Origin of the sequence: Parapedobacter composti (assembly GCF_900112315.1) — a bacterium.
Lineage (GTDB): Bacteria > Bacteroidota > Bacteroidia > Sphingobacteriales > Sphingobacteriaceae > Parapedobacter > Parapedobacter composti.
The window spans coordinates 1-57,671 of record NZ_FOLL01000012.1 but is presented as its reverse complement, the minus strand read 5'-3'; the positions used below and the strand labels follow the sequence as shown (position 1 = coordinate 57,671).

Here is a 57,671-nt window from a genome sequence, read left to right as displayed (position 1 = left end):
CCGCAGCTACATGCATATACCCGAGCAAACAAATGAAACACCTTGCACACCTCAACAAATACTTTTATAAATACCGCTGGCGGATGATCCCCGGTGTTATTTTCGTGATTGTTTCCAATTACTTCGGGGTTTTACCCGCGCAGGTCATCCGCATTGCGTTTGATCTCGTCAAGGAAAACATCAGCATGTACCGGCTTTTTGATGGTTTCGGAAGGCAACAATTGGTATACGAAATCTTCGGTTATAGCCTATTGCTTTTTGGGGCACTGGTATTGTTGCTCGCCCTTATCCGTGGCCTCTTTCTCTTTTTAATGCGCCAAACCATCATTCTGACATCTCGGCATATTGAATATGATCTCAAAAACGAGATTTATAACCACTACCAACAGCTGGACATGGCATTTTACCGGAGGAACAATACGGGAGACCTGATGAACCGTGTAACCGAAGACGTAAACCGGGTACGTTCTTACCTTGGCCCCGCCGTCATGTATTCCATTAATACGCTGGTACTATCCATCATGGTTATCGCGGCTATGGTCAGTGTGAATGCCACCCTGGCCTTATACGCCTTGCTGCCCATCCCCATCCTGTCGGGCATCCTGCTGTTTGTCAATAAGGTGATTCACCGCCGTAGCGAACGTATCCAACGCCAGCTTTCCACGTTGTCATCCGTTGTACAGGAGACATTCTCGGGAATACGGGTTATCAAAACCTACAACCGCGAAGCAGATAAAATGGCGCGCTTCGCCGAAGAAAGCAACCGTTACAGGAATGCAGCCTTGGCACTGGTGAAAACAGAGGCCGTATTTTTCCCTCTTATCCTATTGCTCATCGGGCTGAGCACGGTCATTACGGTTTACATCGGCGGACTGGAAGTCGCCAAAGGCACCATTACGTCAGGCAACATTGCGGAATTCATCATCTACGTAAACCAACTGACGTTTCCGGCCATGGCGTTAGCATGGGTGACATCGCTTATCCAGCGGGCCGCGGCTTCCCAGAAACGCATCAATGAGTTTCTGCAAACCCAGCCGGAGATACGTTCCGTCTCCCACGGCCACTTTGAGGCCAAAGGCAACATCCAATTCGAAAACGTTAGTTTCACCTACCCTGAAACCGGCATTCAGGCTGTCAAAAATGTATCATTTGAAGTAAAACCAGGCGAAGTGCTCGCCATCGTCGGAAAAACAGGGTCAGGAAAATCCACCTTGGCCAACCTGCTGTTGCGCATGTATGATGTGCAGTCAGGCATGATCAAGATAGACGGCGTAGACATCCGGGAGTTACCCCTGCAATCGCTACGAAGCCAAATCGGTTTCGTCCCTCAAGAAGTTTTTCTATTTTCCGACACCATTGCCAACAATATCGCATTCGGGCTGAATACGGCCGAAACGGGGGCCGTAGAAGATGCCGCACGGCGCGCAGCCGTCTACGACAATATTATGGCTTTTGAAAATGGGTTTGAAACAACCATCGGCGAGCGGGGCATTACACTTTCGGGCGGACAGAAACAGCGGGTATCGATCGCGCGGGCGCTCATCAAACAGCCGAAATTATTGGTGTTTGACGACTGCCTGTCTGCGGTAGACACCAAAACCGAAGAAGAAATCCTGCGGAACCTGAGTATAGTTATGGAAGGAAAGAGCACGATTTTCATCGCACACCGGATATCCACCATTAAAAATGCCGATCACATCATTGTCTTAGACAATGGAACCATCATAGAAGAAGGAACACACGAAGAACTGATCGCCCTTCGCGGCAATTACTTCGAGCTGTACGAGAAGCAACTGCTGGAAGAAGCCGCTTAAGCAAAAAAAAACGGGCGCTTCATACGCCCGTTCTTAATCGCTAATCTGCTTTTCAAAGAAGATTTGCTTATGCTTCTTCTTCAGTTTCAGTTTTTGCTTTTTTGGCTTTTGCTGGTTTCTTTTCTGCCCCGGCTTCTGCTGGAACGTCTGCCGCTACAGCTTCACTTTGCTGGGCTTCAGCCTTGGGTTGCGCGGCCGCTACCGGCTCATGGTCAAAAGGAACCACCGAAACATACGATTTGTTATTCGCTTTCTTACGGAACACCACTTTTCCGTCAATAAGCGCAAACAACGTATGGTCCTTGCCCATACCTACGTTCAAATCAGGGTGGTGTTTCGTGCCCCGTTGGCGTACGATGATATTTCCGGCGATGGCTGCCTGGCCACCGAATATTTTCACTCCTAAACGTTTGCTGTGTGACTCACGGCCGTTCTTCGAACTGCCCGCACCTTTTTTATGTGCCATGTCTTATCCTTTATTAAATTTATAGGGTAATTCCAGTGATTTCGATTTTGGTGAATTGCTGGCGGTGTCCATTCTTTTTCTTGTAACCCTTACGGCGTTTTTTCTTGAACACGATCACCTTATCCCCTTTCAAATGTGACAAAATCTTAGCCGAAACCTTAGCTCCTTCCACCGTAGGCGCACCTATGGTAAATTTACCACCGTCTTCCGCTAACAATACGTTGTCAAATTCAATACTAGCGCCCTCATCTCCTTGTAACCGGTGTACAAAGAGCTGTTGGTCTTTTGCAACTTTGAATTGCTGTCCGGCTATATTTACTATTGCGTACATTGTTAATGAATTAATTGTTTCTTAAAAATTCGAAGCGCAAAGGTAACGCTTTATTTCTATTATTCAAATTTTAGACAGAAAAAATACCCCGACACCGCTTTGATATCAAAAACTTTATGCATAAATTTGCAGCCCGTTTTAGAGCGGATTTTAGGTTTTTTTAAAATTATTTAAACGAAAGTATGCAACAGTACGAAACCGTTATCATTCTTACCCCGTTGCTTTCCGAGGAAGTTTCAAAGGAGGCGATTGCCAAATTCCGGAACATCCTTACTGAAGGCGGAGCCGAAATTGTCCACGAGGACAATTGGGGTTTGAAAAAATTAGCGTATCCGATTGAGAAAAAAACAACCGGATTCTATCACCTCATCGAATTCAAGGCTCCCGGTGAATTAATCAGCAAACTGGAAATTGAATACAAGCGCGATGAGCGTGTAATGCGTTTCCTGACTGTAAAATTAGATAAACATGCCATTGCGTACAATGAGAAAAAACGCAGTGGTGCTTTCAACAAAAAGGCCGAAGCGCCCAAAGCTGAGGAGGTAGCACAATAATGGCAAACGAGCAAATCCAATACGTTACCGCTCCCAAGGTGGAGGATAACCGCAAGAAGTATTGCCGCTTCAAGAAAAACGGCATCAAATACATTGACTATAAAGATGCCAACTTCCTACTGAAATTCGTTAATGACCAGGGCAAGGTATTGCCCCGCAGGCTCACCGGCACTTCATTGAAATTCCAACGCAAGGTAGCCCAGGCAGTGAAGCGCGCCCGTCACATCGGGCTGTTGCCTTATGTTACAGATTCATTAAAATAAGGAGGAAACGACATGGAAGTAATCTTAAAACAAGATATAAAAAAGTTGGGTGAGAAGGACGACATCGTCACCGTAAAACCCGGCTATGGGCGCAATTACCTTATTCCTCAGGGATACGCTGTCCTCGCTACCGAGTCGGCCAAGAAGGTGTTGGCCGAAAATATCCGCCAGGCGCAGTTCAAGCAGGAGAAAATCAAAAAAGATGCCTTGGAACTGGCCGGCAAGCTGGAAGGCGTTAAGCTTTCTATCGGTGCCAAGGCCGGCGAATCCGGCAAGATTTTCGGCTCCGTAAACAGCATTCAAATCGCTGACGCGCTGAAGAAGCAAGGTTTCGAGGTCGACCGGCGTCGCATCACCTTCGAAACCGAACCGAAAGTGGTTGGCGAATATGTCGCTAACCTCAACCTTCACAAAGAGGTGAAGGTGCAGGTTCCTTTCGAGGTTGTGGCTGAATAAACCAGCTATAGCTGGAATAAAAAAAGCAGGCGGGAAATTCCCGCCTGTTTTTTTTCCATCAGTCTTCAACATCCCACCATACCGGCGTGTAGATAAGCTCCAACCCGGGAAAATTCGCATTCGATGTGACTTCATTATTCGGATATGGAAAACGAAGGGGCATGCGGCCCTCGCCCAATATGGAAGCCTCGGAAACCACCAAAAAATCCGGATAACCTGTCCTCCGCCATTCCGTCCATGCTTCAAATCCCTGGAAACCATTCATGGCATAGTATTTCTGCGTAATAATGGCTTTCAATGGATCCGCATTGAACAGCGCCTCAGCATCCGGCGCAGCTGCAAAATAAGTGTTGGCATCCGCGGTAGTCAGGCCCGTCGCCCGGAAACTGGCTTCAATGCCTTCCCGGAACAACGCGCGGGCATCCCCGCTTCCCCATCCGCGGACTGCAGCTTCCGCCTGAAGGAAATAGCTTTCCGCCTCCGAGATAAGTTTCACCGGTGCCGTTGCTGAATTAGGGTTGTTTGCCCGCGCTCCCACTAAAGCAGAAGGCGGCGAATAAGACCTCCCTGTATAATCAGGATTATTATAAGCACCCTGTGGCAGGTACGTTATCGTATCTACCCCTTCGAGCCTATCGTAAAAAGCAAAGACGCGAGGGTCATTGTTCCGGTTAAAGGCACGAACCGCTGTGGCACTGGCCACCAAGTTTTGAGTATAACCCAACCCCACCATTTCATTATAAAGCGGATTTTCATTCCCACCTACCGTTAAATACTCAATTGACACATCCGTAGTTAAAAACTCGGGGTTTGTAGCATACAATGCCTCTATACCCGCTTGAGCCAGTTGAGGTTCAACGCCAGACAAACGAAGATATGCTCGCAGTTTAAGCGTATTCGCAAAAGCCACCCACTGATCCATATCACCGCCCATCAACATATCCTGCGCCCCGGGATTAATAGCATTGGGTGTTTGTGCTAACGCAATCCCCGTATCCAGGTACTGGAAAATGCTATCATAAACCACCCGCTGTTCATCATAACTCGGGTTGTCAAACCCCGCTGCATTCAAAGCTTCACTCATTGGCACACTGCCGAACGCATCCGTGGCCAATTGAGCCGCATAGGCTTTCAAAATATAAGCAATGGCTTTATAATGCTCAGCCGATGCGGTCTCCCTGTCATTGATAATAAGCTGAGCATTGTTCAACGCGCTCCGATAAAGAATGCTCCATGTATTGTTGAATGCCGAACTGTTAATGTTGTATTGCTCCAAGGTCTGGTACTGCGATGACGCCACATTCTGCGCCCAGTATTGCCCCCATATACCTCCGTATATCTGGAACTGGTTACCAACCACCTGGCTGATCGCAGCTTCCACAGTAGGCAACAGCAAACTCGGTGCTGCCGAGTCTGGGTTATTAGGATTCTCATTAATATCCAGGAACTTACTGCATCCCAAAAATCCAATAACAGCAATAAGCCCGATCCCGGCGATCCGCCTATTCAAAGAATAATATCGTGTGTTCATCTTGAAATTCTATTAAAATGTGACCCTTACATTCAACCCGTAATTCCGCACCGATGGCTGAGCTGTGAAATCAAACCCCTGTTCATTTCCGGCACCTGTAGAATTAATCTCCGGGTCGGCAAACTGGTTTTCATCCGGTGTCCAGATAAATAAGTTATTTCCATACAAGCCCACGGTCAGCGCCCCGAACGGCGTACGCCCCAGTTGCTGCGCATTAAACGTATAAGAAATACTCGCCGTACGCAGCTTCACAAACGAGCCATCAATTACGCTGACACCAGCTTCACGCCCGGGAAAGTAATTTTGTTTGATGTAGGTATACTCGGTATTTGTTACGCTGTTACCATTCTCATCAAGGTAAACCGAATTCGGGAAAATCGCGTTGATACGCTCTCCCCCGGTTTCCGCAGATGTTCCCACAAACGCCATAATATCCTTCGTGCGGGACCAAAATTTGCCTCCCTGCTTAGTATCAAACAACACACCGAAGGACAACGACTTGTAATTCAAATTCGTTCCCCAAGACGCCTGGTAATTAGGGTTATAGCTTCCCAGATAAACCGCCGTCGGCGTTATCAACGGCATACCGTTTTCCGGGTCGATGATTGTCCGGCCCTCGGAATCCTTTTGTTCACTCACCGCATAAAATTCACCATAAGGTCGATTTTCTGCCGCAACGATGCTCATCCCTGAAAAACCGCCGATAACAATCTGGTCGACCCCGAGGTCAGAAACCCTGTTGCGGTTTCTCGTAAACGTTCCGTACAGTTCCCACACCAAATCCGTTGTCCTTATCGGCGTACCCCGCAATGCCAATTCAACACCTTTGTTATTTACGGTACCCGCATTAATCACCTTGAAGCCATACCCCGTCGAATTAGGAATGGGAATCGTCAATATCTGGTTCGTTGATGAATTGCTATACCACGTGAAATCAACAGACAACCTGTTGCCCCTAAAAAAAGCCAGTTCAGTACCCAATTCCAATGATGTAGTGATTTCAGGCTTCAAATCCGGATTTCCAATTGTACTGCCCGACATCAACGCCGCTACATTCCCGAACGGGAACGTTGTACTCCCGAAGCTGCTATTAATCTGGCTTCTCGAAAACGTTGTCAACAACTGATACGGATCGGTATCGTTACCTACCCGGGCCCAACTGGCCCTTATCTTACCGAATGGTAAAACCGTATTGGATTGGAGCAATTCCGTGAAAACAAATGACCCGCTGATACTTGGATAAAAAAACGAGTTATTTTCGGTTGGCAACGTAGACGACCAGTCGTTCCTTGCGGTTGCATCCAGAAACAGAAAATCCCGATAAGCGAGGCTCAATTGCCCGTAAACACCTACCAGCCGCCTAAGGCTCCAGTTGTCCTGTATGACGTTAACCGGTCCATTACTATTTGAAAGGTTATACCATCCCGGAACCACCAATCCGCCGCTCGCGTTCGTCGCCGTAACATTATTCGTAACATGGCGCTGCCGGATATTATTGCCGATCATCAATGAACCATAAAAGTCAGGATTAAATTGATGCCTTGCCGTAGCCATCAAGTCGTGTACGATTTCACTGACATTAAACTGCGATATCCTGTAACCGCCATTATTGATATACGCATTATCATTCGGATCGTAATTTCCAGACGTAACATCCGCCGGATAAAATTCATACTTAGGGGTCATTTCCCGCCGGCGGTCGGAGTACGTATCCACGCCGATACGCTCCTCAATATCCAGCCATTCCAGCGGTTTGTAACCAATATTGACATTACCGGTAATCCGATTCACATCATTGAGGTTTTCGAAGTTCTCCAATACGTAATACGGACTAATTGCATAAGCGCCCGTATATCCATAAAGATTTTCCTGAAACACCCCGTTCGCATCCACGATTCCAAACCCGAAATACGGGTTGCTCAAATCTCCCATCCTATCAATCGGAATATCCCTGGCCGTTTGCAATACCTTATCATAGACCGATGCGTCGTTCTGGCCCCCACCCACCGTACTACTGTTTATTCTTGTATAATTTAAGGAGATTCCCGCATTAAATTTATTATTGAACTCCATTGTTCCGTTAAAGCGGGCACCGTAACGATTATAATTGTCTACAGCGGTAGGATACACACCATTTGAGTTTAGCGAGTTCAGTCCCAGAAAGAAAGTAGAACGCTCTCCCCCGCCAGAAAACGACAAGTTGTTATTGGAGGCAATCCCCGTGTCAAAGAAATTCCGCACATTATCCGGCTGGGCCGAATACGGTTTTTCCAGCCGAACACCATTGATTTCCTGTCCCCATGGCTGAATTTCGCCTGTGAACGGAGCACCCCAGCTCCAGTTCTCTTTCGGATCATTTTCATACACCGGATTACCGTCGCTGTCGAATCCCACCAAAAATCCCTGGCCATATTCGTTTTGAAAGTCCGGAAGCTTCAAAACAGAAGACAACGTGTTCGTCGTCGTGAAGGTGATTTCCGTCTTTTCCGCATTTCGCCGACCCTTTTTCGTCGTAATGATCAACGCCCCGTTAGCTGCTCTGGACCCATACAGCGCAGCCGCAGCCGGTCCTTTCAATGCTGTCACCGACTCGATATCCTCCGGATTAATGTCGTTTCCCCGGTTACCGAAGTCCAAACTAGACAACGCATTCTGCCCCCCAATCACACTTGAATTGTCAATGGGCACACCGTCTACAACAATAAGCGCTTGGTTGTTCCCAGATATGGAGGTTCCGCCGCGGAATACAATCCGGGAAGAGCTACCCGGCGTATTTGCAGTGGATGTAATATTGACGCCGGCCACCCTTCCTGCCAGCGAATTAATCACGCTCGGATTCTGGCCCTGTGTCAATTCTGCACCGCTCACCGTTGGTGCTGAATACCCCAGGGTGCGCCGTTCCCTTGCAATTACGTTCGCCGTTACGACGACTTCCGATAGTTCAGACGATTCCGACTCCAACGCGACGTTGACTGTTGTCGACTCGCCTATCGTTACCGTTTGGCTCATATAACCAATATAACTGAAGGTTAATGACCTAGCCTCAGGAGGCACCACTATAGAATAACCCCCACTTTGGTCGGTCACCACCCCAACCGACGTGCCCGTCGCAACCACCGACACTCCGGCCAACGGTTCGCCACCGACACCATCAGTCACCCTTCCGGATATCCGTCTTTCTTGGGCATACACTATGCCCGCCAACAGTACCCCAAGGTAAAGAGACATACTTTTGCTTTCATGTGCTTTGATTTTGATAAAACGAATATGGATACTATATCAAATCAATATCCTCCGTTAGATCGCAACAAACCGGCAAGACAATTGTTCAGGGGAATTGGTTGTGATGGTAGATTATTCTACAGGCGCTTATTCCTTGGTTTAAACGGCACAAGGGCAGTGAAAAACGTTTCACGTTTCGGCTCTTTCGTTCTTAGTACGGAAATTAAATCAGAAATAGCATATATCTACGAACGCCGGTAACGAGTGGAGTACAGCAGAGACAATTCCAGTAACCGAATCATCGGCAAAAATCCGTTTCCAATTATGTAAACTATTATAAGTATGCACAAAAAAAAGCCGTCTCATAAGTTAATGAGACGGCCTCTTAAGAAGGTACTGTTGTTTTAAGGTAAAGTTATGTTAAGTACCTTTTTTTGCGTTTCGGGATCATTGAGACGACCTATACTGAGCTCTCTACCATCACTGGTAACAGCTTTCAACAACGAAACCGTCGCCGTTGCAGTAGTCGCTGGTTCGACAATAGTACCCTCTGGAATTGACAAAGTAGTACTTACTGACATTGAGTTCCTAGGTAAAACAACACTTTGCTCATCAATATCAAAGTCTCCCGACACCACATAGGTAATGGTAATATCTTGTTGCATTGCGGTTCTAACTTCGAAAGAAAATGTCACATCTTCTCCTTCCTTTACATTGACGGCCGCCGTACTATTAAAAGCAACGTATGCTGCGACTTTCTGGTCAAAATTGAAGTTATCCCCCAAACTTTCTTCCTCACAAGCGGCCATTATTGATAGCAACGGCAGCATATATAAAAAAACACATACTCTTTTCATAACACTAATGTTTTACAAGTCAAACCAAGTTTTCTCAAAATACCGAATTATTTGGCTGGGTGCATTCGGATTATTATTCAATTCATTTGGAGCATATTCATACCTCCTAAACAATCCACCTTGGGGCGCCAACACCGGTAACGTCAAGTTTGGCACCTCCTCCCCCTCAGGCCCGGACCTTCTCCACTGGGTGAAAGCGTCAATTCCCCTGTCCATCTTATCTATCCAATGATGGTAATGAATTTGATAAATCAAGTCTGCAGCGTTTGAGTATGTCGGTAATCTATCAACAAATGCCTCTGCATCTGCCCGAGTAACTCCATAAAATACACAGCTTTCTTCAATCGCACTTTTAAACAACTCGTTTGCTCTAATTAAGTCAACCGCCACACCTAGCCCCCTTGCATAAACTTCCGCCTCATAAAATAATTGTTCTTGATAATTATAAACAACCTCAGGTGCATCGGCTGCATGTAACTCGGTAGAGATCCTAACGTGTTCATCGTTATTTCCGTTAGCGCCAGGCACTAAGCCAACATACCTGTCCGCAGCCTCTGGCTTAGTGAAAAATTTGGGCAACCTAGGATCGTCTATCGCCTCCATAAAATCTACGACGTAAGAAGATCCGAAAAAGAAATTAACACCGCCATTATATTGCAAATTAATAGCATATTTAGGATTTCTCTTCCCAGAAGCAGTTTCGTATGGAACGAGAAAATTATCTTCCGGAGAATCAACCATCCCTCCTTCATTGATGATTTGAGCAATTTGGGAAGCCTTGTCTGGGTCAGCATCCACCATTGTCATTAATGTCCTAAATTTAATTGACTTTGCAAGTCGCTTCCATCTCGCTATGTCTCCGCCATAAAACATGTCATAAGCACCAGAAATCTTAAGCGGACTTACTTCATCAAACTGACCAAGTGCGTTATCACATAAAGCTATTACACCTTCCAAAACAGTTTTCTGTTCATCAAATTTTGGATAGCTGATATCCAGATTCCATGCTTCTGTAAAGGGTACATCGCCGTACAATGTAGCGGTCTCATAAGCTATCAATGCTAGCAACACCTTACTTTGGGCTGCAGCGTTACTGTTCACTGGCTCAGAATTCTCTGCAATCTGAATTGCCTGCTTAAGATTGTTCCCTCCTCTTACATAATAAGTGGACCATGCATTACCCAAACTAAAAGGCGATATATCGTATTGCTGTTCGGAAACCAACCCCCACCCTGTGGGATTATTGCCACCAGAAGAAATGGATTGGCCTGCAAGCGCCAAAGGGATATACAAATCCCCACTTGACCTTAGATTAATATACGAAGTCGTCGCGAATGAAAACAATAAATCTGGATCCACGCGTTCAGCAGCATTCGGATTCTCATTAATATCCAAATACTTCTCACAGGACTGCGCAATAGCTGCCGTGAGAATCAAACCGATTATTTTTATCTTGAATTTCATTTTTTTACATTTTAAAGTTGTACTCTCAAATTAAACCCAATTGTTCTCGTACTGGGAACCGAGTTGAACTCTACCCCTTCTCCTAAACTGGTGGGGCCAAAGAAATTCACTTCTGGATCAATATGAGGCACATTATCCTTTATGATCCACAAGTTTCTTCCCTCTACACCTATCGAAGCTCCCCTAATGAAGTTCGGGCCACTTTGTAACCATTTGGATGGCAATTGATAAGACAGAACGATCTCCCTCAACTTAACATACGAGGCATCAAATATGTTGCCCTCAGTATTTGATGTAGACATTTGTCCCCAAAAGTCTTGCATGCTTTGAACAGGGACGTCATTGGGAACATATTCACCATCACGCAATACCACTCCCCTATCAATAAACCTATCTCCCCTATTCTGCAAAGTTTCATATCCTAAACCACTTGTTCTCAAAGTTGACGCGGTATTACTATAGAGCACTCCTCCTTGACGAATATCAACAAGGAACCCGAGATTTAAACCTTTGTAAGAGAAAGAATTATTTATGCCGAGCATCCAATCCGGAAATACATTTCCAAGAGGTTGATCTGCTATCGTCCTCCTAAGTCCCGTCGCCTCATCAATTACTATATTTCCGTTGGGATCTCTTTCCCAACCCACCCCATATATTTGAAAAGGTTTTCCCGTCTCCGCTTTCACTTGTAAACCACTCCATCCACTTTGCACGGTATACGAGGCAATTTCATCTGGAAGTTCGACACTCTGCCTATTACTTGAAAAATTAAAATCGACTTTCCAGTTGAAGTCATTTACCCGTACAGGGACGATACCCAACATAGCTTCAAAACCCTTATTGATTACAGATCCCGCATTAACAGACCTGAATGAAAAACCCGTTGATTGAGGAATACTGAGAGACACTATCTGATCTATAGTATTAGAGTAATAATATGTAACATCCAAATTAACTCTATTATTAAAAAAAGCGAGATCAGCCCCAACTTCATAGGTAGTCTGGTTTTGTGGCTTTAAATTGGCATTTGGGATAGTTCCTGGTGCCGAAAATGCAAGTGCTCCATTGAATGGGAATTGAGAACCATATCCATATTGCGCAAAACCAGCCGACTGTGGATTATATACAAAAGCTAAAGAATAAGGTTCAGTTCCACTTCCTACACTAGCCCAGCTCAACCTCAACTTACCATAATTAAACCAAGAAGAAGTCTCTAACAACTCACTAAATACAAAACTAGAACTTACCGACGGATAGAAATACGAACGATTGCTTATTGGCAATGTCGAACTCCAGTCGTTTCTACCGGTTATATTCAAAAACAAGAAATCTCTATAAGACAAGCCTATATCGCCATATACGCCTACTAACCTCCTTTTGTTGGACGTGTTGGTTGTTAAAACCGAAGCTGCATTCGAAAAGTTGTATAAACCTGGAATGGTCAACTGTTCGGCATTTGACAGAATGCGTTCGTAGTAATTTTCGTAAATATTATGACCTGCAATAACCTTTAATCCCAAGTCGTCATTAAGCCTAGTTTCAGCGGTGATAATAAAGTCATTATTAATCACGCGGTTTTGTATATTACCTTGAAAAAAGCTCCCGGTTAGGTCTCCGATAGTACCGTTTCTCGTAGTGCCAAGCCTTTTTTCATAATAGAAGTCAGTACCAAAATTATTGGATATTGTTAACCATTCCAAAGGCTTATAGGTCACAATGCCGTTTCCATATACCCTATCAACTATATTACCAAAGTTATTATTATTTACAATCCAATAGGGGTTGTTTCCGTTTCTGGAAGGCGTTAGCGTGATTTGTTCTCCGGTAATGGGGTCTACATAATTATCCCGAACCAAGCCGATATCTACGGTTCTCGGTAACGTAAGAACCAGTGACTGTAAAACATTTGGATTATTACTACTTTGCACGGGCCGACCATCACTAGTACTTCTGTTATAATTTACCGTTCCTCTGACATCCAGTCCGTCAAAAATTTTCCGGCCCGCATTAATCCCGATATTATTTCTACTAAATTTGGAACCGGGTACAATTCCTGATTGTTCGGTGTTCGTATAACTAAGCCTATAGTCGCCGCGATCGTCGGCTCCTTGAAACGCTATATTGTTGATATACGTACCTCCCGTTTCATAAAAGTCCCTATAATTATTTGGATAAGCTTGTAAGGTAACCTGTTCACCCAAAAAATTGGGAAATGTTCGGTCTTGAACCTCGCTTATTTTCGGCCCCCAACCGTTAGTATTAGCTATGTTATATACACCCTGTATTCCTTGCGCATATTCGTTTTGAAATTCAGGCACTTTTAACATGTTGTCAAAACGCGCTGAAGAATTGATCGTTACCGTACCTCTTCCTTGGCTTCCTTTTTTGGTTGTTATTATTATCGCTCCGTCTTTTGCCCTAGCTCCATAGAGAGCCGTTGCTGCAGCTCCTTTTAAAACCGTCACGGACTCTATGTCGTCTGGGTTAATATCGCCCGCCCTGTTACCAAAATCAGCTCCTGCGCTACCTTGTGGCACCGATGATGACACCGTCGAAATTTGCGGTGCTCCATTATCAACAGGTAAACCGTCAATTACGAATATAGGTTGGCCAGAAGAAGAAATCGAAGATACACCACGAATAACAATTTTTGACGAACCACCTGGTGTTCCTGATTGAGAAGTAACTCGTACACCAGCAACTTTGCCTGCTAACGAATTTACGACGTTTGTTTCCCTTGCCTTCGTAAGCTCATCGCCTCCAATTTCCGACACAGAATAACCTAACGATCTAGCGGATCGCTCTATCCCCATGGCGGTTACTACCACTTCTTGTAGCTCAGAAGCATCCAAATCTAGTGCAACATTTATGTTGGTGTTGCTTCCGATTGTTACCGTTTTTGAGATGTATCCGATAAATCTAAACTCCAGTTCATTAACCGAAACAGGAATAGAAATGGAAAACAACCCCAACTCATCTGTCTGCGTGGCAATGTTTGTGCCCACCGCTATGACAGACACTCCCGCAATCGGTGCCCCGTCTTCCGCAGACGTTACCCTACCGCTGATTCTCCTTTCCTGGGCATACGCCGATCCCATCAGCAGTATCCCCAACATAAAGAAACATAGTAATTTTTGTTTCATGTGTTTGTGAATTTGATTAAATAAAATTGTGAATTATATAGAGATATTGAGAAAATCTGATCCTATCGGCATCCCGATCGAACGCGATATTAGATACAATCACTTACTCACCCGGCTTGATTACAAGTGAATAATAACCCAATTGAAAAAAAGGTCTAAGCGTTGCTACGCTTCGTAAAGTGGCGGTCGATGTAATTCTTCCAAACATGGCGTGCCTTGCTATACCGCAAAGCCGTTGTTTAAACGCGCATTTAAGACAACCAAATAATGCTACTCAACTTCCAGCCAAAACTGGCGAGAATAGCGAAACTAACTGACAATTACGTAGAGTAAAAAAGAAACCAAAGTGTGCGTTTAAAACGTGCTTTGCTAATGTGTGTTTAATTCTATCGCTGCCCCAAAAATACAATGTTGGCGCGTATTAGCAAATAGTTATGAAAAAAAAGTTAAAAAATGTTAAAGAAATTGGCTTCCACCATCGTTATTTTTTTCTACTTTCGTCCTTAAAATCTCATCGTATGAGCGCAAAAACCATTTTTATCGTTGTGATCACCGTATTGGTTACGGTTATCCTCATGAAAAACATGGATGAGGTCAATTTCTGGATATTTGGTACCAGAACGGTACCGAAGTTGGCGGTCATGGCAACCATGTTTTTTATCGGCGCCGTGGTCGGTTTCCTCCTCGGTCGACCGCGAAGGAAAGTTGGCATAGAAGAAGAAGAGGTCAATAAGCCATTGAACCGGGCAGACGAAGATTACATCACGTAAATAGCTCGAAACGGATTCGGTGTAGGTTGTCGGTGTACGTGTAACTCACATGCGCGCGATGAAACTGGGCGATGGCTTTAACAATGGCCAGCCCCAATCCCGTAGAGGAGGTTTGGTCCGGCGATTTATAAAAACGGGTAAATACTTTTTCCGGATCTAATGCTTGCTTCTTTCCGGTGTTGGCGATTTCAAAACCGTTACCCATCACCGTAATACGTATCAGTCCGCCTTCGTAATTATGTACGACAGCATTCTTTAATAAGTTGGTAATCAGTATATCGGCCAAGTCGGCATTAAAACGCTGCGTTAAATTGGCCTGTTCAATCAGCTCTACTCGGATATCCTTGTAGTTCAGCAATTCCGTAAAATCGTCTACCTGTTGGCGCAACCGCGCATTGAAATCTACCGTTTGATCTTGTGAAAATTGCTTGTTTTCTATTTTTGACAGTAACAGCAGCGATTTATTGAGCCGGGTCATCCGTTCCAGGTGCTGGATAACGTTGGCTAAGCGTTGTGCTTGCTCATCTGTGCCGGGCGACTGCTCAAGCAGGAGCTCCAGCTTGTTGATGGCGATCGCCAAAGGAGTTTGCAGTTCATGGGAGGCATTTTCAATAAACTGTTTCTGTTGCTGAAACACTTCGATATTGGCTTTAAGAAGCACGGCCACGGTTTCGTTCATATCACGGAACTCCCGGACTTTGGTTTCCGGCGGATGGAACAGCTTGTCTTCGCCGAGCCGGAATCCTTTCAATTCATCCTGCAACTGGTAAAACGGCCGCCATATCTTGCGCAGTACCCAGTTGTTGATGATGAAGGCGCTGGCTATCACGGCCAGGTATAGCCACAGCAAAGCATGGAGCAAATCGGCTACCAAGTCGTCTTCCTCTACCATGGAAGCGATGATCTTCAGCTCGTAATACCGATTATCTGACGTGGAAAAATAGGTGGTCAGCATGCGCACAATCTCATAATCTTCCTCATATTGCATATACATGGCGGTATCCTTGAACACCTCTGTGGCCTGCAATGCCCATTCCCGTGCAACCGGCCGGATAGCATAATTGCTTTCGCCGAAATCCCGCTTGCTTAGCAATGTCGTGTCCTGGATGGCCTTTTTTATGATAAGGATCTTATAGTTCTCGAGGCCGTCGTCTATACTGTCATAGACCTCGTCCATCATGCTGAAGTAAAAGACCACCGCCCACGTACTCAGGATAAAGACCAGGGAGGCCGAGAGGTACAGCAGCGTGTGGTTGAGCAGCTTCATTTACACGGTTAACTTATAGCCTACGCCATATATTGCCTGTATTTCGAGATTGGTTCCGTGCTCCTTTAATTTCTTCCGTAGGTTCTTAATCTGAGAATAGATGAAATCGAAATTATCGGCATTGTCCATATGATCCCCCCAGACGTGCTCGGCTAAAGCCGATTTATATATCAGACGGTTTTTATTGACCACAAAAAAGGCCAGGATGTCAAACTCCTTTCGGTTGAGATGGATATCAGTCCCTGAAACGCTGACCGTGCGTTCGTCGAAATCCAGCTCCATATTATTCAGCTTAACCACGTTGCGGCCTCCCAACGCTTTTCTCCGCAATACCGCCTTGATACGGGCGTTCAATTCGGCCAAATGGAAGGGTTTGGTAAGGTAGTCGTCCGCCCCTAACCCAAGCCCCTCCAGCTTATCGTCCAATGAGTCCCTGGCGGAAATGATGATAACGTTGTCGCGTTTTTGTCTGAATTTAAGCGACTTAAGAATATCCAAGCCGTTCCCGTTCGGCAACCCCACATCCAGCAAGATACAGTCATAGTCATAACCGGCTATCTTTTCCATAGCGGCATGGAAATCACCGGCGGTTTCCACGGTGTATTGCTCTTTATTCAAAAACTGGGAAATGTTATCCCTCAGCCCTTCTTCGTCTTCGATGATAAGTATCTTCATGGTAACAGCTTTAGCCACAAAGATATCGCTGAAATTCTGTAAAAAGGTTGGAAGCAGGCAATCGGCATGGCCGCCGCGGGTTAGTGGCCTTTCAGGTCTTCCCGGATGTCCTTTGCCTTTTCGTCAACTTTCTTCGCCGCATCCTTGATATCCCGGGCAGCAGCGTCAGCGGCCTCTTTTACTTCTTCCTTGGCTTTCTCTATGCCCTCGTTGATTGCGTCCCCGGCTCTGGCGCCTGCGCTTTCCAAGCTGTCAACCGCCGAATCGATTTCGTTTTCGATAGCATGTCCATGGTCGTGACCGTGATCATGACTATGGTCATGCCCGGCATGGTCGTGATCATGCGAACCGCTCGCAGACGAGTTACTGTTACAGGCTGTAAACGCCAGCACTCCTGCAAATAATACCAATAATGCTGCTTTCTTCATGGCTATATCTGTTAATTAGTTATAAATACTGCCTTTGGCGGCCTCGAGGGTGTTTTTCAGCAATCCCACAATGGTCATCAATCCCACACCGCCCGGCACCGGGGTTATCCACGACGCCTTCTGCGATACCGCACCGAAATCCACGTCGCCATACAGCTTGTATCCCGATTTGGTCTCGGCGCTGCGCTCGCGGTTGATGCCCACATCGATGATGATTGCGCCTTCTTTAACCATATCCGCGGTAATAAAATGTTTCTTACCGATCGCTGCAACGACAATGTCCGCACGCAGCACTTCTTCTTTGATATTTCGGGTACGGCTGTGGGTGAGCGTCACGGTGCAGTTGCCGGGAGTTGCGTTCCGGGCAAGCAAAATGCTCATCGGACTGCCCACGATGTTGCTTCTGCCCACGACAACGGCGTGCATACCTGCGGTGTCAATACCATAATATTCCAGCATCAGCATGATACCATACGGTGTAGCTGGGATAAAACATGGCAGATTACGCTGCATACGGCCCAGGTTCACCGGGTGGAACCCGTCTACATCTTTCCGGTGGTCGATGGCTGCTGTTACCCGTTCGGGGTCGATATGCTTGGGCAGCGGAAGCTGCACGATCAGGCCATCCACCGTAGGGTCAGCGTTGAGTTCACGGATTTTGTCTATTAGCGAACTTTCTGAGATATCCGCATCGTAGTGAATATTGGTCGATTCAAACCCAACGAGCTCACAGTTGCGCATTTTGCTGGCCACGTAGGTTTCGCTGGCACCGTCGTTTCCTACCAAAATAGCTACTAAGTGAGGCTTCCGGCCCGCCGACGCCAAAAATGCCGCTGCCTCCTGCCTGATGTCTTCTTTAATTTTTGCTGATACCAGCTTTCCGTCCAATAATTTCATTTATCTTAAAGTCCTGATGTCTAATCCAGTTTCAACACGGCCATAAAGGCCGACTGCGGGATTTCCACGTTGCCTACCTGGCGCATGCGTTTCTTTCCTTTTTTCTGTTTTTCCAACAGCTTACGTTTACGGGAGATATCACCACCGTAACATTTGGCCGTCACATCTTTCCGTAAGGCACGTATATTCTCCCGGGCGATGATTTTCGCACCGATGGACGCCTGTATGGCGATTTCAAACTGTTGCCGCGGCAGCAATTCCTTCAGCTTCTCGCAGATTTTCTTGCCGAACTCATAGGCATTGCTCCGGTGAATCAGGGACGACAGGGCATCCACGGGCTCGCCGTTCAGCCGGATGTCGAGCTTCACCAAATCCGACTGCCGATAGCCGATTTGATGGTAGTCAAACGAAGCGTATCCCTTGGATATCGTTTTCAGTTTATCGTAGAAATCAAACACGATCTCACCCATGGGCATTTCAAACACCAGCTCCACGCGGTCGGCCGTCAGATACGATTGATTAATGAGCACTCCCCTTTTTTGGATGCAGAGCGACATCACCGGCCCTACAAACTCCGCTTTGGTGATGATATTCGCCTTGATGTAGGGTTCTTCCACGTAATCCAGCTTGCTGGGGTCGGGCAAATCCGACGGGTTGTGCACGATGATTTCCTGCTTGTCTTTGATTAGGTACGCCTTGTACGATACGTTGGGAACAGTAGTAATCACGGTCATATCAAACTCCCGTTCCAGCCGCTCCTGGATAATTTCCATATGCAGCATCCCCAGGAACCCGCACCGGAAACCGAAACCCAGGGCCGCAGACGATTCGGGTTCAAATACCAGCGAAGCATCGTTCAGTTGCAGGCGGTGCATGCTCTCACGGAGCTCTTCAAAATCTTCTGTATCCACCGGATAAATCCCGGCGAAGACCATGGGCTTTACTTCCTCAAACCCTTTAATAGCTTCCTTACTTGGGCGGGATACATGGGTGATGGTGTCACCTACCTTTACCTCGCGGGCCTCCTTGATGCCTGATATGATGTAACCCACGTCGCCTGTACGGATCACTTCCTTAGGCACCTGGTTGAGCCGCAGCGTACCGATTTCGTCGGCAATATACTCCCTTCCTGTGGCCATGAACTTCACTTTATCGCCCTTCCGCAGTTCACCGTTCTCCACCTTGAAGTAAGCCATTATTCCTCTGAATGAGTTGAATACCGAATCGAAAATCAAGGCTTGGAGCGGTGCCTCCGGATCACCCACAGGGGGCGGGATGCGGTCTACTATGGCATTCAGTATATCCATAACGCCCAATCCCGTTTTTCCGGATGCAGGAATGATGTCTTCGCGTTTGCCCCCGATGAGATCCACAATCTGGTCTTTCACCTCTTCGGGCATGGCGCCCGGCAAATCCATCTTATTGAGTACGGGAATAATCTCCAAGTCGTGTTCCAGGGCAAGGTACAGGTTTGAAATGGTCTGCGCCTGAATGCCCTGCGACGCATCAACAATGAGCAGCGCACCCTCACAGGCCGCAATCGAACGCGACACTTCATAGGAAAAGTCCACATGCCCCGGAGTGTCGATGAGGTTCAGCACGTATTCCTGCCCATCTTTTATATAATTCATCTGGATGGCGTGGCTTTTGATGGTGATGCCCCGCTCCCGCTCCAAGTCCATATTATCCAGGAGCTGTGCCTGGGCTTCCCGCTGGGTAATGGTATTGGTATATTCCAATAACCTGTCTGCCAGGGTGCTTTTTCCATGGTCTATGTGCGCGATGATGCAAAAGTTGCGAATATGGTTCATACAAATCGACTTCAAACGGCAAAGATAGATCTTTGGGAGCAATATTTATGCGATCAATGTTATTTGCATCGTCAGCACTGTGGTCCAACATTGCCGCTTACGATGGTTGCACTGAATCAACATCAGGTAAAATTGAACGACTGAATAATGCCAAACCTTCGTATCTTTGAACTATACTAATGTTACAACGACCATGCAGCTATCCATTATACTGACGAGTCAATACCGGTTGCTGAGCCTTGCCGCCATCGTGGATGTGTTTGAAACCGCCAACCGTTTCCTGAAGGAAGCCGGCAGGACGGAGTTGTTCCGCATCACCTTCGTCGGCCCGGCAAAAACAAAATCACTGCCCGAAGGTGTCAACCACCTTCCTTACGTTTCACTTGATGACACCCCATGCTACGATGTGGTTTTTGTTCCGGCATTCGGACCGGTAGATCTTACCAAAGCCTTGGATGAAAACAACTGTTTCATTCCCTGGTTGCACCGGCAGCATGCCCTGGGCGCCACCCTGGCCAGCAATTGCACCGGGGCGTTCCTGCTTGCCGCGTCGGGCTTGCTGAATGACCGGAAAGCCACTACCCATGTCGACGCGGCCGACAAACTCGCGGCCTGCTTCCCTAAAATCAGGTTACAAAAGGATGCTGTGGTGGCATATGACGCCAACATTTATACCAGCGGCGGTGCCACCAGCGGCTTTCACCTGAAACTGGCGCTGATACAGAAATACTGCGGCCGGGAAATGGCCGTGCGCATCGCAAAGGTCTTTGCCATCGACATGGATCGGGAGAACCAAGCACATTTCAGCCACTTTGACCCCATAGAGTCGCACGACGACGAGTTGGTCATGCGCGTGCAGCATAAGATCAAAAACCAATTCACTGAACTTAAAAGTGTCGAAGAAGCAATAGCCGATATCCCCGCCAGCAGGCGGAATTTCGTGCGCCGGTTCAAGCAAGCCACGGGATTAACCCCTATCCGCTACCTGCAGAAAACCAAAATCGAAGCAGCCAAAAAGATGCTGGAAAACACCGAAAAGGGACTGTTGGAAATCATGCTGTCCGCAGGTTACAACGACATGAAAAACTTCAGGCAATTATTCAAAGAAAACACAGGAATGACCCCAAAGGCTTACCGGGATAAGTTCGCCATGCGGTTCGACCCCATTATTATTTATAAAGCTCCATGATGAAAACCATAGCACTTATTGCGATAACAAGCTTGGCATGCCTTTTCCAGGCGATGGCCCAGCCCAAGCCGGGCAAAGAGAAACTCGTCCTATCCCTGCCCGATACCTATCGATGGAAAAGCACGAAAATACCGAAAGACACGAAAGGCATCCGCAGCACAGCATATACCGTCAGGGGAAAAAACGCTCAAGAGGCGCCCGTGCAAACGGTCACCGTCACCACCATTGATCGGCGCTACTACCCCATGAAAGCGGAGGGAATGCCTCAGGAAAAGTGGGAATATGAAAAAACAGACTGTCCTGATGCGATGCTGGAAGTAGTCGACAAAAAGGTCGTTGAAGAACGCACCGCCGTCCTGTACGCCATCAAATCGGCGAGACTGCCGGGGGGCTTATGCGGATCGGCGGTACTGCTTACCTACCTGGTGGAGGGCCCCACAGCGTTCCACACCGTCGAACTGGCCATCCCCCAAACGGCTTTCACACCGGCCGTCTATAAACAGTGGTCCGACGCCCTGCTGCAAAGCCGCGTCGAATAACCGTGTCATGGTCTATCGCTTAGCATCACCCGCTTTCCTTGTCGTGCTGATTCCCGGGCGGCAGCGAGAATTTCTACCACCACCAGGTTGTTAGCCAGCGACGAAAGATCATTTTCCGGTATTTCCCCGGCTGTTAACACAGCTGTTAAATAGGTCAGGTGGTTACTGAAATATTCACTATTTACCGCCAACTGCACACTTCTTTGCACGCTTTGGTTACGTACAAGCGTTTCGGGATCTACCGCATGGAGGGAGGCTGAATCGCCGTATACCTGCATATCCTTAATACTATATGGCCAGTCCCAAGAGGCTTGTATTACTCCCGTCACGCCATTAGCGTATTCCAATATTATGGTTGCATCGTCATCTACGCGCGGGTATACCGCAGGTTTCAACTGCCTTGTCACCGCTGTGACGGCTATGGGGCGTTGACCATCCATCAGCCAGGTCATCAGGTTTGCGCCATAACAACCAAAGTCCATCAACGCTCCGCCGCCGTTCTTCTCGGGATCGGTAAGCCAGCTTAGAAATGCTTCGCTGCACCCAATCTCCTTTGGGCCTTGATGGCCATCCCGTACCACCACTTTTTTGAGTTTACCAATATTCCCCTCGCTCACCAGTTGCTTGAGCACATGGTTGCTTCGGTACCAGGTAGTCTCATAGTTGGTTAATACCGGCGTATCATACCGGGCAGCCAGCTTTGCGATCTTCCTGGCCTGCTCCACCGTTGTGGCCAGCGGCTTTTCAACCATCAACGGGATTTTCAGGGGCAGGCAAATCTCCGCTACATCAACGTGTTCCGCAATGGCATTGTAAGCCAGCACCACATCGGGCCGGACGGCGTGCAGCATCTCTGCTACCGTATGGAAAAACAGCGAATCGGGCAGCTGATACCGCTCCTTATAACGGCTGGCCAGTTGTGAATCGGACTCGGCGATTCCAAGGATATCAACCTCAAGGCGTTGATGGGCATTGAGCAAGGGATGAACATGGTCATGGCTAAGGCCGGCTATTGCTACCTTCAAACGCTCCTGGGCACTCGCAGGCGCCGCGCATACAAAAAGCAGGGCAAGGGATATAACCGAAAGGTATGGCGTTGGCATTATCATTGTACGCAAATCGATTAAAAGCCAAGTATATGCAAAAAAATCGTAGTTAATGCAAGGTATTGCACGATAATTAACAGATATTTCCTATGTTTACACCACCAAAGTTTTTTTAAATGAGAACTGTAAGTAATTGTATACTAATATCATGCATGGGCATGATTGCCGTGTTTTCTCAAAGCTGTAAGCCAAAACAGGTTGTGCTGCAGCCCGCTGCCGAGGTCGTTGAACGGGAAACCCCTGATGAACGCATCGTTACGGAAACACCCAAAACGGAGATACCTGAGGCACCCACCAGGCGCGATCCTGCACCGGCGGAACCACCGAACTACAATTTCAAGAACATTCAGTTTGAATTCGACTCGTCCGTACTGAAAACAAGTTCTTATGCAGTTCTTGACCAAATTGCGCGGGAAATGCTGAAAGATCCGAACGCCCGGTTCATCATCAACGGCCACGCTTCCGTCGAAGGTACGGCGGAGTATAACATGGAGCTATCCGTTGACAGGGCTAATGCTGTTAAATTGTACCTGGTCAACTCAGGAATCTCCGGCAACAACCTCACCGTGAAAGGTTACGGCGCCACACGACCTACCGCTTCCAACGATACGGAATCGGGCAGGGCATTGAACCGGCGGGTGGAAATCGAGCATATAGATTAACGTTTTATATGGCTGACTTGAAATACAACCAACGGGGGGTATCCGCGGGTAAAGAAGACGTACATCAGGCCATCAAGAACATAGACAAGGGGCTTTTCCCAAAAGCGTTCTGCAAAATCATCCCGGATGTCCTCGGAGGGGATCCGGGGTGGTGCAACATTATGCATGCGGATGGCGCTGGCACCAAATCATCGCTCGCCTATGTGTATTGGCGGGAAACCGGCGATCTTTCTGTGTGGCGCGGAATAGCCCAAGATGCGATTATCATGAACCTGGATGACCTGCTTTGCATAGGAGCTACGGATAACATCCTGTTGTCATCAACCATCGGACGCAACAAAAACCTGATTCCCGGCGAGGTCATTGCGGCCATCATAAACGGAACGGAAGAAATTCTGGCCGAGCTGCGCCAACTCGGCATCGGCATCCACGCTACAGGCGGCGAAACCGCCGACGTGGGCGATTTGGTCCGCACCATCATTGTAGACAGCACCGTCACTTGCCGCATGAAGCGCGATGATGTCATCTCCAACCACCGCATTCAGGCAGGCGACGTCATCGTCGGGCTGGCTTCTTATGGCCGAGCCAGCTATGAACAGGAATATAATGGAGGCATGGGCTCTAACGGGCTTACCGCTGCCAGGCATGACGTCTTCGGCAAAATGGTGGCCGACAGATTTCCGGAAAGCTATGATCCGGCAATTCCTTGCGAACTGGTGTTCTCCGGTACAAAAGGCCTTACCGACGGGATAGATATCCCCGGCTATGGACAGGTGACGGCAGGCAAGCTCGTGCTGTCCCCTACCCGTACATACGCTCCCGTCATCAAACAAGTACTTGATAAATACAGACGGGAAATCCATGGAATTGTCCATTGCAGCGGCGGAGCGCAGACTAAGGTACTCCATTTCCTTGACGACCTCCATGTGATCAAAGATAACTTATTCGACATACCACCATTATTCAAACTCATCCAGCAAGAATCCGACACTGCCTGGCAAGAGATGTACAAGGTTTTCAACATGGGGCACCGCATGGAATTGTATGTTCCGGAACACATTGCAGCAGGTATCATAGACATATCCGAAACGTTCGGCATAGCCGCTCAGATCGTGGGACGTGTGGAACCGTCGGCCGTTAAACAGGTAACCGTAAAATCTCCTTACGGCGAATTCAGCTACCACTAATACCCGTACTGTCAATGCCGTCGTCGTCGAAACTAACTACCATTGGCTGGAAGGAGCTGGTCGATCTGCCTGAATTGGGCATCCGCAATGTGCCCGCCAAGGTTGATACGGGCGCACGTACATCGGTGCTGCATTGCAGCCATATCCAACTGGTAAAAAAAGGCCGTAAACAATACGTCGAGTTCCGTCCGTTGGACGAACGGCATGCCCCCGCAAACAATACTTTCGTATTTCCGTTTCATAGTGAGCGGAAGGTGAAGAATTCGTTCGGACAGGAAGAGAACAGGTATGTCATCCGTACAACCGTCGCCCTGTTCAATGATATCCACCCCATTGAACTATCACTCCGTGACCGGTCAGACATGGAGTTTCCCATACTGTTGGGCAGATCGTTCATCCGCAGGAAATTTATTGTCGATGTGTCACGGGCAAACCTATCAAAGAAACACTTCAGCGGATCAGAATGAAAATAGCAGTTCTATCGACCATCAAGAGCCTGTATTCCACACGGCGGTTGGTGCAGTCGGCCCAAATGCGCGGACATGAATGTGTCGTGATAGACCACAGTCAATGCTATGTAGGCATTAAACAGGGCAAGCCAAGTATTCACTACAAGGGGCAGGATATATCCGATGTCGATGCGATTATACCCCGTATCGGTGCGTCCGTTACCTTTTATGGTTCGGCCATCGTACGCCAATTCGAGGTAATGGGCGTCATATCGGCTAATCCCAGCCAGGCCATCACTCGGTCGCGCGATAAGTTGCGGTGCATGCAAATCCTCTCCGGCGCGGGCATCGGTATGCCCACCACGGGTTTTGCCCGCAGGACGCACGATGTAGATGACCTTATTAAGATGGTGGGCGGCCCCCCATTGGTCATCAAACTGCTTGAAGGCACACAAGGTATCGGCGTGGTGCTGGCAGAAACCAAAAAAGCCGCATCGTCGGTCATTGAAGCTTTTTACGGACTGGGCAATAACATTCTTATCCAAGAGTTTATCAAAGAGTCGCGCGGCACGGACATCCGGGCGTTCGTGGTCGACGGTAAAGTGGTAGGCGCCATGAAACGCACGGCCAAGGAAGGGGAATTCCGATCCAACCTCCATCGCGGCGGCACGGCGGAGATCATCAAACTCAACAAAGCAGAGCGTGAAACTGCGGTCCGCTCCGCCCGTGAATTGGGGCTTACCGTATGCGGTGTGGATATGATACCGTCAGACCGCGGGCCGCTGGTACTGGAAGTCAATTCGTCGCCGGGATTGGAGGGCATTGAAAAAGCCACCAATAAAGACATCGCCGGAGAGGTTATCGCCTTTCTCGAAAAACAATACATCTTGAAACAACAGACCAAGAAAGAACGGAAAGCAAAAGCTGGACCTAAACTTTAAAAATACTATATTTACCAGCCTAAACAGTTCATGACCATGATAAGTAGCATACTGAGCGCAATACATTGGAACATCAAGCCTGAAATATTCAGCATCGGCAGTTTCGAATTGCGTTATTACACCCTGTGTTTCCTGCTGGCATTTATCACCAGCTACGTGTTGATGCTCCGCATCTTCAAGCGTGAAAACAAACCGCAGGAACTGCTCGACCAGCTCAGCATCTACATCTTTGTCGGCACGTTGCTGGGTGCCCGCCTCGGCCATTGCCTCTTTTACGAATTTGATTATTACAAAGACCATCCGTTGGAGATGATCCTCCCGTATACTTACGTAAACGGTAAGTTTACGCTGACCGGATTCCACGGGCTGGCGAGCCATGGCGGAGCCCTCGGTATCCTGGTGGGCATTTTCCTGTTTTGCCGGAAAACCAAAACTGATTTTCTGTGGATTACAGACCGCCTGGTTATCGTCATCCCATTGGCGGGCGCTTTTGTCCGGCTGGGAAACTTCTTCAATTCCGAAATCATCGGCCTTCCTTCTGGCCTGCCGTGGGCGGTGGTTTTCGAGCGGGTAGACGCCATACCCCGGCATCCCGCGCAATTGTATGAGGCCATCGCTTATGTCTTGATATTTATCGTCCTGTGGAACATTTACCGCCGCAAACCGCTGCTGAAGCCTGGGTTTATTTTTGGTCTCTTCCTTATCCTGCTCTTTGGCGCCCGTTTCGGACTCGAATTTTTCAAAGAAAACCAGGAAGCATTTGAAGACAGCATGAAGTTCAACATGGGACAGTTGCTGAGTCTTCCTTTCATTGCCGTGGGCATCTTCTTGCTGGCGAGGCCCTATAAGACAGCTGGCAGGCAAAAGTGATGATTTAGCTTGTCCGTGTTAGGCATGATATTGGCGGTAAGCCAAGCGTTATATTTGCCACATGACAGCTACTTCAGGGAAACACCGTTTCTTGATTTTTATTATATTGGGCTTGCTGGCGGCGATTGGGCCGTTCTCCATCGACATGTACCTGCCCGGGTTCGATGCCATAGCAGCCAGCCTGCACACTACCGTGGCGCATATCCAGCTTTCGCTCACCTCGTTTTTTATCGGCATTGCCTCCGGACAAATCATTTACGGCCCGTTGCTCGACCGCTTTGGCCGTAAGGTACCGCTTATCGTCGGGCTGGGCATCTACATCGCCGCCTCGGTGGGGTGCGCGCTGACCAATACTGCTGATAACCTGATTCTGTACCGGTTTATACAAGCGTTGGGTAGTTGCGGCGGAATGGTCGCCTCGCGGGCCATGGTACGGGACTTCTTTGGCCCGACCGAGAGTGCCAAGATATTTTCGCTCCTGATGCTGATTATCGGCATTTCGCCTATATTAGCCCCCACAGTCGGCAGCTTCGTCATGGCCCATTGGGACTGGCACGGCATATTCATCGTATTGGCAGTGATGGCTACCGCCATCCTGCTGACCGTTATCTTCATCCTTCCGGAAAGCCATGGCTCCGATCCGCGGATTTCGCTCATGCCCAAACCCATTGTGCAATCGTACTGGCAAGTATTCCGTAACCGCCAATTCTTCAGCTACGCTTTTGCCGGCGGCCTGGCGTCTTCGGGCTTATACGCGTATCTGGCAGGTTCGCCCTACATAATGATGAACTTATATGGGTTGAATGAAAAGCAATATGGCATCGTCTTCGCGCTCATTGCCTCCGCCTTGATTACCGCAAGCCAGCTCAACCGCTACCTGCTTAATACCCGGAGCAGCGGGTACGTCGCAAAAATTGCGCTAATCGTCCAGTCATCCATCGGCGTGGTATTAGCGGTATTATCGCTCTCAGGTATCATTAACCTTTACGTGATGGTTGCCTTGATCTTCCTGTTCCTCGGTTCACAGGGGTTTGTCTTTCCAAACACCTCGGCATTGGCCCTGGCTCCGTTCAGCAGGTTGGCGGGCAGTGCATCAGCTTTGATGGGTAGTATACAGATGGGCTGCGGTGCATTGTCATCCGCGCTGGTAAGCTACCTGCATAACCAAACCGCGGTGCCAATGACGGCGGTCATGGCAGGCTGCGCCGTCCTCAGCCTTTTTATCCTTTTAGCAGGCTCTCCACGGCCAGCCGATAGCCGTCCAGGCCAAAACCGCAGATAACCCCCTTGCAGTTTTTAGCGAGGTACGAATGGTGGCGGAACGGCTCACGGGCATATACGTTGGATATATGCACTTCCACAACCGGGGTGGTAACCGCCGCAATGGCATCGGCAATGGCCAGCGATGTATGGGTATAAGCTCCCGCGTTAAGAACGATGCCGTCGGCGGAAAAGCCCACCTCGTGGATTTTGTCGATAATTGCACCTTCATGGTTACTTTGAAAATACGACAAGCCCAGCCCGGGATACGAAGCCCGGAGCGTCTCAAAGTATGTGGAAAACTCCAGGTCACCGTAGATGCCTTTTTCCCGAACGCCCAGCAGGTTGAGGTTGGGTCCGTTAATGATTATAATATTGCTCATATGGAGACAAACTTAGCAAACAATCCGACCGATTCAAAGCGGTTGGTCCCCGCCAGGGCACCTGCATGCAATAAGCTCCCGCAAAATTAACAGTTAATTATTTTGCTAAAACGAATTTGCATATCCATAACTAAATAATTTTTCGCATATTGCACCCCAGTTGCATGCAATAAACCTATTATAATGGTATAAACAGTGAAACATCACATGAAACGAAGAACATTCATCCAAAACACAACGGCATTGGGAATCGGACTGATGGCCGGCCGTTTTCCCTCAGCCGCCGCGCAGCAAAATTTTCCTGTCGTACGGGTGCCGGAAAACCAGCGGCATTTCTCCAGTACGGTTATCGAACAGGCCATTGAAGAGTTCCAGCGCCATGTAAGCAACAAGGAGTTGGGCTGGCTCTTCGGCAATTGCTTTCCGAACACGTTGGATACCACCGTCTTTCCGGAGGAAAAAGGAGGAAAACCTTACACATACGTCATTACCGGCGATATCGACGCTATGTGGCTTCGCGACAGCTGCGCCCAGGTGTGGCCGTACCTGCCTTTCATGGCGGCTGACAAAAATCTGCAGCGGCTTATCGCCGGGTTGGTCAATAAACAAAGCCAATGTATCAACATCGACCCTTACGCCAATGCCTTTTACAATGACCCCACAAAAGTAGGCGAATGGGGCAGCGACCATACCGATATGAAACCCGGCATACATGAACGTAAATGGGAAATCGATTCGCTTTGCTATGCTATCCGCCTGGCCTATGGGTACTGGAAAACCACAGGTGATAAAAACCCTTTCGACGGAGAGTGGCTCAACGCCCAACGTAATATCGTCAAAACATTCAAGGAACAGCAGCGGAAGGATGACCTCGGCCCTTACCGCTTTGAACGTACCACAGCACGGGGTTCCGATACCCTACAGGTAGATGGATACGGTTATCCGGTCAATCCGGTAGGGCTCATCTGCTCGAGCTTCCGGCCAAGCGACGACGCCACTGTTTTTTCCTTCCTCATCCCTTCAAACTTGTTCGCGGTGGTCACACTGCGCCAATCGGCTGAAATGGTCGCCCACCTGGCAAACGAGCAAAAACTGGCCACTGAAATGCTCGATCTGGCCGATGAAGTGGAACAGGCCGTAAAAACCTACGGCATCGTGGATCACCCCATGCACGGGCGTGTATATGCGTATGAAGTGGATGGCTTCGGCAGCTATCTAATGATGGATGATGCCAATATCCCCAGCCTGCTGTCGCTGCCTTACTTAGATGCGGTAGACGTAAACGACCCGATATACCAACGTACACGCGCGTACGTACTGTCGGCCAATAATCCGTTCTTCTTCAAAGGCAGCGCTGCCGAAGGCATCGGCGGCCCGCACATCGGCCGTGACATGATATGGCCAATGGCCATCACCATGAGGGGGCTCACATCAATAAATGACGGTGAAATCAAGGCATGCATCGAAACGTTGCGCCGTACCCACGGCGACACCGGATTCATGCATGAGTCATTCCATAAAGACGACCCCAAGAAGTTTACCCGGAAGTGGTTCGCCTGGGCAAACACCCTGTTCGGCGAGTTCTTATGGAAGACCTATAAAGAAAAACCATATCTGCTGAAATAATGGTAAACGGTGGTCGGTGGTCAGTGGTCGGTGGTCAGTGGCCGGTGGTCGGTGGCCGGGTTGTCGATCACCCATCACCGATCACAGATCACCAATCACCAATCACCGATCACCAATCACCAATCACCAACCACTGACCACCAACCACCAACCACCAATCACCAATCACCAAAAAAATGGGCCCGATAGGAATTTTTGACTCAGGATACGGCGGATTGACGGTATTCCGGGAAATCGTCAAGAAGCTGCCGCAATACGACTACATATATCTCGGTGACAACGCTCGCGTACCCTACGGTACCCGATCTTTCGAGACGGTATATGCCTACACGAAAGAATGCGTGGAGCAATTATTCGGTATGGGTTGCCGACTTGTTATCCTGGCATGCAACACGGCTTCAGCTAAAGCCTTACGTTCCATCCAGCAGCAAGACCTGCCCCGTTACCCCGACCTGCGCAAGGTGCTCGGCGTTATCCGGCCAACGACCGAAATCATCGGCAATCATACCCAAACCCGGCAGGTGGGCATCTTAGCTACCCCCGGCACAGTCAAATCAGGGTCATACCAGATAGAAATCCAGAAATTTTTCCCAGACATAACGGTTTTCCAGCACGCCTGCTCCATGTGGGTTCCGTTAGTCGAAAACAACGAACTGGATTCTCCTGGAGCCGCCTATTTCGTGGAGAAAGACGTCAAGCAGCTCCTGCAGCAGTCGCCTGCCATTGATGCAGTAATATTGGCTTGCACCCATTACCCCCTGCTTCTGCCACTCATCAAGCAATGTATGCCTCCCCATATCAAGGTGCTGTCACAAGGTACACTGGTTGCCGATAGCTTAGCCGATTACCTCAACCGGCATCCCGAAGTAGCGGCGTTATGTACTATGGAGGGCACCATCCGCTTTTTCACCACAGACAATGCATTGGATTTCGAAGAAAAGGCGGGAATATTTTATGGTCGCCCCATACGCGCCGAAGCGTTGTCGCTGTAGTCGGCACGCTTATGCTTACCCGGGGCTTCACCGACGACCGGCCACCGGCCACTGACCACCGACCACCATCCACTGACCACCATCCACTGACCACCGACGACCGGCCACCGACCGACCACCATCCACCACGTGGATTACCGATCCGTAGCGATGGTAACCTCCACCCGCCTGTTCCGTTGCCTGCCCTCCTTGGTATTGTTGGGTGCTATAGGTTTCGATTGGCCATAGCCGTTCGTGGTGATCCGGTTTTCCGCGAGTCCTCGCTCCACTACATATTTTTTCACCGACTCTGCCCGCTTTTCAGATAGCCACAAATTGTATTCCTCCGTCCCGGTAGCATCCGTGTGCCCATCCACAATCAGCGACGCCTTTGGATAGTCTTTCAGCAATTCCACCAGTTTATCAAGTTCCTTCTTGGCCTTGTCGGTCAAATATGACGAATTAACCGGAAACAACACATCCGATTCAAAAGTAACCATGATACCGCGATCGGTCATCGACGCACTCTCGAAATCGCGCTGCACATGCTGCAAACCATCCTCCGTGCCGTCAATGGTTACATGGGCACCCGGGTTCACAGCCATTTTCCTGTTCTTACACGACAAGAAAACCGTGAATAATCCCAATACAAACGAAAAAAGGATATACTTTTTCATACAGCGGTAAAAATAGTAAAAGTTACTCAACAGAAAAATGGTTTTCAACAACCTGTTTTATGGCCGGATGATCTGAAAACAAACTCCAAATCAGCCCAGTCCTGCCGTTTTCAACCATAACCACCACGGCAGCCTGGTGCAGCGCGTCGTGCGACGGGGCAACAGCGTTTCCCCGTACGGCTAACCACTTGCGGAAGCCGTATTCGGTGAACAATTCCTCGCCGTACTTATGGTAAAACGCCCGTATAGACCGAAGGGCCTCGGCAGGCTGGTACGCATAGCTTGCACATGCCAGCGCGGGGCTCACCTTCCGCAACGTGTCCGGCGCACCGGGCATCGTCACCAACCCCCAAATGTCCAGCGAGGGATCTCCCGTACCCACAGCGTTATCCCTACGCTGATAACCCTGTGTAAGGTTAATGTGGTTATCATAATAGTTGGCAAACGTATCCCGCTTGCCTCTGGGATCAAAGGCCAAAAACGGCTTATAAGCTTCCAGTAACGAAGTGTCTATCGTCCCCACGGAAACATGTAATCCGTAGACGGTGGTATCTTTACCATATGGAAACTCCTGGTAGCGCGGCAGTACAGGCGGGGCATCGGCATTCAGCCTGACAGAAAATGCGGCGTTGTCAGCCAGCTGCATCACGTGGCTGGAATCGGCCAGTTGCCGGCGTATGCCCAGCCCCAGCGCATAAGCTTCGGGAGCCAGCGCATACCGCGGCGAAGCCAACGCCAATATATAGCTTACGAAATCCCCATTAAATCCGCCCATTGGCTTGGCATCCTTGAACCCGGTCACGGGCGACCAGCGATCCAGCAGGATATGCTCCTGCCCTTCCGCAACAAACCGGTTCCATTCCACTTCCTGCCATAGGGTATCTACTTGCTGCGCCCAAGGCGCATCATGGAAATACTGTCTTGCGGCCAGCAATCCCTGCATCAAAAATGCGGTGGCCCGGAGATTCACCACGGGAACCGCGTCCGCGTCATAGACACCCTTTCCCGTACGCCCGTCTATCCGCGCGGGGAAAGCTCCATGATACCGGTCGGCTTTCGCCAGGAATTTGACAATACGTTCCAGCCGCCCCCCCGCAACGGTGCGCGACAGGAAGCCCCGCTCAGCGGCCACAATATGGGAAAGGATACTCAGCCCCGTCTCCATAACGGAAACCGTGGCATCATCCACTCCGAAACGGACGGCATGCATACCGCTATTGACTTCGGCCCGTTCCGCAAAATAGTTGAAATGTGCGGCTTGGATCACATCCAACAGCGCCTCATCACTGGCCGTTTCGGTCGTCGCTTTAAGCACGTTGGAAAAGGGCGATTCCAGGTAGTCGTAGTCCACCCACGCTATTTTATAATAATATGTTTTGTTGGCCTGGGGCACAAAGTCTGTGCACTTCTGTACAAAAACCGGCCGGATGGCCACGGGCTCAAAGCGCTCATTATCTTCCGAACGGTAAATCTTGATGTAGCGGATACTGGGAGTAAGCGGCAGCTGCCAGGTAAGATCAACATGGCGTTCAAATGCCTTGGCGGCAGATAGCACGGCCGGCGAAGAGAGTTTAACCCGCGGTGGCCGCTCCGGCAGGAACTCCACCTGATCAATGTACAGCCGGTGCACATCCCCGTCCGCCCCGGTTTGCGACAGCTGTAAGCCAGAAATCGGCAACTCGCGGCGCAAACCACGGAAGGCTTTCAGCGGCAACTGCACATTGAGCCACATATTGGGCTGGAAATCCGATATGTAATCCGCCAGGTTTACCGTCCCAGTTAATGTATCTTGCTGAAGTAAAGCCACCCCCGGCAGCACTCCGCGCTCCGCGGTTGATGCAACGTACAGTTTGAGCGTCAACATGTCGTCTTGCTTTGGTCGGTAATGACCTGCTGCATCCGGATAAGTAAGGGTTACGCGCCAACTGCCCCCCCGCACTGATGCATACCTCAGCGACAGCGCGTTACCCGGTGTAAAATACACCGAATCAGAAACGGGCAGCCTCCCCCCGATATTTTCAACCCAGCTTAAGCTGTCATGCCGGACACTGCTATAGGCATAATTCCCGCTCATAACACTGTTTTCAAATAGCACTTCGGGATAAGTGTCCGCAGCAACGCGGGAAATCAGGCCAACAAACAACAAAAAGGACAAGGTAATTGCTTTAACCATAAGCACAGCGCTACATTAAATGAACCGCATCACTCTACGCAAAAACCAAGCCACTGCCATCAATCACGAATCACATTTTAAAATAGCAATCCAATTACCTAACTTAGCGGCCTGATTTTGCTTTGAGCGCACTTATGGAAACAACGTTTGATTTTGAAAAACCAATAGCTGACCTGCAAATGCAAATTGAAAAAGTACGTCAGGTGGCTGAAAAGACCAAGGTGGATATGAGCGCTACACTGACCGAATTGCAGGAAAAATTGGAAAAAACCAAACACGAGATATACAGCAACATGACGGGTTGGCAAAAGGTACAGATGTCACGCCATCCTGACCGGCCGCAGACGCTCGATTACGTCAGCATGATCTGCGAAGATTTCATTGAGCTGCATGGCGACCGGAATGTGAAGGATGACAAGGCCATCGTGGGCGGTTTTGCCACCATCGGCGGGCAGCCCCTGATGATTATCGGCCACCAAAAGGGTAAAAACACCAAAGAACGGCAGTTCCGTAACTTCGGCATGGCCAACCCCGAGGGTTACCGGAAAGCGTTGCGACTGATGAAGCTGGCCGAAAAATTCAATAAACCCGTAGTCACCCTCATAGACACCATGGGTGCCTACCCGGGTATCGAAGCTGAAGAACGGGGCCAAGGTGAAGCCATCGCCCGGAATCTGTTGGAAATGTCGATACTGAAAGTACCCATTATCTGCATCGTCATCGGAGAGGGCGCGTCCGGCGGAGCGCTGGGTATCGGCGTGGGCGATCGCGTTTATATGCTTGAACATACCTGGTATTCCGTCATATCGCCCGAATCCTGCTCTTCCATCCTTTGGCGCAGCTGGGATTATAAAGAAAAAGCCGCCGAAGCGCTGAAACTCACGGCGGAAGACATGCTCAAAAACGGCCTGATTGACGGCATCATCCCCGAACCGCTGGGTGGAGCCCACCACAACCCGAAAGCTATCGCCGAAACTGTCAAACAGAAATTGGTGGCTGATTTGACGGAACTTCGGCAAAAACCCGCCAATCAGCTGGTTACGGAGCGTATCAATAAATTCAGCGGGATGGGCGTGGTTATTGAATAGCCCCTCAATCTATCGCCCTATCCAGGTGCACATAGCCACCGTCCACATGGATAAGCTGACCCGTTGTATGGCTTGACCGCTCCGACAACAGGAACACCGTCATATCGGCAATCTCCCCTACCGTAGTCATCCGTCTCCCGAGCGGTATGCGTTGGGTAATCTTAGCCAATGCCCCTTCTGGATTGGGAAGCGTCTGTATCCATTTCTCATATAATGGCGTATAGCACTCCGCTACGATAATGGCATTTACCCGGATGCCGTAAGGCAACAACTCCACGGCCCACTCCCGCGTCAGCGCATTGCGTCCACCGTTGGCGGCGGCATAGCCCGACGTGTTCCCCTGTCCGGTTTCAGCGGTTTTGGAACTGATATTAATGATCGCACCTTTACTCGACTTCAGTGCGGGTAAGGCATGGTGAGCCATCAGGTAATAGTGAACCAGCGACTTATGCAGGCTATCTACAAATTGCTGATATCCTCCGTTTTCCAATCCCACGCCATCGTTTACCCCGGCATTGTTCACTAAACCATCAATTCGGCCGAACCGCGCCAGTGTCTCACTGACCGCCCGTTGGCAGTCGTCCGGACGGGTAAGCTCGGCCTCCACGCAGAAAGCACGTCCGCCCCTTGCTTCAATCTCCTGCCGCACCAATTCATTGTCGGTACGTCTGCGGCCGACAATCACCGGAATAGCCCCTTCCTCCGCCAGCGCCAGCGCAATACCCTTGCCAATGCCCTTGGCTCCGCCCGTAACGATCACGATTTTGTCTTTCAGGTTCAAATCCATGTCTATATACTATAGTTTATAAAAATCCGTGGCATTTTTATGCCAAACCAACGCCTGCTCGGCTAAGGTAAACCGTCCAACAGCATCCTCCACCAGCGATAATACCGCCTTGTAGTCCGCCGCCACCAGGCACACCGGCCAATCGGAACCGAACATCACCCTTTCCGGACCGAACGACTGAAGGACATGCTGGATATAATAGGAAAAATCGGCCGGCTTCCAGGTATTCCAGTCGGCCTCGGTAACCATACCCGATAATTTGCAGCAGACGTTAGGGTATTGCGCCAGGACTGCCATCTGCGTAGCCCAGGGTTCGTGTACCCGCGCTTTGATGTAAGGTTTGGCCAGGTGGTCAATAACAAACCGCTGGCGGGGAAAACCATCCACAAATTCCAGCACGGCGTCCAGTTGATGGGGCTTCACCAGGATATCATAGGTATAACCGAAGCGCCCCAGCGCCTCGATGCCGGCCAGGAATGCCGGGCGAAGCAAAAAGCGCGGGTCCTCTTCCCCCTGGACAATGTGACGGAACCCCTTGAGCTTGGGATACCTGCTGAAAAAAGCGAGCCGCTCCTCCACACGCTCGTCCTGCAGATCGACCCAGCCTACCACTCCCTTGATAAAAGGGTATTCGTCGGCCAATCGGAGGAGAAACAGCGTTTCCTCCTCCGATTGGCCGGCCTGCACAGCTACGCAGCCGGATATCCCGTGGGTATCGTAAACAGTTTTCAGATCAGCCGGCATGAAATCCCGCTGGATAACCGCCATATCATCGGTAATCCATGCGTCTTTTACCGGATGGTACCGCCAGAAATGCTGGTGTGCATCAATCCGTTCCATAGGCTTTCACCACCTGGCGTGAAGTCCCCAGGCCATCGGCTCCCAGTTCCACCACATCGCCGGGCTTGAGGTATACCGGCGGCTGAAAGCCAAGCCCCACGCCGGCGGGTGTACCCGTGGAAATCACGTCGCCCGGCAACAGTGTCATGAACTGGCTCACGTAACTGATAATAAACGGAATGCTGAATATCAGGTTTCGGGTATTCCCGTCCTGGTAGGCCTTGCCGTTCACGGTAAGCCATAGCCGCACATTATCAATATCCGTAATCTCCTGCGGCGTTGCCAAAAAAGGTCCTATCGGCGCAAAGGTGTCACAGCCCTTGCCCTTATCCCACGTGCCGCCGCGCTCCAGCTGAAACTCCCGCTCAGAAACATCGTTATGAAGCACGTAGCCCGCCACATGGTCCATCGCCGCCGATTCCTCCACATAGGTAGCCCGTCTGCCGATGACGACACCGACCTCCACTTCCCAGTCCGTCTTGCTGGAATTTTTGGGGATAACGATATCGTCAAACGGACCGCTAAGCGATGTGGTCGATTTCATGAAAATGATAGGTTCCGTCGGAATTTTCGCACCGGTTTCTTCGGCATGGTCACGGTAATTCAATCCGATGCAGACAATTTTCGAAGGACGCGCGATCGGACTGCCCAGCCGTGCACCTTCGGGAATTGGAATTAACGCCCCTTCGTTGGCTTTCACAAACTCCTCCAGCCTGTCCAGACCGTTACTTCCAAAAAATTGTTCGTCGTAATCACCACCGAACGCGGAAACATCGTAATTGATGCCATTCAGGTGTACCCCTATCTGTTCGCGGCCGGGGTCGCCATATCGGATTAACTTCATCTTTTATAGTATATCGATTAATTATTCAATTTGATAAAGCCACCATCAATGGGATAGTCGTTCCCTGTGATGAAGGCCGCTTCGTCGGAGCATAGGTAAAGCGCCAAGGAGGCAATTTCCTCCGGCTTGGCCATCCGGCCGATCGGCTGGCTTTTGGATAACGTTTCAAACATCTCGGCTTCCCGGCCGGGATAATTTTTGGCAATGAACCCATCTACGAAAGGAGTATGTACCCGCGCCGGCGATAGGCTATTGCAACGGATTCCGTAATGCAGGTAATCACGGGCTACCGACAGGGTCATCGCATAAACGGCACCTTTGCTGGCCGAATAGGCAAATCGGTCGGATAGGCCAACCCACGCCGCTATCGATGCCATGTTAAGAATCGCCCCACCCCCGTTTTCTTTCATCAGCGGCACCACAGCATGCAGCATATTGTATGCGCCTTTGATATTTACGGAGTAAATCCGGTCAAAATCGGCCTCGCTGGTGGTTTCCACGTTTCCCACATGGGCAATCCCCGCATTGTTCACCAAAATATCCGCCTTTCCGATACCATGTATTACGGCCAGCACCTGGTCTTGCCGGCTTACATCGCAAGCGTGGACGGTTGCCGTTCCACCACCTGCCCGGATTTCTTCGGCCAACACATCGGCTGTGGCCGTATTTAACTCCAGAATATGCACCGAAGCACCTTCTGCGGCAAAACAGAGGCTGATGGCGCGTCCTATCCCGCTGCCGCCGCCTGTGATAATTGCCGTTTTACTGTTCAGTTTCTTAGTTGACATCATGATTGTTTATGGTAATCCTTATAATGATACCCCCCTGCGCCAGGGGATAAAGTCGTCCTGTCCCAATAACACCGCCTTGGGCTGCACGTTGCCGCTGGCCACATCGATGATATAATCCAGAATCCGGTGCGCCACCTGCTGAATGGTTTCCGTGCCCTCGATGATGGTACCGCAGTTGATATCAATGATATCCGGCATACGTTCGAATAATTTGGTATTTGTTGACAGCTTGATGACCGGCGCTATCGGGTTACCCGTGGGCGTACCGAGTCCCGTGGTAAACAGAACCACGTTGGCCCCCGCACCCACCTCGGCCGTTGTACTTTCCACATCATTGCCCGGCGTACATAACAGGTTCAATCCAGGCTTATTCACCGCCCCCGGATAATCTACTACAGCCGTTACCGGTGATGTACCGCCTTTTTTCGCTGCACCGGCAGACTTGATGGCATCGGTAATGAGGCCGTCCCGGATGTTGCCCGGCGAGGGGTTGGCGTAAAACCCAGAGCCATCCGCCTCGGCCTTAGCCGCGTAGGTTTGCATCAGCTCCATGAACCGCAGGGCCGTGGGCTCATCCACGCACCGATCGCTTAAATTCTGCTCCACTCCGCAAAGCTCAGGAAATTCGGAAAGGATTACCGATCCGCCCATCGTTACCAGCATGTCAGATACATAGCCCAGCGCCGGGTTGGCCGATATGCCCGAAAATCCGTCAGATCCCCCACATTCCAGACCGAGGCATAACTTGTTCAGCGGAGCAGGCTGCCGCCGAAGCTGGTTAGCCTGCATCAACCCGGCAAACGTATGTTTCAGCGCCTGCTGGATCAAGTTCGTCTCCGTGCCCATCAGTTGCTGCTCAAAAATATAGAGCGGTTTGTCAAACGCCGGGTCGCGTTTGGCTATCTCTTCCCGCAGGATAGACGCCTGTGCATGCTGGCATCCCAAGCTCAGCACCGTAGCCCCCGCTACATTCGGATGGGTGATGTATCCGGCAAGCAAGCCGCAAAGCGTTTCCGCATCGGTCCGCGTGCCGCCGCATCCCATCTGGTGGTTCAGGAACTTTACGCCATCCACATGTTCAAACAGCCGCTGCCCGCTGTCCCGTCGTTTGCTGGCCGAGATATCGGCATTCAGGATATCCTCTACGGTGCTTCCCGCACGGTACAGCTCGATAAGCTGGTCTACCTCCGGCTCGTAGTCGCGCGACCGCTTGGTATAACCCAGCTTTTCCTCCAGGGCTTGCTTCATCACCAATACATTGCGGTTTTCGCAGAACACCATGGGGATAACCAGCCAATAGTTAGCCGTGCCCACGGCACCATTGGTACGGTGGTATCCCATAAAAGTGCGTCCCGCAAACGCCGAAACATCCGGCTTTTGCCAGTCCAGTTTCCGGGGGCCGAGCTCAAAGGGGCTCGCCGCGTGGTGGATGTTTTCTGTGGTAATGGTTTCCCCCTGCGGCAACGCCGCGTTCGTCCGCCCCACCAGCACACCATACATGCGCACCTCGTCGCCCGCGGCCAAAGGCTCCAATGTAAATTTATGCTTCGCCTTCACGCCGCCAACAAGCCGGAAATGCGCATCCCCGAAACGGATTTCCATTCCGGCGGGCAGATCCTGCAACGCTACCAATACATTATCCTCGGGATGAATCTGTAAAAAAAGCTGTTTATCGTTCATGTTCTATATCAAGCCTACTAAGTTCAAAAATTTTATCCATTAATACCCACTTTTCGCCAGGATTGGCACCCCGAACCGGACGCTGGTACGTCCACATCAGCTGTTCCCATTCCTGCACACGCGGATTGGCGGCATCGGCCTCCGCTTTCTGTTCAAATGAAAACCCATCGTCAGTCTCCATCACCATCACCAACCGGTTCGAAAACCGGTAAATTTCCATACGCCTGATCCCTGAACCAAAAATGGATTCCTTGATTTCAGGCCACACTTCCTGGTGCCACCGTTCGTATTCCGCAATAAGACGGGCATCATCCTGCAAATCCAGGGTCAACACATATCGTTCCATATACTGATTAAATCTGAACCGCCCGCCAACGGGAAAAGCCGTACACGGCAACCACAGCAAAACAGCACAAGGGCACCAGGTATGACAAGTTAATACTGTTCGTTGCATCTGAAAGCAACCCCTGCACATAAGTCAGCACCGCCCCTCCGAGGATCGCCATGATAAGTCCCGCACCACCAATCTTCCGGTCGCTGCCCAACCCGTCACAGGCAAGTCCGTATATCGTTGGAAACATCAGGCTCATACATCCCGAAATGGCAATCAATGCATATACCCCTGCATGCCCACCTCCCAAAGCCACGATAAGCGCCAACAGGATAGCCAGTACAGATAGCACAGTCAGTAACCGCGCCGGTCTTACATATCGCATCAGCCCTGCCGCTATAAAGCGGCACACCATAAACACCACGAGCGACGCAATATAGTAGTCCGATGCTCCCCCCTCGTCCAATTGCAATTCCTGCATCACATACCGGATAGTGAACGACCACACGCCAATCTGTGCCCCCACATAAAAAAACTGGGCGATGACCCCGGTTACATAATTCCTGTTTCGAAAAAGCTTGGAAAACGCTTGCCCGATATCACGCTTGTCTGTGTCCGTATCCGTTGGCATCTTCACCAACCTAATGAGTAACCAAACCGCCGCCAATACGATTGCCAATCCCACATAAGCCTGCATGACGGCACCCAGTTCAACCGACTGGATTTGTTTCAGTGCAGCACTGTCCATACCCGCTCTTTCTTCGTGCCCCGCACGATTGAGGGCGGAGAGGATGATGAACTTGCTGAGCACCACGCCCGTGATGGATCCTATCGGATTAAAGGATTGGGCGATGTTTAATCGCCGTGTCGCCGTTTGGGCGGGCCCCAAACTTAAAATATAGGGATTGGCAGCCGTTTCCAGTATGGATAATCCGCCGGCCAAAACAAACAATGCGATCAGAAAATGTGCATAATCCATTGTCCTGCTTGCCGGATAAAACAGCAGCGCCCCCGCGGTGAATAATCCCACGCCAAGCAAAATACCCGACTTATAACTATACCGCCGGATATACAATGCAGCCGGCAAGGCAAGGACAAAGTAAGCGCCATAAAACGACATTTGGATTAAGGAGGTCTGCGCATCCGTCATGGACATGATCTTCTTGAACGCTGCCAATAACGTATCGGTCATATTGTTGGCCAGCCCCCACAGGAAAAACAGGGATGTGACCAAGACCACAGGAATCATTGAATATCGTTTCGCCATAATAGCTTATCTGCTTGGTTAGTGTATTCGTTGTGCAAATTAAATAAAGTATGCATATAAATACTGCCAACATATTAGCTATATATTAAGCTATATTACCTCATTTTTTGTATCATTGCCAGAAATAATGTTTTTTTAACTGACCAATAGCCCAGCGCATGAAACCGCAGTTACGCAAGGTAAGCACATCGCCCACTCATTCATTCAGTGCCAGACGGGATACCGTACCCTACCTCAATAATCGCTGGCATTACCATCCCGAGATTGAACTTATTTACTTTGAGAGAGGAAGTGGCACACAGTTCGTAGGCGACAGCATCCGTAATTTCTGTTCGGGCGATGTCGTGCTGATCGGATCCAACCTGCCCCATTACTGGAGTTTTGACAGCAGCTATTTCAGTCCCCAAAACGGCAGGGGCGCCGATATCTACGTGACACATTTCAATGATGACTTCTGGGGCGGAACCTTCCTTGACTTGCCGGAAAACACCAGCATCAAGCACTTGCTTCAACAGGCCAAACAGGGCATCGCCATTTACGGGGCCGCCCGGGCACGGGTGCAGGAATTGCTGGCCGCCCTGCTCGAGGCCGAAGGCACAAAGCGGATTATCCTGCTTATCGAAGCGCTTATGGCCATCGCCAGCAGCAAAGACATCCAGTTGCTTTCTTCCATTGGCTTCGCTCCCCATTTCCAGCACCGCGAGAAAGACCGCATCAGCAACATCTATGACTTCGCCCTGCGCAATTTCAAGCAGAAAATCGCCCTCAGTGAGGTTGCCGCGGTAGCCGGTATGAGTGACAACGCGTTCTGCCGCTACTTCAAATCACGCACCGGCAAAACATTCTCCCAGTTTCTCATCGAACTGCGGGTCGGCCATGCCTGCAAGCTGCTTATCGAAAATCAACTTAACGTCAAACAGATATGCTATGAAAGCGGGTTCCATAACTTCGCCGGGTTCCATAAGTATTTTAAGCAAATTACAGGAAAAAGCCCTTTGAATTATCAGAGGGCTTACCTGCAATAATCATATTCTATTTCTCCAAACTCAGCGAAAACGGAAAATCTTCCGGTTCCGTACCCCGCTTCGTATTCGGCGCATCCGACATGCCGAAATCCAGCACAGCGCCGTTAACCAATTCGCCGTGCCTCAGGTAATTCTTCGAATGCGGCTTGCCGTTTAGCTTAAGCGACTGGATATACCGGTTTTCCTGTCCGTTTTCCGGTGCGTTTATTTCGATGGTTTTCCCGTTTGGCAGCTCGATGGTGGCTTTCTTGAACAACGGCGCCCCCAGCACATATTCGTCCGTGGCGGGGGTAACCGGGTAGAAGCCCAGCGCCGAAAACACGTACCACGCTGAGGTCTGCCCGTTGTCTTCATCTCCGCAGTACCCGTCCGGCGTGGGCCAATACATGCGTTCCATTGTTTCGCGTACCCAATACTGGGCTTTCCAGGGTGCTCCGGCGTAGTTGTACAGGTATATCATATGCTGGATGGGCTGGTTGCCATGTGCATACTGCCCCATATTGGCAATCTGCATCTCGCGGATTTCATGGATGGTAAAGCCATAGTAACTATGGTCAAATATCGGAGGCAAAGAAAACACCGAATCCAGCTTGGTAACAAACGCTTCATGCCCACCCATCAGCTGTGCCAGGCCCTCCACGTCTTGGAAAACCGACCACGAATAATGCCAGCTGTTGCCCTCGGTAAACGCATCGCCCCACTTGAACGGGTTAAACGGGCTTTGGAAGCTGCCGTCCTTGTTTTTGCCGCGCATCAGGCCGGTTCCTTTGTCGAACAGCTTTTTATAGTTGAAGCTCCGTTCGCGGTACAGCGCAATTTCATCCGCCGGGCGCCCGAGCGCCTTGGCCAACTGGTAGATGGCGAAGTCGTCATACGCATACTCCAGTGTACGGGCCGCATTTTCGTTGATGTTTACATCGTACGGTACATAGCCCAATGTTGTGTAATATTCAGCGCCTGCGCGGCCTACCGCTGTGATCGGTCCGGCATTGTTCGCCCCCTTTAATACGGCTTCATACAATGTTTCGATGTCATACCCACGCAGACCTTTAATATAGGCATCGGCCACCACCGAAGCCGAATTGTTCCCTACCATGATATTACGGTAACCCGGACTGGCCCATTCGGGCAGCCATCCGCCCTCCTTATAGGCATTCACCAGTCCTTCCTGCATCTTCTGGTTCATCTCCGGATATACGAGGTTAAGGAAAGGGAACAGCGCCCGGAACGTATCCCAGAATCCCGTATCGGTAAACATGTAGCCCGGCAGCACCTGCCCGTTGTACGGACTGTAATGCATCACATTGCCGTCGGCGTCATACTCGTAAAACATACGCGGGAACAAAATTGTGCGGTACAGGCAGGAATAGAACGTACGCACCTGGTCAATGGTTCCGCCGCTTACCCGTACTTTGCCCAGTTCGGTATTCCACTGGTCTTCTCCTTCCTGTTTCACCGTCTCAAAGTCCTTGTCGCCAATCTCCCGCAGGTTCAATTCGGCCTGCTCGTGGCTGATGAATGAGGAGGCTACCTTCGCCTGTACCTGCTCCCCCCGGCGGCTGGTCTGGAACCCCACGATGGCCCCTACGTGGTCGGCCTGTATCTCCAGGCGATCATTCACCAACACGGAATCGGCAAACGTGGCCACATTGGCAAAGGGACGGTCAAATACGATTACGAAGTAGTTCTTGAAATTATCCGGTACGCCGCCGCTGTTACGCGTGGTATAGCCGACAACCTTATTTTCGCCTGGAATAATCTTCACATAAGACCCTTTGTCAAACGCGTCAATGACCACAAACGCGCTATCCGTTTCCGGGAAGGTAAAACGGAAACGGGCCGCCCGCTCGGTAGGCGTAATCTCCGTGGTCAGGTCGTGGTCGGCCAGGTAAACGCTATAATAATGCGGCTTGGCGATTTCCGCCTTATGCGAAAACCAGCTCGCCCGTTCATTTTCATCAAATGTTGGTTTGCCCGTGAGGGGCATGATGGAAAACTGCCCGTAATCATTCATCCAGGGCGACGGCTGATGGGTTTGCTTAAAGCCCCGTATCTTATCGGCCGTATACGTGTACATCCACCCGTCTCCCATCTTGCCTGTTTGGGGCGACCAGAAGTTCATGCCCCACGGCCGGGCAATGGCGGGATACGTGTTTCCATTGGAAAGCAAATGCACCGACTGCGTGCCCATCAGGGGATTAACGTAGTCCAACGGACGATCCACCTGGGTAACTTCCTGGGCCCGTGCTGCCAGCAGCGTCAGGAAAAAAATAATAACCAAAGAGAATTTCATACTGAAATGATTGAACAGGGTTTATAATGCTACACTATGTATTCGTCGGCTAAGATGGTAAAAATATCGGAAAATGAAAATGCTAAAAGTATTTAGCTATATGTGCAGAGCCTGCATTCCATAGCTGGCTCACCAAACGAGGTGGATGGTCAGCAAAATACAGAACGTTAATGTTTTCAGCCGTACCCGCAGGTGCTTCAGCGCCCGGGTCAACTGATTCTCGACACTGCGTCTTGAAATGCCCAGCCGATCGGCTATCTCATCGTTGGATAGGTTTTCCCGGCGGCTAAGCAAGAAAATCTCCTTGCACCTGGCCGGCAAATCAACCAGGAACCGGTCAACATCCTGCTCCAGTTCAATGTGCCTTATCGTTTCATCCCCATCATTGCCTACCAGCGGACTTTCTATCGCTTCCCAATCGGCCGTGTACTGTACCATCGAAATTTTCTCTGCCTTCAGGCATTTGTATACATGATACCGGGCCGCAGCGCGCAGGTAGGCGGGGAACGACTGGATTTCCAGCACATGGCGCCGCCGCCATAAATTAAGGAAAATGTCGTGCGTTATCTCCTCGCTCCGCTCTTTATCTCCCACATAGGAAAATGCGGTACGATAAATAATCGACCAATACCGATCAAACAGCACAGCGAAAGCCGAATCGCTGCCATTTACCACAGCCTCCCACAATTGCTGGTCTGTACGAATTGCATCGTCAGCGAAGCGCCTACTCTTTACCTCCATAAACCTTTCCCGTTGATTAACGTAGGAATATTTAATATTGGTTTGGCAATGCAAAAGCCCGATACCCACCCCAGGCTCATGCCTTGTTTCACAAAGATATTAAAAAAAGCAATAAACCTATGCAGTTATCAATTTAAATCGTTAAAGCAACGCTAACCTCTACCTTTCTAAAAAAAAACGGCCATACGTGTGTGTGCTACTCAAAATTAATCTCTATACCTGTAGTAAGCCTGTAATTATGATGACCAAGGAAGCCTATATGGCCTTATATGAGAAATGCAATGCGGGGCTATGCTCGGCGGAAGAAATGCGCCTGCTGGAAAGCTACCGTGATGCTTTCGAGTTAACCGATTCGCCATGGGATGAGGCAACAATGGGGCAGCGCGAACAAACCAAGCAGCGTATCCGACAACGGTTGTATAAAAAAATCAGCCGTTCGCGTTCCCGCGATAGAAAACATACGCTTTACCGCTGGTCGAGGTATGTTGCAGCAGCCGTGGTTGTGTCGGTAACCGTGGTTTCATTTGGTTTGCACCACTACCTCATCCCAGCCAGCAAGGTAACGGCCGACCATGCGCCTATCGTGCCAGGGGGAAACAAGGCATTGCTGACACTTGACGACGGAACGCAGATTGTACTGGATAAAGCCGGTATCGGCGATCTGGCTAATCGCGGTGATGTCCGCATCACCAAATTAAGCGATGGGCAACTGGTCTATAATTATCAGCGGGCGTCCCCGCAACACCCCATCGAAAACAGGTACCATACCGTAAGCACCCCGCGCGGTGGGCAGTACCAAATAAACCTGTCTGATGGAACAAAGGTATGGCTCAACGCTGCCTCTTCCATCCGGTTCCCCGCTGTATTCCCGGAGCAGGAACGTGCCGTCGAAGTCACGGGCGAAGTGTACTTCGAGGTAGCGAGGCACGAAGGCAAACCGTTTGTTGTAATAGGAAACGAACAGCGTATTACGGTATTGGGGACACACTTCAATGTAAAGGCCTACCCAGATGATGCAGCGGTAGAAACGGCCTTACTCCATGGAAAAGTACGGGTCACCATTAACGATAAAGACTACACCCTGCAACCGGGCCAACGCACCACTTTTGACAAACGGAAGAAACAAGTCCAGATGGATACGTTCAATCCAGAAGAAGCTATCGCCTGGCAGACGGGTCAGTTCATTTTCAATGCCGAGCCTGTTGAAAGCGTGATGCGCAAAATAGCCCGATGGTATGATGTGGATGTAACATACCGTGGTAATATGAAAGGGAAAGTATTCACGGGTGCCGTCTCGCGCTACGACAATGTACAGGAGATACTGAATATGCTTGCCTTAACCGGCACTGTAAACTTTAAAATCGACGGAAGGAGGATTATCGTTATGGAGTAACTCAACGCAACAAAGCCATTACATAAAATACCGGGAACGCTGGAACCGCTCCCGGCATTGAAATATTGGCTGTAAAACAATTAATGAGGGAGAAATTCACACGTTTATTAATTGCCACAAACCAAGTAAACCAAATGTATAACTTCTATGTCGCATTACAAAAAAGATGCAACGTATTTTATGGCTTAAACTTCGTTAGGGTCGTGAAACTGATTGTCGTGTTAACTGTCATGTGCACGTTGCAGGTCAACGCAGTCGTCTTTGGCCAGCGAGTAACCTTGCAGCTTGAAGGCAGCTCTTTTGAAGAGATGCTGCAGGCTGTCCGCAAAGCCAGTGGCTACAATGTCTTATACAACCCAACGACATTGTCGAAAACCACGCCAGTTACCGCCCAACTTAAAGATATTCCGCTGGAGGAAGCTCTTGAACAATTATTCAAAAATCAGCCGGTTACCTACACCATCAATAAAAACACCATTGTCGTTAAAAGTAGGCCGCCCAGTCCGGTGCGCCGCAATTCCCAACCCCTTGCCAGGCACCAGTTCCTTCAGGACCAGGAAGTGAGGGGCACTGTACGCGACTCCACCGGACAGCCCTTGATCGGCGTAACGGTGCACGTAAAGGGAAGAACAAGTATCGGAACTACCACAGATTTGAACGGCCGCTACATTTTGAGCGTGCCGGCAAATTCGGTGTTGGTTTTTACCATGGTTGGTTTTCAAACCAGCGAAATCAATACCGCGGGAAAGGAGGTAATCGATGTAACGTTGGCTGAGTCGCCTTATATGATCGAGGAAACCGTGGTGACTGCCTTCGGTAACCGCCAACGGAAAACCGACCTTATCGGTTCGGTGAGTTCCATCAATCCCGAAGAACTCCGCATGCCCATGAGCAACCTCACCGGCGCCATGCAGGGACGCGTTGCAGGCATGATTTCCTTCCAGCGCAGCGGCGAACCCGGACTGGATAATGCTGATTTTTTCATCCGCGGCATCGGCACATTCGGCGTCAATCAGCGTCCGTTGATCTTGGTTGATAACATGGAGGTCACAGCCGATGACCTGGCTCGGATTCCGGTAGATGATATTGCGAGCTTCTCCATCCTGAGGGATGCAACAGCATCAGCCGTCTATGGGTCCCGCGGCGCCAACGGCGTCATTCTGGTTACGACCAAGCTGGGCAACGAAGGGCGCCCACGCATCACCTTACGGGTAGAACAGCGCTTGTCTGCACCTACCCAAATGCCGCAGATTGCCGATCCGGTAACGTTCATGCGCCTGCACAACGAGGCAATCCTAACGCGCGACCCGCTGGCTCAAACGCCTTATACGGACGAAAAAATAGCCATGACTGCCGCTGGAGCCGACCCAATCCGGTATCCTGCTGTTGACTGGTTGAGTGAAGTGACCAAACCCAACACCTATACACAGAATTACAATTTGAGTATTTCCGGGGGCGGCCAGGTAGCCCGTTACCTGGTGAGTGGCAACTTAACAAGAGACAATGGCCTCATCCGGGTGAATCCCATCAATAATTTCAACAATAACGTCGACTTCCAGGTCTATAACCTGCGAAGCAACATCGAGGTGAACGTGACGAAATCTACCCAATTGATGGTGCGCACGATTGCCAATTTCCGGAACTATAGTGGCCCCCCTGAAGGGGGCAGCTCATCGTTCCGCAACGCCCTACGCGCAAACCCTGTACTTTTCCAACCCATTTACCAACCCGGGCCGCAGCAGCAGTACATCAGCCATCCCCTGTTCGGGAATTTTGAAGACGGCAGCGGTGAACTCTTCCTTAACCCCTATGCCGAGATCGTAAGGGGCTACTCCGAATGGTCGCAAAGCAACATGCAGGCGCAGGTTGAACTCCGGCAGGACTTCTCTCAATGGATAGAGGGGTTAAGCTATCGCGGGCTATTTAACGCCTCACGCAGCGCCCGGATGGACTATCGCAGGCAGTATAACCCATTTTATTACATGCCCGGCTCCATTGACCCCACCACAGGAATATATAACTTCCTGAATATAAATCCTTTGGACGGAACAGAATACCTGAACTACAGCGACAACGGACGGGGGCAAGAATCCATTTTCTATATGGAGAATGCCGTAAATTATAACCGTACGTTCAGCGAAAAACATAAAGTAACGGGCATGTTAATCGCTACTCTCCGGAACCGAGTAACTTTGCCTCATCACCAGTCAGGATCGGTCATCAACACATTACCTTTCCGCAACGCCAGTTTTTCGGGAAGTTTCACCTATGTCTACGACGACAGGTACCATGCGCAGTTCACCTTCGGATATAATGGTTCGGAAGTATTTGCAAGGAACCACCGCTGGGGATTCTTCCCATCGGCGGGACTGGCTTGGACCATCCACAACGAACCCTTTATGGCCAATCTGCGTGATGTATTTAGCACCGCACGGCTGCGGCTTACCCATGGATTGGTGGGGAACGACAATATCCATGGTACCCGTTTCTTCTACCTTTCCGAGGTCAATCTGAACGACAATGCCAGGCGATTCAACTTCGGTGTCACGCCGGGCGAAAACTATGAACGGAATGGGGTATCCATCAACCGTTATGCCAATCCCTACGTCTCCTGGGAGGTATCCCAGCAAACCAATTTAGGAATCGACCTCGGCTTGTTCAATGGCAAAATCACCTTCACTGGCGATGTATTCCGGCAAATACGGAGCAGTGTCGTGCAACACCGCGCTTCGTTGCCGTCCACCATGGGTCTGGCGGCCCCGGTATTGGCCAACCTCGGCAAATACAAAAGTCAGGGGTTCGACGCCGAACTGGTGTATAATCACAACGTCAACCGGAACCTGTGGTTCCAGGGACGCGGAACATTCACCTACGCTACGGGCGAATACCTCTATTTCGAAGAACCTCACTATGATCATGCCTATTTGAGCCTTATCGGAACCAATGCGGCACAGCGCCGCGGATACATCGCCGAACGGCTATTTATTGACGATGAGGAAGTATTCCACAGCCCACGGCAATCGTTCGGGGGCATGGTCATGGGTGGCGATATCAAGTACCTTGACGTCAATGGCGATGGCGTAATTGACGCCAATGACGAGGTGCCCATAGGTTACCCTACAACGCCAGAGATCAACTACGGCTTCGGACTGACCACAGGCTTTAAAAGCCTGGACATGTCGTTCTTTTTCACGGGGATGGCACGCACATCGCTGTTTATCAACCCCGGCACCGGGGATATCAATAATAGTGGTTCGGCTCCCTTTGGCAGCCGCGGTGCACCCAACGCCGTATTACAGGTATGGGCAGACAGCCATTGGTCTGAAGATAACCGGGATGTCTATGCGCTATGGCCCCGCCTTAGCCAGAATCCGCTATCCAACAATACGGTGAACAGCACCTGGTGGATGCGCAACGGCGCGTTCCTTCGCCTGAAACAGGTAGAAATCGCCTATACCCTGAACACTGATTTCACGCGCAGGTATCACATAGACCGATGCCGGTTGTACGTCAGCGGGTCCAACCTGTTTAGAGTCAGTGCGTTTGATTTGTGGGATCCGGAAATGGGTGGCGCCGGGCTGCGGTATCCGCTACAACGGGTATTCAATCTCGGCGTATTGTTGACGCTGTGAATTTTGGTTGAACATCATAAATGCGTAACATCGATGAAGAAAATTACAACAATCATATTGGTCTCCGGACTATTGTTCGGATCGGGCTGCGACAAGTTCATGGACATTGTGCCCGATAACGTCGCTGAACTCGAACAGGCGTTCTCCAGTCGCGCCATGGCCGAACGCTTTTTATTCACCTGCTATAGTTGGATCCCGCGGGGAAATGACTTATCTACCAACGCAGCTCTGCTGGCCGGCGATGAGTTTTGGCTAAATTCGACAACCAATTTCGGACAAGGAGGATGGCCAAATTGGTACATCGCCATGGGAGCTCAAAACACCCACAGCCCTTTACTGAATTACTGGGACGGCAACAACGGCGGGATGGCGTTATGGCGTGGCATCCGCGAATGCAACATCTTTCTGGAAAACATCCATAATGTGCAGGAAATGAATGAAACGGAAAAAAACCGCTGGGCGGCAGAGGTCAGCTTCCTGAAAGCGTACTTCCATTACTACCTGTTGCGCATGTATGGTCCCATCCCCATCGTGGATGAAAACATCCCTGTTTTTGAAGACCCCGATAACGTTCATTATGAGCGGCAGCCGGTAGACGATGTGTTTGCTTACATCGTAAGCACCATAGACGAAGCCTTGCCAGCGCTCATGGAAGACGTAATGATACCGGTGGAAGAGACCGGCCGCGTGACGCAGATTGTCGCCAAAGCGATGAAGGCCGAAATCCTGGTCACCGCCGCGAGTCCGCTGTTCAACGGGAATACCGACTATGCCAGCTATCACAACGCCGCTGGACAGCCCTTGTTCAACTCCACGTTCAGCATGGAAAAATGGGAACTTGCCGCCAACGCATGCCTGGAAGCCATCGAGGTTGCCCACGCAGCGGGCAAGGCGCTATACCGGTGGACACCGCCTTCCAATATGCTTACACCACCCCAACAAAGCACCATCAATCAGATGAGTATCCGCCAGGCTGTTACCGAACGCCAGAACAACCCTGAATCAATCTGGGTAAATAACCGCAGTTCAGCCTTCCAGTCGCAGCAGGGTTCAGCATTTATGCCGAGAAGTGTAGACCCCGACCGGATTGCCAACAATGCCACGGGTGGATACATGGCCCCTACGCTGAACATCGTGGAAAAGTTTTACAGCAAAAACGGGGTTCCTATCGAGGAAGATTACACGTATGATTATGCCAACCGTTTCGAACTCCGGGAAGTGCCGCTTGGTGACTCACCCTACCAATACAACCTCATGCCGGGTTACACCACCGTAGGCCTGCATTTTGACCGGGAAGATCGCTTTTATGGGTCGCTCTCGTTTGATGGTGGCCGTTATTTCATGAGCAACCATAATGACGACCTACTGGCATGGTCTACCAATTCCCGACCGGGCGGAAATACCGCGGCGACGAACTCCCCCACCAACTATTCCGGAACCGGCTACACCCCAAAAAAACTGGTGAGTTACTTCAATGCTATTGGGCAGCAGCAGGGCGCCTTTACACCCTATGCTTACCCATTCGTGATGATGCGGCTGGGCAATCTGTACCTGCTTTATGCCGAAGCACTGAATGAAGTGTACGGACCTTCCGATGAGGTATTTTATTACCTCGATGCCATCCGCGAGCGAAGCGGGCTTCGCGGCATACAGGAATCGTGGTCGGACTATTCCATCTATCCCGACAAACCCAACACCAAAGAAGGTCTCCGTGAAATTATCCGCCGTGAACGCACCATCGAACTGGCGTTCGAATCGCACCGCTTTTGGGATGTCAGGCGCTGGAAAACCGCCCAAACCGAATGGAATACCCCGATATTTGGGTGGGATATCCTGCAAACCACACCGCAGACCTATTACCGGCGCGTGGTGATGTATTCACGGAGCTTCACGCTTCGCGACTATTTCTGGCCAATTAGTATCAATGAACTGCGAAGGAATGACAAGCTATTGCAGGCGCCATTATGGTAGTCATCCGTTAACAAATAATTATCGATTAAAATAACCAAGGTTATGAACTATATAAAAAAATTCAACTACCTGCTGTGTTGGAGCTGGATGGGGTTCCAGCTTCTCGGTTGCCAGGAAAAACTGGAACCTGCACCCTCAAGACAAGGTGAAAAACCGGCCCCGGTAACAACTTATGAGGTCGTTAGCATCGCAGGTGGTGCCATCATCACCTATGAACTGCCCAACAGCCGCGATCTGCGCTACGTAAAGGCTGTCTATACCCTTGCCGATGGAAAGGTCCGCGAAAACCGGGCATCCATCTACCAAAACCGACTTATGGTCGACGGATTCGCCGCAGCGGGCGACTATACAGTAAACCTCGTGGCCGTGGGCGTCGGTGAAGTTGAATCAGACCCAACTCCGCTGACCATCACCGCGCTGACTCCGCCCTACCTGAAAACGCTGGAGTCGCTGACTCAGGAGGGAAATCTTGACGCTACCTTTGGAGGTGTCAGACTGCGTTTTGAAAATGAAACGGAAGCTCCTATCGTTATCCATGTACTTGCCAAAGACGATGAAGGTCAGTGGGAATCGGCCAGGAGCTTTTACACCAGGCTTGCGGGTGGTGTATTCAACGTGCGGGGCTACCCTGCCGAAGAGCGGGAGTTTGGCGTCTTTATCACCGACCGATGGAACAACCGTTCGGACACACTGACAGGCGTCTTTCTCCCCATTTTCGAGGAGATGATGGATAAGTCGCTCTTCGGGGAGCACAATCTCCCAGGGGATACCTGGCAGGCCCATTCGGGCTTTCGCACGCCCGAGGTGCTGTGGGACGGCAATGACCGCGTCGCCTCCACCATCTTCCACACGGCACCGGGAACCGGCATGCCGCAGCACTTTACCTTTAATATGGGCGTAAAAGCTACATTAAGCCGCTTTTTGATGTATTCCAGACTGGATCATGAATACCGCTTCAACCATCCCAGGATATTTGAACTATGGGGTTCCAATGATCCTAATCCAGACGGCAGCTGGGAATCCTGGACCAAGGTCGGCACCTTTGAATCCATCAAACCCTCTGGATCGCCGCTGGGTGAACAAACCAACGACGACATCGCCTATGCGCGTGCGGGAGAAGAGTTCGATGTCAATTTTCAAGAAGAGCCTTATCAGTATTGGCGCTGGCGCACCCTGGAAACCTGGGGAAGAAACTCCGATGTCGCCCTCGGCGAACTGACATTCTTCGGCACCATACATGAGGAGTAATGACCATGAAGTTTTTAACTAAGCTTAATCGATTACAGCGATGAGATTCAATAAATTCAAATACGCGGTGCTATGGGGTATCGCCGCGCTGGCGCAGGTCAGGTGTACACCAATTGATCATCATTACCGCGATTACCTGAACAACGCGGAAAAAATTTACCCGGGGAGGGTAGATTCCATACAATTCATGCCCGGTAATAACCGGGCAGCTATCCGCGCACTTATCAGCACGGATTCAAGGGTGGTAAAATTGGGTGTGTCTTGGGGATTCGACGGCTATTTCGAAACCGATGTCAATACAGATGATATTGCGACCTTCAAAGAAGTTATCATACCTGACATCAACGAGGGCATTTATACGTTTGATATCCGGACATTCGACGGCGAGGGCAACAGTTCCATGCGAGCTGAAATATTCGGGCAGGTTTATGGAGCAGCCTATGAAGCTAACCTGAATAACCGCATCATCAACAGTACCCGAATCAGCGGAGAAGACTTGATTATTAACTGGTTCCCGGAATCTGCAGATTCCACGTTGTTGGGTACGGCCGTCTCTTACCAAACTACAGCGGGCAACCAGACAACCGTATTAACTCCGCCAACTTTCGATCAAACGGTACTGCCGGATTATAAGGCGGATTCCGAGTTCACGTTTAGAACACTTTTCAAACCCACTTCAATAGCGATTGACACCTTTTATGCCGCCACGCGCACCATCAATCCGACAGATTACTTCATCACCGAACGGACATTGTACTCCAGAGAAAACTGGTCGATCGCCGGCTTCAGCTCTCAGGAAACAAGAAATGACCGGCTGGCAGACAAGGTCTTGGACGGCGATGTGGGAACGTTCTGGATTGCCAACTGGTCGGGCGATAGCGGCCCGGTCCAGACCTACCCCAGCCACTGGCTTACCATCGATATGGGTGAAATACTGGATGTGGACGGCTTTTTCTTTGCCCAGAAAAACGGCGACCGCAAGATACGGGAAATGGAAATCCTGATCGGCGACGATAACGAAACATGGGAAAGCCTTGGTATATTTGGGCTGGCGAATATCGATCGCGAATACCAATACCTGGATTTGGATGAACGGAAACGATTCCGGTACTTCAAGATCGTCCCCACAGCGGGTCATGATGCCCAGCAACAACCGGGCTTGGCAGAAGCAGGCACTTATTATTATTAAATTATTAACACGATAAAATGAAGAAACATTATTTTGCGCTCTTACTGATTATAATATTACTCCCCGAAGCGGGGATTGGACAATCCATAAAAAATACGCTTCGCGCGCCGGCTTACCCAATCATTACCATAGATCCCAACACAAGCGCTTGGTCGTATACCGATCAGCTGTATGAATCGACCATCAGGCACTGGTCGGATCGAACCTTTCCCCTACTCGGTGTGTTGAAAGTCGACGGTAAGCCTTACCGCTTCATGGGAACCGAGGAACTTGAGGTAGTCCCCCTGCTGGCCTCTGGAGAAGACCGACCCTGGGCCGCGCGTTATATCACCGTGCAGCCATCCGGTAATTGGTATGCACCGGCATATAACGACAACAGTTGGAAACATGGCTCAGGTGCGTTCGGCACCCGGGAAAATGAACCGTTGGCAAAAACCCAATGGTCGGACGAAAAGCTCTGGGTTCGCCGCACATTCAGCTTGGATGAAGCGTTGTCCGGACGCACCGTTTACCTCGAATATTCGCATGACGATGATGCCGTTATCTACGTTAACGGCATCGAGGTGGTCAATACCGGACCTGCCACAGGGAAGAACAAACGCGTGAAACTCTCTGATGAAGTTGTTTCAACGTTAAAACCCGGAAAAAACCTCATCGCCGGATACTGCCACAACACGGGAGCAAATGGCTTCTTCGATGTCGGATTGTTCTTGGAGAAAGACGATGAGCGTTTGTTTACTGAAACCGCTGTGCAACTGGCCGTGGACGTTCAACCCATGCAGACGCACTACCTGTTCCGGTGCGGGGACGTCCAGCTAAAATTGACATTCACCGCACCACTATTCCTTGACGACCTCCGCCTGGTATCCCGCCCCATCAATTATATCACATATGAAGTTACCAGCGAACAGCCCAAAGCCGTGGAGTTGTATATCGAGGCCGCACCCAATTGGGCGTTAAACCTCCCCTCCCAGGAAGCCGTTTCGAAAACTGGGCAACACCAAAACCTCATCTTTGCCAAAACAGGAAGTGCCGCCCAGAATATCCTGAGTAGAAGTGGCGACCACATCAACATCGATTGGGGATATTTCTACCTGGCGGGCGACGGTGAAAATGCAAAAACGTCGGTCGGAAACAGTTTCGACCTCAGGCAAGCTTTCCTAAGCAACCATCATACACAGCGGGAAGGCCGCGCACGCGGTCATCAAAACATTGCCTATAGCAAATCATTCCAGGTACAGGGAACATACACCGATAAATTGCTGGTGGGCTATGACGATGTATACTCCATCCAATACTTCGGAAAAAACCTCCGCGGCTATTGGAACAAAGACGGCAATACAACCATTGAAGAAGAGCTGGTCCATGCTTATCAAGAATACACGACCCTGCTGGAAAAAGCTGAAGCGTTCGACAACCAGTTTATGCAAGACTATACGAAAGTGGGCGGCAAAGCATATGCGGAGCTGTGTGCATTGGCCTACCGCCAGGCCATTGCCGCCCATAAGCTGGTTGAGGCACCCAACGGCGACCTGCTCTTCCTTTCCAAAGAAAACGACAGCAACGGATCCATCGGCACCGTTGACGTCACCTACCCTTCTGCCCCGTTGTTCCTCTATTATAACCCCGAACTGGCCAAAGGGCTGCTGAATGCCATTTTTTATTACAGCGAGAGCGGGAAATGGAAAAAACCTTTTGCCGCACACGACGTCGGCACCTATCCCTTGGCCAATGGACAGACCTACGGCGGCGATATGCCCGTTGAAGAATCTGGAAATATGCTCATCCTCACCTATGCCATCGCCCGCATAGAGAACCACGCGCAGTATGCCGCCAAACACTGGGATGTGCTGACCACCTGGGCCGATTACTTGGTGGAACACGGCCTCGATCCCGAAAACCAGTTGTGCACAGACGACTTCGCCGGTCACTTCGCGCACAATGCGAACCTTTCCATCAAGGCTATCATCGGGATAGCTTCGTACGCGAAGCTCGCCGGAATGCTGGACCAAAAGGAAGTGGAAGCAAAATATTACACCATCGCCAAAAATATGGCACAGGAATGGAAAAAAATGGCCGATGATGGCGATCACTATCGGCTGACGTTCGACAAGCCTGGTACGTGGAGTCAGAAATACAATCTGGTATGGGACAAGCTGTTTGACATGGATCTATTCGATAAAGACATCATCACGACGGAAATTTCTTATTACCTGACCAAACAAAACAAATACGGACTTCCGTTGGATAACCGGGAAGCGTATACCAAAACGGACTGGATCTTCTGGACGGCTACGATGGCAGACGACATGGCCACATTCCAGCGGTTCATCAAACCGGTTCATTTGTTCATGCACGAATGCACCACCAGAACGCCAATGTCAGACTGGGTATACACTGACCGCCCGCAGCGAAGAGGGTTTAAAGCCCGATCGGTCGTCGGCGGTTACTTCATCAAGATGCTGGAAGACAAAATAAAAGAAGGCGTCTAAAAAGGGCGCCTTCTTTGTTTTATTATGGGCTTGTGGTCTGTAATGGTTTTAGGAGATTAGCCTAGGCCGCCAGCGGT

The 57,671-nt window shown here is 50.0% G+C and carries 48 protein-coding genes; 23 read left to right on the top strand and 25 right to left on the bottom strand.

Translation table 11 applies throughout. The features are described 5' to 3' along the window. Nucleotides 1-32 precede the first annotated feature (32 nt). On the top strand, nucleotides 33-1,814 hold the full coding sequence (locus BM030_RS12925; RefSeq protein ID WP_090974096.1) for an ABC transporter ATP-binding protein: 1,782 nt from the start codon (nucleotides 33-35) through the stop codon (nucleotides 1,812-1,814). Between the two features lie 67 nt (nucleotides 1,815-1,881). Here the strand turns inward: BM030_RS12925 and rpmA are convergent, their stop codons facing one another. Both rpmA and rplU read right to left on the bottom strand, forming a co-directional pair. Next, complete coding sequence (gene rpmA, locus BM030_RS12920; RefSeq protein WP_090974020.1) at nucleotides 1,882-2,280, bottom strand: 50S ribosomal protein L27; 399 nt, start codon at nucleotides 2,278-2,280, stop codon at nucleotides 1,882-1,884. A 19-nt stretch (nucleotides 2,281-2,299) separates the two neighbouring features. Further along, nucleotides 2,300-2,611: a 50S ribosomal protein L21 gene (gene rplU / locus BM030_RS12915; RefSeq protein ID WP_090974019.1), complete on the bottom strand. Its 312-nt coding sequence runs from the start codon at nucleotides 2,609-2,611 to the stop codon at nucleotides 2,300-2,302. 182 nt (nucleotides 2,612-2,793) lie between these two features. Here rplU and rpsF point away from each other — a divergent pair, with 182 nt between their 5' ends. Genes rpsF through rplI form a run of 3 tightly spaced genes read left to right on the top strand, consistent with a single transcriptional unit; the run spans nucleotide 2,794 to nucleotide 3,884 of the window. Beyond that, complete coding sequence (gene rpsF, locus BM030_RS12910) at nucleotides 2,794-3,165, top strand: 30S ribosomal protein S6 (protein ID WP_090974018.1); 372 nt, start codon at nucleotides 2,794-2,796, stop codon at nucleotides 3,163-3,165. After that, nucleotides 3,165-3,428, top strand: a complete 264-nt coding sequence (gene rpsR / locus BM030_RS12905) for a 30S ribosomal protein S18 (protein WP_079716629.1) — start codon at nucleotides 3,165-3,167, stop codon at nucleotides 3,426-3,428. Before rpsF ends, rpsR begins: the two co-directional genes overlap by 1 nt. A gap of 12 nt (nucleotides 3,429-3,440) precedes the next feature. Then, complete coding sequence (rplI, locus tag BM030_RS12900; RefSeq protein WP_090974017.1) at nucleotides 3,441-3,884, top strand: 50S ribosomal protein L9; 444 nt, start codon at nucleotides 3,441-3,443, stop codon at nucleotides 3,882-3,884. 58 nt (nucleotides 3,885-3,942) lie between these two features. Here the strand turns inward: rplI and BM030_RS12895 are convergent, their stop codons facing one another. From BM030_RS12895 to BM030_RS12875, 5 genes are all read right to left on the bottom strand, one after another. Beyond that, a complete protein-coding gene (locus tag BM030_RS12895; RefSeq protein WP_090974016.1) occupies nucleotides 3,943-5,415 on the bottom strand; it encodes a SusD/RagB family nutrient-binding outer membrane lipoprotein in 1,473 nt (490 codons plus the stop codon). Nucleotides 5,416-5,427: 12 nt separating this feature from the next. Continuing rightward, a complete protein-coding gene (locus tag BM030_RS12890; protein WP_090974015.1) occupies nucleotides 5,428-8,643 on the bottom strand; it encodes a SusC/RagA family TonB-linked outer membrane protein in 3,216 nt (1,071 codons plus the stop codon). A 398-nt stretch (nucleotides 8,644-9,041) separates the two neighbouring features. Then, complete coding sequence (locus tag BM030_RS12885; RefSeq protein WP_139215892.1) at nucleotides 9,042-9,494, bottom strand: hypothetical protein; 453 nt, start codon at nucleotides 9,492-9,494, stop codon at nucleotides 9,042-9,044. 12 nt (nucleotides 9,495-9,506) lie between these two features. After that, nucleotides 9,507-10,958 carry a SusD/RagB family nutrient-binding outer membrane lipoprotein gene (locus BM030_RS12880; RefSeq protein ID WP_090974013.1) on the bottom strand — a complete coding sequence of 484 codons (1,452 nt, stop codon included), beginning with the start codon at nucleotides 10,956-10,958 and terminating at the stop codon, nucleotides 9,507-9,509. An 11-nt stretch (nucleotides 10,959-10,969) separates the two neighbouring features. Beyond that, on the bottom strand, nucleotides 10,970-14,101 hold the full coding sequence (locus BM030_RS12875; RefSeq protein WP_090974012.1) for a SusC/RagA family TonB-linked outer membrane protein: 3,132 nt from the start codon (nucleotides 14,099-14,101) through the stop codon (nucleotides 10,970-10,972). Nucleotides 14,102-14,619: 518 nt separating this feature from the next. Between BM030_RS12875 and BM030_RS12870 the strand changes: the two genes are divergently transcribed. Further along, nucleotides 14,620-14,871 (top strand): hypothetical protein, encoded by a 252-nt coding sequence (locus BM030_RS12870; protein ID WP_090974011.1) that lies wholly within the window; start codon nucleotides 14,620-14,622, stop codon nucleotides 14,869-14,871. On the opposite strand, the gene BM030_RS12865 is transcribed toward BM030_RS12870, so the two are convergent. The 5 genes from BM030_RS12865 to lepA form a co-directional block, all read right to left on the bottom strand. Then, nucleotides 14,864-16,138 (bottom strand): sensor histidine kinase, encoded by a 1,275-nt coding sequence (locus BM030_RS12865; RefSeq protein ID WP_090974010.1) that lies wholly within the window; start codon nucleotides 16,136-16,138, stop codon nucleotides 14,864-14,866. The genes BM030_RS12870 and BM030_RS12865 overlap by 8 nt on opposite strands. Further along, on the bottom strand, nucleotides 16,139-16,813 hold the full coding sequence (locus BM030_RS12860) for a response regulator transcription factor (RefSeq protein ID WP_090974009.1): 675 nt from the start codon (nucleotides 16,811-16,813) through the stop codon (nucleotides 16,139-16,141). It lies immediately after the preceding gene. Between the two features lie 80 nt (nucleotides 16,814-16,893). Next, the gene (locus tag BM030_RS12855) at nucleotides 16,894-17,241 is read right to left on the bottom strand and encodes a hypothetical protein (protein WP_090974008.1); all 348 of its coding nucleotides are present in this window, start codon (nucleotides 17,239-17,241) and stop codon (nucleotides 16,894-16,896) included. A gap of 15 nt (nucleotides 17,242-17,256) precedes the next feature. After that, nucleotides 17,257-18,138 carry a bifunctional 5,10-methylenetetrahydrofolate dehydrogenase/5,10-methenyltetrahydrofolate cyclohydrolase gene (locus tag BM030_RS12850; protein ID WP_090974007.1) on the bottom strand — a complete coding sequence of 294 codons (882 nt, stop codon included), beginning with the start codon at nucleotides 18,136-18,138 and terminating at the stop codon, nucleotides 17,257-17,259. Between the two features lie 20 nt (nucleotides 18,139-18,158). Then, entirely contained in the window at nucleotides 18,159-19,949 is a 1,791-nt protein-coding gene (gene lepA / locus BM030_RS12845; RefSeq protein ID WP_090974006.1) for a translation elongation factor 4, read from the bottom strand. A gap of 166 nt (nucleotides 19,950-20,115) precedes the next feature. Between lepA and BM030_RS12840 the strand changes: the two genes are divergently transcribed. Together BM030_RS12840 and BM030_RS12835 are read left to right on the top strand one after the other, a co-directional pair. Continuing rightward, on the top strand, nucleotides 20,116-21,138 hold the full coding sequence (locus tag BM030_RS12840) for a GlxA family transcriptional regulator (protein ID WP_244518922.1): 1,023 nt from the start codon (nucleotides 20,116-20,118) through the stop codon (nucleotides 21,136-21,138). Further along, on the top strand, nucleotides 21,135-21,677 hold the full coding sequence (locus BM030_RS12835) for a hypothetical protein (RefSeq protein WP_090974004.1): 543 nt from the start codon (nucleotides 21,135-21,137) through the stop codon (nucleotides 21,675-21,677). The genes BM030_RS12840 and BM030_RS12835 overlap by 4 nt, the downstream gene beginning before the upstream one ends. A gap of 5 nt (nucleotides 21,678-21,682) precedes the next feature. Here the strand turns inward: BM030_RS12835 and BM030_RS12830 are convergent, their stop codons facing one another. Continuing rightward, entirely contained in the window at nucleotides 21,683-22,786 is a 1,104-nt protein-coding gene (locus tag BM030_RS12830; protein WP_244518920.1) for a Gfo/Idh/MocA family protein, read from the bottom strand. 149 nt (nucleotides 22,787-22,935) lie between these two features. Here BM030_RS12830 and BM030_RS12825 point away from each other — a divergent pair, with 149 nt between their 5' ends. The 6 genes from BM030_RS12825 to BM030_RS12800 all read left to right on the top strand — a co-directional run bounded on the left by BM030_RS12825 (nucleotide 22,936) and on the right by BM030_RS12800 (nucleotide 28,174). Then, nucleotides 22,936-23,445: an OmpA family protein gene (locus BM030_RS12825; RefSeq protein ID WP_244518918.1), complete on the top strand. Its 510-nt coding sequence runs from the start codon at nucleotides 22,936-22,938 to the stop codon at nucleotides 23,443-23,445. An 8-nt stretch (nucleotides 23,446-23,453) separates the two neighbouring features. Then, complete coding sequence (locus tag BM030_RS12820; protein ID WP_090974002.1) at nucleotides 23,454-24,632, top strand: AIR synthase related protein; 1,179 nt, start codon at nucleotides 23,454-23,456, stop codon at nucleotides 24,630-24,632. Nucleotides 24,633-24,646: 14 nt separating this feature from the next. Continuing rightward, a complete protein-coding gene (locus BM030_RS12815; protein WP_090974001.1) occupies nucleotides 24,647-25,099 on the top strand; it encodes an ATP-dependent zinc protease family protein in 453 nt (150 codons plus the stop codon). Beyond that, nucleotides 25,096-26,022, top strand: coding sequence for a 30S ribosomal protein S6--L-glutamate ligase (gene rimK / locus BM030_RS12810; protein ID WP_090974000.1), 927 nt, complete (start codon nucleotides 25,096-25,098; stop codon nucleotides 26,020-26,022). The genes BM030_RS12815 and rimK overlap by 4 nt, the downstream gene beginning before the upstream one ends. Nucleotides 26,023-26,058: 36 nt before the next feature. Next, a complete protein-coding gene (gene lgt, locus BM030_RS12805; RefSeq protein WP_244518916.1) occupies nucleotides 26,059-26,892 on the top strand; it encodes a prolipoprotein diacylglyceryl transferase in 834 nt (277 codons plus the stop codon). Between the two features lie 61 nt (nucleotides 26,893-26,953). Then, a complete protein-coding gene (locus BM030_RS12800; RefSeq protein ID WP_090973999.1) occupies nucleotides 26,954-28,174 on the top strand; it encodes a multidrug effflux MFS transporter in 1,221 nt (406 codons plus the stop codon). Here the strand turns inward: BM030_RS12800 and aroQ are convergent. Beyond that, nucleotides 28,113-28,535 (bottom strand): type II 3-dehydroquinate dehydratase, encoded by a 423-nt coding sequence (gene aroQ / locus BM030_RS12795; RefSeq protein WP_090973998.1) that lies wholly within the window; start codon nucleotides 28,533-28,535, stop codon nucleotides 28,113-28,115. The two genes, BM030_RS12800 and aroQ, sit on opposite strands and share 62 nt — an antisense overlap. Nucleotides 28,536-28,742: 207 nt before the next feature. Here aroQ and BM030_RS12790 point away from each other — a divergent pair, with 207 nt between their 5' ends. Then, nucleotides 28,743-30,161 (top strand): glycoside hydrolase family 125 protein, encoded by a 1,419-nt coding sequence (locus tag BM030_RS12790; RefSeq protein ID WP_090973997.1) that lies wholly within the window; start codon nucleotides 28,743-28,745, stop codon nucleotides 30,159-30,161. 176 nt (nucleotides 30,162-30,337) lie between these two features. Next, entirely contained in the window at nucleotides 30,338-31,153 is an 816-nt protein-coding gene (gene murI, locus BM030_RS12785; RefSeq protein ID WP_090973996.1) for a glutamate racemase, read from the top strand. A gap of 134 nt (nucleotides 31,154-31,287) precedes the next feature. On the opposite strand, the gene BM030_RS12775 is transcribed toward murI, so the two are convergent. Both BM030_RS12775 and BM030_RS12770 read right to left on the bottom strand, forming a co-directional pair. After that, complete coding sequence (locus BM030_RS12775) at nucleotides 31,288-31,809, bottom strand: OmpA family protein (protein WP_090974093.1); 522 nt, start codon at nucleotides 31,807-31,809, stop codon at nucleotides 31,288-31,290. Between the two features lie 22 nt (nucleotides 31,810-31,831). After that, nucleotides 31,832-33,982: a glucoamylase family protein gene (locus BM030_RS12770; RefSeq protein ID WP_139215891.1), complete on the bottom strand. Its 2,151-nt coding sequence runs from the start codon at nucleotides 33,980-33,982 to the stop codon at nucleotides 31,832-31,834. A gap of 134 nt (nucleotides 33,983-34,116) precedes the next feature. Here BM030_RS12770 and BM030_RS12765 point away from each other — a divergent pair, with 134 nt between their 5' ends. Further along, a complete protein-coding gene (locus tag BM030_RS12765; RefSeq protein ID WP_090973994.1) occupies nucleotides 34,117-35,070 on the top strand; it encodes an acetyl-CoA carboxylase carboxyltransferase subunit alpha in 954 nt (317 codons plus the stop codon). Between the two features lie 4 nt (nucleotides 35,071-35,074). Here BM030_RS12765 and BM030_RS12760 read toward each other — a convergent pair whose 3' ends face one another. Genes BM030_RS12760 through fucP form a run of 7 tightly spaced genes read right to left on the bottom strand, consistent with a single transcriptional unit; the run spans nucleotide 35,075 to nucleotide 41,610 of the window. Then, the gene (locus BM030_RS12760) at nucleotides 35,075-35,857 is read right to left on the bottom strand and encodes an L-fucose dehydrogenase (RefSeq protein WP_090973993.1); all 783 of its coding nucleotides are present in this window, start codon (nucleotides 35,855-35,857) and stop codon (nucleotides 35,075-35,077) included. 9 nt (nucleotides 35,858-35,866) lie between these two features. Then, nucleotides 35,867-36,697: an amidohydrolase family protein gene (locus tag BM030_RS12755; RefSeq protein WP_090973992.1), complete on the bottom strand. Its 831-nt coding sequence runs from the start codon at nucleotides 36,695-36,697 to the stop codon at nucleotides 35,867-35,869. After that, nucleotides 36,684-37,541, bottom strand: a complete 858-nt coding sequence (locus BM030_RS12750) for a fumarylacetoacetate hydrolase family protein (RefSeq protein ID WP_090973991.1) — start codon at nucleotides 37,539-37,541, stop codon at nucleotides 36,684-36,686. The genes BM030_RS12755 and BM030_RS12750 overlap by 14 nt, the downstream gene beginning before the upstream one ends. A 17-nt stretch (nucleotides 37,542-37,558) precedes the next feature. Next, on the bottom strand, nucleotides 37,559-38,332 hold the full coding sequence (locus BM030_RS12745; protein ID WP_244518914.1) for an SDR family NAD(P)-dependent oxidoreductase: 774 nt from the start codon (nucleotides 38,330-38,332) through the stop codon (nucleotides 37,559-37,561). An 18-nt stretch (nucleotides 38,333-38,350) separates the two neighbouring features. After that, complete coding sequence (locus BM030_RS12740) at nucleotides 38,351-40,012, bottom strand: UxaA family hydrolase (protein WP_090973989.1); 1,662 nt, start codon at nucleotides 40,010-40,012, stop codon at nucleotides 38,351-38,353. Further along, nucleotides 40,002-40,358: an L-rhamnose mutarotase gene (locus BM030_RS12735; protein WP_090973988.1), complete on the bottom strand. Its 357-nt coding sequence runs from the start codon at nucleotides 40,356-40,358 to the stop codon at nucleotides 40,002-40,004. Before BM030_RS12735 ends, BM030_RS12740 begins: the two co-directional genes overlap by 11 nt. Before the next feature lie 7 nt (nucleotides 40,359-40,365). Continuing rightward, nucleotides 40,366-41,610, bottom strand: coding sequence for an L-fucose:H+ symporter permease (gene fucP / locus BM030_RS12730; protein WP_090973987.1), 1,245 nt, complete (start codon nucleotides 41,608-41,610; stop codon nucleotides 40,366-40,368). Nucleotides 41,611-41,768: 158 nt separating this feature from the next. On the opposite strand from fucP, the gene BM030_RS12725 reads away from it, so the two are divergent. Continuing rightward, nucleotides 41,769-42,635: an AraC family transcriptional regulator gene (locus BM030_RS12725; protein ID WP_090973986.1), complete on the top strand. Its 867-nt coding sequence runs from the start codon at nucleotides 41,769-41,771 to the stop codon at nucleotides 42,633-42,635. A gap of 7 nt (nucleotides 42,636-42,642) precedes the next feature. Here BM030_RS12725 and BM030_RS12720 read toward each other — a convergent pair whose 3' ends face one another. Together BM030_RS12720 and BM030_RS12715 are read right to left on the bottom strand one after the other, a co-directional pair. Further along, nucleotides 42,643-44,928 (bottom strand): GH92 family glycosyl hydrolase, encoded by a 2,286-nt coding sequence (locus BM030_RS12720; protein ID WP_090973985.1) that lies wholly within the window; start codon nucleotides 44,926-44,928, stop codon nucleotides 42,643-42,645. A gap of 129 nt (nucleotides 44,929-45,057) precedes the next feature. After that, nucleotides 45,058-45,669, bottom strand: coding sequence for an RNA polymerase sigma factor (locus BM030_RS12715; protein WP_090974092.1), 612 nt, complete (start codon nucleotides 45,667-45,669; stop codon nucleotides 45,058-45,060). Nucleotides 45,670-45,907: 238 nt separating this feature from the next. On the opposite strand from BM030_RS12715, the gene BM030_RS12710 reads away from it, so the two are divergent. The 6 genes from BM030_RS12710 to BM030_RS12685 all read left to right on the top strand — a co-directional run bounded on the left by BM030_RS12710 (nucleotide 45,908) and on the right by BM030_RS12685 (nucleotide 57,594). Next, nucleotides 45,908-47,062, top strand: coding sequence for a FecR family protein (locus BM030_RS12710; RefSeq protein WP_090973984.1), 1,155 nt, complete (start codon nucleotides 45,908-45,910; stop codon nucleotides 47,060-47,062). Between the two features lie 203 nt (nucleotides 47,063-47,265). After that, nucleotides 47,266-50,694, top strand: a complete 3,429-nt coding sequence (locus tag BM030_RS12705) for a TonB-dependent receptor (protein WP_211657601.1) — start codon at nucleotides 47,266-47,268, stop codon at nucleotides 50,692-50,694. Between the two features lie 33 nt (nucleotides 50,695-50,727). Then, nucleotides 50,728-52,665: a RagB/SusD family nutrient uptake outer membrane protein gene (locus BM030_RS12700; RefSeq protein WP_090973982.1), complete on the top strand. Its 1,938-nt coding sequence runs from the start codon at nucleotides 50,728-50,730 to the stop codon at nucleotides 52,663-52,665. A gap of 42 nt (nucleotides 52,666-52,707) precedes the next feature. Then, entirely contained in the window at nucleotides 52,708-53,913 is a 1,206-nt protein-coding gene (locus tag BM030_RS12695; protein ID WP_090973981.1) for a DUF5000 domain-containing lipoprotein, read from the top strand. A 40-nt stretch (nucleotides 53,914-53,953) separates the two neighbouring features. Beyond that, on the top strand, nucleotides 53,954-55,102 hold the full coding sequence (locus BM030_RS20225; RefSeq protein ID WP_244518913.1) for a DUF4998 domain-containing protein: 1,149 nt from the start codon (nucleotides 53,954-53,956) through the stop codon (nucleotides 55,100-55,102). A gap of 17 nt (nucleotides 55,103-55,119) precedes the next feature. Further along, nucleotides 55,120-57,594 (top strand): glutaminase family protein, encoded by a 2,475-nt coding sequence (locus tag BM030_RS12685; protein ID WP_090973980.1) that lies wholly within the window; start codon nucleotides 55,120-55,122, stop codon nucleotides 57,592-57,594. Nucleotides 57,595-57,671: the final 77 nt, after the last annotated feature.

Excerpts from the sequence above, each read along its gene's own strand:
- BM030_RS12770 (WP_139215891.1), bottom strand. The coding sequence starts at position 33,982 with ATGGTTAAAGCAATTACCTTGTCCTTTTTGTTGTTTGTTGGCCTGATT.
- BM030_RS12695 (WP_090973981.1), top strand. The coding sequence starts at position 52,708 with ATGAACTATATAAAAAAATTCAACTACCTGCTGTGTTGGAGCTGGATG.
- BM030_RS12860 (WP_090974009.1), bottom strand. The coding sequence starts at position 16,813 with ATGAAGATACTTATCATCGAAGACGAAGAAGGGCTGAGGGATAACATT.
- BM030_RS12890 (WP_090974015.1), bottom strand. The coding sequence starts at position 8,643 with ATGTCTCTTTACCTTGGGGTACTGTTGGCGGGCATAGTGTATGCCCAA.
- rpsR (WP_079716629.1), top strand. The coding sequence starts at position 3,165 with ATGGCAAACGAGCAAATCCAATACGTTACCGCTCCCAAGGTGGAGGAT.
- BM030_RS12790 (WP_090973997.1), top strand. The coding sequence starts at position 28,743 with ATGAAACGAAGAACATTCATCCAAAACACAACGGCATTGGGAATCGGA.
- BM030_RS12755 (WP_090973992.1), bottom strand. The coding sequence starts at position 36,697 with ATGGAACGGATTGATGCACACCAGCATTTCTGGCGGTACCATCCGGTA.
- BM030_RS12700 (WP_090973982.1), top strand. The coding sequence starts at position 50,728 with ATGAAGAAAATTACAACAATCATATTGGTCTCCGGACTATTGTTCGGA.
- aroQ (WP_090973998.1), bottom strand. The coding sequence starts at position 28,535 with ATGAGCAATATTATAATCATTAACGGACCCAACCTCAACCTGCTGGGC.
- BM030_RS12685 (WP_090973980.1), top strand. The coding sequence starts at position 55,120 with ATGAAGAAACATTATTTTGCGCTCTTACTGATTATAATATTACTCCCC.
- BM030_RS12875 (WP_090974012.1), bottom strand. The coding sequence starts at position 14,101 with ATGAAACAAAAATTACTATGTTTCTTTATGTTGGGGATACTGCTGATG.
- BM030_RS12710 (WP_090973984.1), top strand. The coding sequence starts at position 45,908 with ATGATGACCAAGGAAGCCTATATGGCCTTATATGAGAAATGCAATGCG.
- rpmA (WP_090974020.1), bottom strand. The coding sequence starts at position 2,280 with ATGGCACATAAAAAAGGTGCGGGCAGTTCGAAGAACGGCCGTGAGTCA.
- BM030_RS12925 (WP_090974096.1), top strand. The coding sequence starts at position 33 with ATGAAACACCTTGCACACCTCAACAAATACTTTTATAAATACCGCTGG.
- BM030_RS12865 (WP_090974010.1), bottom strand. The coding sequence starts at position 16,138 with ATGAAGCTGCTCAACCACACGCTGCTGTACCTCTCGGCCTCCCTGGTC.
- BM030_RS12850 (WP_090974007.1), bottom strand. The coding sequence starts at position 18,138 with ATGAAATTATTGGACGGAAAGCTGGTATCAGCAAAAATTAAAGAAGAC.
- BM030_RS12775 (WP_090974093.1), bottom strand. The coding sequence starts at position 31,809 with ATGAAAAAGTATATCCTTTTTTCGTTTGTATTGGGATTATTCACGGTT.
- BM030_RS12815 (WP_090974001.1), top strand. The coding sequence starts at position 24,647 with ATGCCGTCGTCGTCGAAACTAACTACCATTGGCTGGAAGGAGCTGGTC.
- BM030_RS12830 (WP_244518920.1), bottom strand. The coding sequence starts at position 22,786 with ATGATAATGCCAACGCCATACCTTTCGGTTATATCCCTTGCCCTGCTT.
- rplI (WP_090974017.1), top strand. The coding sequence starts at position 3,441 with ATGGAAGTAATCTTAAAACAAGATATAAAAAAGTTGGGTGAGAAGGAC.
- murI (WP_090973996.1), top strand. The coding sequence starts at position 30,338 with ATGGGCCCGATAGGAATTTTTGACTCAGGATACGGCGGATTGACGGTA.
- BM030_RS20225 (WP_244518913.1), top strand. The coding sequence starts at position 53,954 with ATGAGATTCAATAAATTCAAATACGCGGTGCTATGGGGTATCGCCGCG.
- BM030_RS12725 (WP_090973986.1), top strand. The coding sequence starts at position 41,769 with ATGAAACCGCAGTTACGCAAGGTAAGCACATCGCCCACTCATTCATTC.
- BM030_RS12825 (WP_244518918.1), top strand. The coding sequence starts at position 22,936 with ATGGGCATGATTGCCGTGTTTTCTCAAAGCTGTAAGCCAAAACAGGTT.
- fucP (WP_090973987.1), bottom strand. The coding sequence starts at position 41,610 with ATGGCGAAACGATATTCAATGATTCCTGTGGTCTTGGTCACATCCCTG.
- rplU (WP_090974019.1), bottom strand. The coding sequence starts at position 2,611 with ATGTACGCAATAGTAAATATAGCCGGACAGCAATTCAAAGTTGCAAAA.
- BM030_RS12760 (WP_090973993.1), bottom strand. The coding sequence starts at position 35,857 with ATGGATTTGAACCTGAAAGACAAAATCGTGATCGTTACGGGCGGAGCC.
- BM030_RS12880 (WP_090974013.1), bottom strand. The coding sequence starts at position 10,958 with ATGAAATTCAAGATAAAAATAATCGGTTTGATTCTCACGGCAGCTATT.
- lgt (WP_244518916.1), top strand. The coding sequence starts at position 26,059 with ATGATAAGTAGCATACTGAGCGCAATACATTGGAACATCAAGCCTGAA.
- BM030_RS12820 (WP_090974002.1), top strand. The coding sequence starts at position 23,454 with ATGGCTGACTTGAAATACAACCAACGGGGGGTATCCGCGGGTAAAGAA.
- rpsF (WP_090974018.1), top strand. The coding sequence starts at position 2,794 with ATGCAACAGTACGAAACCGTTATCATTCTTACCCCGTTGCTTTCCGAG.
- BM030_RS12855 (WP_090974008.1), bottom strand. The coding sequence starts at position 17,241 with ATGAAGAAAGCAGCATTATTGGTATTATTTGCAGGAGTGCTGGCGTTT.
- BM030_RS12715 (WP_090974092.1), bottom strand. The coding sequence starts at position 45,669 with ATGGAGGTAAAGAGTAGGCGCTTCGCTGACGATGCAATTCGTACAGAC.
- BM030_RS12750 (WP_090973991.1), bottom strand. The coding sequence starts at position 37,541 with ATGAAGTTAATCCGATATGGCGACCCCGGCCGCGAACAGATAGGGGTA.
- BM030_RS12870 (WP_090974011.1), top strand. The coding sequence starts at position 14,620 with ATGAGCGCAAAAACCATTTTTATCGTTGTGATCACCGTATTGGTTACG.
- BM030_RS12740 (WP_090973989.1), bottom strand. The coding sequence starts at position 40,012 with ATGAACGATAAACAGCTTTTTTTACAGATTCATCCCGAGGATAATGTA.
- BM030_RS12765 (WP_090973994.1), top strand. The coding sequence starts at position 34,117 with ATGGAAACAACGTTTGATTTTGAAAAACCAATAGCTGACCTGCAAATG.
- lepA (WP_090974006.1), bottom strand. The coding sequence starts at position 19,949 with ATGAACCATATTCGCAACTTTTGCATCATCGCGCACATAGACCATGGA.
- BM030_RS12735 (WP_090973988.1), bottom strand. The coding sequence starts at position 40,358 with ATGGAACGATATGTGTTGACCCTGGATTTGCAGGATGATGCCCGTCTT.
- BM030_RS12895 (WP_090974016.1), bottom strand. The coding sequence starts at position 5,415 with ATGAACACACGATATTATTCTTTGAATAGGCGGATCGCCGGGATCGGG.
- BM030_RS12720 (WP_090973985.1), bottom strand. The coding sequence starts at position 44,928 with ATGAAATTCTCTTTGGTTATTATTTTTTTCCTGACGCTGCTGGCAGCA.
- BM030_RS12835 (WP_090974004.1), top strand. The coding sequence starts at position 21,135 with ATGATGAAAACCATAGCACTTATTGCGATAACAAGCTTGGCATGCCTT.
- BM030_RS12800 (WP_090973999.1), top strand. The coding sequence starts at position 26,954 with ATGACAGCTACTTCAGGGAAACACCGTTTCTTGATTTTTATTATATTG.
- BM030_RS12885 (WP_139215892.1), bottom strand. The coding sequence starts at position 9,494 with ATGAAAAGAGTATGTGTTTTTTTATATATGCTGCCGTTGCTATCAATA.
- rimK (WP_090974000.1), top strand. The coding sequence starts at position 25,096 with ATGAAAATAGCAGTTCTATCGACCATCAAGAGCCTGTATTCCACACGG.
- BM030_RS12745 (WP_244518914.1), bottom strand. The coding sequence starts at position 38,332 with ATGATGTCAACTAAGAAACTGAACAGTAAAACGGCAATTATCACAGGC.